This is a genomic window from Prevotella sp. C0026C3 (assembly GCF_056590795.1).
In genome coordinates this window covers 1-57,671 of sequence record NZ_JBWPWW010000009.1, presented here as the reverse complement: position 1 = coordinate 57,671, position 57,671 = coordinate 1, and the positions used below count along the sequence as shown (strand labels likewise).

Here is a 57,671-nt window from a genome sequence, read left to right as displayed (position 1 = left end):
TCGTGTTCATGGTGATGCCCACAGCCACCTTCGCCATGTTCATGGTTGTGATTGCAGCTTCCGCAGTTACATCCTTCACCACTCAGGCGATTGATCATGCCTTCAATTTCTTCGTTTGTAGCTTCGCGTGATTCTACTATGTGCCCCTTGAAGTTGAGTTGCTTGCCGGCAAGAGGATGATTCAAATCCATCTTTACGGTTGAATCTGTAATCTCCAATACATGTCCCATGAATCTGTTTCCATCTTCATTCTGTAGTGGAACAATTGCATCTACGAAGATATTCTCATGGTCGAAGTGTCCATTAATGCTGAAAATGCTCTTATCTAAGTCCAATACACGCTCTTCTTCGAACTCTCCGTAAGCTTCATCGGAAGTGAGGGTGAAATCGAATTCAGCTCCTTTTTCCAAGTCAATTACAGATTTCTCAAACTTATCAAGCGTGACACCGAATCCGCTAATAAATTGGAATGGTTTCCCTACGGTAGCTTCTTCTACCATTTCTAGCTCTTCGCCGTCGATGGTTGTTAGCTTGTATGCAACAGCAATATACTTGTTGTTATTTTCCATTTTCTAATATATAATTAATAATATGGGTATAATGGTACAAAGGTACAAATAAAAAACGAGATAAGCGATGGTGCTTATGCAAACTTGCAGAATCTATATTTTATGATTATATAAATGTTACAATCTGTAATTATAATATTGATTCAAATCAATAAAAGATGCTGTTATCGCAAACAATTTGATAGATTGGTTGTGAAAAAGGGCGGTCTTGTTATCTTTGCAATGTCAAAAGACAAAGGATAATAACAAAAATTAGAAAGGTAAAAAGATTATGAAGAAGATTGTTTTGACTATTGTAGCCATGCTAAGTATGACAATGGCTTTCGCAGAAGGAGAGAATACAAATGCAACTAACACTGTTGCTGCTTACAATATGAATGTAAACTTTAATAAGTTGGCTGATGCTTTGAGCCTCTCAATCGACCAGCTTGACGGTGTAAAAGACATTCATAAGACTTTCGCTGTAGAGATGATGAATGCTGCCAACGCTCCTGTTAGCGACCGTAAAGTCATGAAGGATAAGGCTATCGCAAAGGATTTGAAGTATATGCACTACGTTTTGGATGAGGGACAGTATCGCAAATACCTGATGTTGCTGAACACTACACTTAACAATCGTGGCATCAACAACTAATAAATAAAGGAAAATAAAAAGCTGCAAGCTTTCTAGTTACTAGATTGCTTGCAGTTTTTATTTTTATACGGTAGGGCAAATACTAGGCCTTTAATGCGCCTAATTCTTTGCCAACCTTAATAAATGCGGCTATACATTTGTCCAGTTGTTCGCGGTTATGTCCTGCCGAAATCTGTACACGGATACGTGCTTGATCTTTCGGAACGACCGGATAGTAGAATCCTGTTACGTAGATACCTTCCTCTTGGAGCTTAGCTGCATATACTTGAGAGAGTTTAGCATCGTACAACATCACTGCGCAGATAGCGCTTTGGGTAGGTTTGATGTCGAAGCTGGCAGCTATCATCTTATCGCGGAAGTACTCTACATTTTCCACCAAGCGGTCGTGTAGTTCGTTACTTTCCTTGAGCATCTTGAACACTTCAAGGCTCGCGCCAATGATACCGGGAGCTAATGAGTTGGAGAATAGGTATGGACGACTACGTTGGCGTAGCAAGTCGATGATTTCTTTTCTACCGGTTGTGAATCCGCCCAATGCTCCACCAAAGGCTTTACCCAGTGTGCCTGTGTAAATATCTACACGACCATAAGTGTTGAAGAATTCACTGACACCGTGCCCAGTAGCACCTACCACACCTGCAGAGTGCGATTCGTCTACCATTACCAAGGCGTCGTATTTCTCTGCCAAATCGCAAATCTTATCAATAGGAGCTACGTTTCCGTCCATAGAGAACACACCATCGGTCACGATGATACGGAATCTTTGAGCCTGAGCTTCCTGCAAACATTTCTCCAATTCTTCCATATTGGCGTTAGCATAACGATAGCGTTTAGCCTTACACAGGCGTACACCGTCGATAATAGACGCGTGGTTCAATGCATCGGAGATAATGGCATCTTGGTCGGTAAGCAATGGTTCGAACACACCACCGTTGGCATCGAAGCATGCAGCATACAAGATAGTATCCTCAGTCTTGAAGTAATCAGAGATAGCTGTTTCCAGTTCCTTGTGTATATCCTGTGTTCCACAGATGAAACGAACCGAAGACATGCCGTAACCTCTCTTATCCATCATCTGCTTTGCCCCCTCAATGAGGCGAGGATGGTTAGACAATCCCAAGTAGTTGTTGGCGCAGAAATTTAATACTTCCTGTCCTTTTACGTTGATAGCGGCCTGTTGTGGGCCTTCAATCAGTCGTTCTTCTTTATAAAGTCCGGCCTCTTTAATCTCGGCAAGCGTATTGCAAAGATGTTCTTTTATTTTTCCGTACATATTACTATTAGTGGTATTAAATATGGTTCAAAGGAACAGATAATTTTCCTGATATGGAAGTGTTTTTTGTTATTTTTGTTTAAATGGTCTTCCAAAGGTTATTATTTAGAAAAAATCTCTTCGCATTCTCAAAAAATAGCATTTACTTTGCAGCGTAAAACTTAAATAGATCATAGTTAAAAGTAATCTAGGCAATGAAGAATATTTTGGTTGTAGGTGCCACAGGCCAGATTGGGTCTGAACTTACAATGGAGCTAAGAAAACGTTATGGTAATGAACATGTAGTGGCCGGTTATATTCCCGGTGCCGAACCCAAAGGCGAACTAAAAGAATCCGGTCCTTCGGCTATAGCCGATGTTACGCGTCCCGACTTGATTGCTAAGGTTGTAGCCGATTATCATATTGATACCATCTATAATCTTGCAGCGTTGCTCTCTGTGGTAGCAGAATCCAAGCCTCGATTGGCATGGACTATTGGTATTGATGGCTTATGGAATATCCTCGAAGTGGCTCGCGAGCATCATTGTGCAGTTTTTACACCTAGTTCTATCGGCTCTTTTGGTACGAATACCCCACATGTGATGACTCCTCAAGACACCATTCAGCGTCCACGCACCATCTATGGAGTGTCTAAGGTGACAACAGAGTTGCTCAGCGATTATTATTTTAATAAATATGGTGTTGATACGCGTGCCGTTCGTTTCCCCGGTATCATCTCTTATGTTACTCCTCCGGGTGGTGGTACCACCGACTATGCAGTCGATATCTACTATTCGGCAGTGCGTGGTGAGCGTTTCGTCTGCCCAATAGGCGAGGGCACATTGATGGATATGATGTACATGCCCGATGCTTTGAATGCAGCTATCGGCTTGATGGAGGCCGACCCTACGCGTCTTATCCATCGCAATGCATTTAATATTGCAGCCATGAGCTTTGCTCCTGAGAATATCTATGCGGCTATCCGCAAACATAAACCCGACTTTGAAATGGTGTATGATGTTGACCCGATGAAGCAACGTATTGCCAATAGTTGGCCCGATAGTATGGATGACTCTTGCGCACGCAGCGAGTGGGATTGGAAACCACAATACGATTTGGATTCCATGACGGCGGATATGTTGGAAAAACTAACAGCGAAATTGCTTTAATCATATGAAGTGCGATACCTAAGTATCGCACTTTTTTTATGCCTAATATCTCATTGTTGGTATTAAGCTGGCAATTCATGTCGCTTTAGAAAGCCCTTGGTAACAATTGTGTCTATCTATCATTGGTAGTCGACTGATAATTTTCATAGTTAGACTTTCATATTATCACTATTTATAGGTATTTGATAAAAACACTATTTCTAGGTATTGCAAGATATGTGGATTGGTATTAACTTTGCAACGTTGAGTTTTGAATAATAAAAAATAAAAGATATGAAAAAGACAATCGTAATTTATGGTTCCTCTACAGGAACATGTCAGAGTTTGGCAGAGACCGTTGCTAGCAAGCTAGGTGTAGAATCTTTGGATGTCGCTAATTTGACAGAAGACGTATTGAAAGAGAATGACAACCTCATTTTGGGTACTTCTACATGGGGCAGTGGTGAACTGCAAGATGACTGGTACGATGGTTTGAAGATGCTAAAGGCTGTCGATTTGGCTGGTAAGACGGTTGCTCTCTTCGGTTGTGGTGATAGCGAATCGTATGGTGACACATTCTGTGGAGCAATGAAAGAACTCTACGATGCTGTTCAGGATGCCGGTGCTACCGTTGTTGGTGCAGTGTCTACCGATGGTTATACATTCGATGATAGTGACGCCGTAGTCGATGGCCAGTTCATTGGATTGGCTCTTGACGATGTCAACGAAGACGATAAGACTGAAAGTCGCATTGATGCTTGGCTTGAAAGTATCAAGTCTAGCCTATAATAGAAAAACGAAATTAGACGATTAAATATTTACGACGATAGTAAGAGGAATAGCATGCAGCAGACTGAGTTGATACCAGCCGACATGAAGGTACTGATGAATCATATCTATGAATATCAGAAAGGAGTGCGCCAAATGGTACTCTTCACTTTCAACAAGCGATATGAACAGTTTGCACTTCAGCGCCTTGAACGTCAGAATATCAGCTACATTGTACAACAGGTAGACGGTACTCGACTTAATCTTTTCTTTGGTCGCAAGGAATGTCTGGATGCTATTCGTCTTTTCGTCACTCGTCCGTTGAGCCAACTTACGCCCGAAGAAGACTTTATCTTGGGTGCCATGTTGGGCTACGACATCCGGATGCAGTGCGAACGCTATTGTCAACGCAAGTGTAAATCGTGCAAACAAGCACAATAAGACAACACAGAGATTAAACTATACAAGTCTTGTAAGTGTGGAAGTATGGAGAAGTTAAGAGGAGTTAAAACCTCATAGAGGCTTGGAGTCAACAGACATTTGTCCATTAACTCCTTTTGCTATTCTAGCGCCTGTAAGGCGTTTTACTCCTAATAACTCCGAAGTAGAGTTTCATTATGAGACTTTGATTAAATGAGATAAATCTTGTTCGCTAAATAAAAATTCATAATGTTTTTGTATAATATGTAATAGGGTGGCTGTGAAGCTACCCTTTTATGTTTTTATGCTATGAGTTTTGCTTTTCTCTTTTATGCTCTATAGTGCAAGGATGAATTCCAGTCCATCTCACAACCTAAGAACTTATCAACTCAAAGACTAACTAACTCATCTCCCATTTCATCCTCCCTCCCTTTTTGGGGAGGGTTGGGGTGGGGCTATAAGGGGCGGAGAGAGGTTGCTGCAAAGCTTTCGCAATATTGCTGCCTTGCCTATGCAGCAATGCTGTTTGGTTTTTGCAGTCTTGCTGCACTGCCTTTGCAGTGAGATGAGTGGTTTTTCTTTGCCAATTCAGAGTAATTCTCTATATTTGCAAGAACATTGTATGATTAGCGACGAAATAAAATATGAGATAGTTCAAGCCTTTGGTTTTGAACCCACAGCCGACCAGTGTCATGCGCTCAATGTGTTTGCTCAATTCCTTACCGACCGCTCTCCTGAAGCCGTCATGATACTGCGTGGCAGTGCCGGAACGGGAAAGACGAGTCTGGCCGGAGCTATTGTGCGCACGATGAAGAAGCTGAAGCAACGTGTATTATTGCTGGCTCCGACGGGGCGTGCAGCCAAGGTGTTTGCGCTCAATAGTGAGCATGAGGCTTACACCATTCATCGTCGTATCTATCGGGAGAAGGTTTATGAGGGGCTTGATGGGCAGTTCAACCTCAATCGCAATACGTATCGCGACACGCTTTTCATGGTCGATGAGAGTTCGATGATAGCTAATCAAGGCCTCGGAGATAGTAGCTTTGGTTCAGGAAGATTGCTTGATGACCTTGTGAAGTTCGTCTATGAAGGGCAGAACGACCGTCTGTTACTTATCGGAGACAAGGCTCAGCTGCCCCCGGTGGGCGAAATTGAGTCACCGGCATTGAGCGCTCAGCAATTGGCCGGTTATGGATTGCGTGTATATGAGTGCGATTTGGACGAGGTGTTACGACAGAGTAGTGAGAGTGGAATACTCTATAATGCCACGACTATTCGCCGAATGATAACGCTCGATACGGCTACCACGATGCCAAAAGTGCGGTTCCAAGGCTTTGCCGACATCGTGATGGTACCGGGAAATGAACTGGTAGACGCGTTAGCGAGTAGCTATAGCCATGTAGGAATGGATGAGACCACGGTGATAACGCGTAGTAATAAGCGTGCCAACATCTACAATCAGGGTATTCGTGGGAGCGTGCTTGACCGTGAAGATGTACTGAATACGGGCGATTTGCTGATGATAGTGAAGAACAACTATTACTGGGTAACCGAGGAAAATGCACGTGCTGTTGAGGGCGAGAAGTGCCCGATGTCGTTCATAGCCAATGGCGATAGGGCGGTAGTATTGAAGGTTCGCAATATTCGCGACCTGTATGGATTCAGCTTTGCCGACGTTTTACTGCGCTTCCCCGATTATGATGATTATGAGATGCAGACCACGGTGGTGCTTGATTCGTTGACAACTGAATCGCCGGCACTGACACGTGAGCAAAACGAACGGTTGTATCAAGGTGTGATGGAAGACTACGCCGACCTCTCGACGAAGACTGCTCGGCTCACAGAATTGCGTAAAGACATTTATTTCAATGCCTTGCAAATCAAATATGGGTATAGCTTTACGTGTCATAAAGCTCAGGGCGGACAGTGGTCGCATGTGTATATAGACCAAGGATATATGCCCGACGACATGCTGACGCCTGATTATATACACTGGTTGTACACGGCTTTTACACGTGCAACGGAGAAGTTGTTCCTTGTCAATTGGCCGAAATCGCAGATAGAAGAACAGATTATAAAATAGAGATTAAAGATAAGATGATGATGAAGAAAATGTTGATGGCGGCCTTGATGCTGCTTTCTGCGGTAGGCGTGAAAGCGCAGACTGCAGTCGTAGACGAAGATGTGCAGTACGCAACCGAACTGTTGAAGATAGGAACTGTGGCTCCTACATTTAGTTTAAAACAACCCGATGGCACGATATTTCATTCCACTAGCTTGAAAGGAAAGATTGTCGTACTTGATTTCTGGGCTTCTTGGTGCCCAGATTGCCGTAAGGATTTGCCCCGTGTCGTGAAACTCTGGAATGAGTATAAAGACTGTGTTGCATTTGTAGGAATCTCTTTTGATACCGATAAAACGAATTGGGAGAATGCTATTAAGAAGTATGGACTGGGATATATTAACGTCAGCGAGCTGAAGAAGATGCGCGAATCGGCTATCGCAAAGGCGTATGGTGTGCACTGGATTCCGTCTACTTACATCCTAGATAAGGATGGAAAGGTGGTTCTAGGTACTGTGATGATAGATAAATTGGAAAAGACTTTGCGAGAATTATGCAAGTAACCTCGGAGTGGATGGGGAAGTGGTTCGACCGTTTCAACCATGAATATTTCGGTGGAAAACTCCCTCGTCCGCTATTGGGGACATCGAAATCACGCACTAGGCTGGGTACGATGTCGTGTAAACGAGCCACACGGTGGGGCAAGACGCGTTATTATGATTTCGCTATCAAGCTCAGTAACTATTACGATCAGAGCGAGCGTGAGTTTCAAAACGTGCTGTTGCACGAGATGATACATTATAGTATAGCCTATACCGGATTGAAAGATACGGCACCACATGGTGTTGTTTTTAAGAGCATGATGGATGCTTTGAATCGACGGTATGGGTGGGAAATACGTATTACAAGTCGTCGACGGGAGGTTGCTCCACGCCGAATGGTTGAGAAAGAGCGACTCATCTTGGCTGTGGAACTGGCTTCCGGTGACCGTGTTCTCTCTGTCGTGAATCCTCAATATGCCCAACGGCTGGATGCTGTGGCACGTAGAATACACGACTTTAGCAACTATGGGTGGTACACATCTACCGATGCCTATTTCCAAGATTTCCCACAAGTGCGTAGTCTTCGTGGTCGCAGGGTAGACCAAGATACGTACGAGAACAAACTGGCCGAGATGAGACAAGTGGTTCTATAAATTCAAAAGATGGCAATAATAGAAATAAAATCGCTGACAGAACCGGGTGTTGAGGTGTTCTCAACGCTCACAGAAGCGCAGTTGCGGAGTCGAAAAGACCCGCAAAATGCGGTATTTATAGCTGAAAGTCCGAAGGTTATTAAGGTGGCATTGGATGCTGGATACCAGCCTGTTTCTCTGCTTTGTGAGCGTCGACACATCATGGGTGATGCGGCAGAAATTATCGAACGCTGTGGCGATATACCTGTATATACGGGCGACCGCGAGTTGTTGGCCCAGCTGACGGGCTACACTTTGACGCGCGGAGTGCTTTGTGCCATGCGTCGCCCGCATGCTTGTAGTGTGGAAGAGGTGTGCCGTGGTGCGCGTAGAATCGTGGTAATAGATGGCGTTGTAGACACGACGAACATTGGAGCTATCTTCCGTTCGGCCGCAGCATTGGGCATTGATGGTGTCTTACTCACCACTTCTTCTTGCGATCCGTTGAACCGTCGTGCCGTGAGAGTGTCTATGGGCTCGGTATTTCTCGTGCCTTGGACGTGGTTGGAATCACCCGTTAGCAGTCTCAACGATTTAGGCTTCCGCACTGCTGCAATGGCTTTGACCAATCAGTTTATCCCCCTTGGCGATCCAAGACTCACCGATATACATAAGCTAGCCATCGTGATGGGGACGGAAGGAGATGGACTTTCGCGCGAGACTATCGCCCAAACCGACTATGTAGTACGTATCCCCATGTCGCATCATGTGGACTCTCTCAATGTGGCAGCGGCTGCTGCCGTCGCCTTTTGGGAGCTAAGGATCAAGGAAGAGTAGTTTTCTTTCTTGGTAATACAAATAAAAAGCCACTGCTCTTTTTAGAACAGTGGCTTTCTTAATATGTGTTTTGATGTTGCAATAATCTAATTATAGATTGGCCAACTCAATGACTTTATCGACCGCAGCATGCAATCCATCGAGGCTTTTACCGCCTGCTTGTGCGTAATGAGGCTGTCCACCGCCACCTCCCTGTATCAGTTTGGCAGCCTCACGGATAATCTTTCCGGCATTTAAATCGTGGTCTTTAACCATGTCATCGCTGAACATGACGCTCAACATAGGTTTATCATTGGCTGTAGAACCGATGGCACAAACTAGTTGGGTAGGGATAGCTTCACGAATCTTGAATACTAAATCCTTGGCAGCAGCAGCTTCCAAAGGTACGACAGCTTTTACTACAGAAATGCCATTGACATTCTCTGCACGCTTAATAATTTCTTGTTTGAGTCTCTCAACTGCCTGTGCTTGGAAACGTTCGATGTCTTTCTTCATGCTATCGTGTTCACTGATGAACTTCGTGATAGCTGCTTTCAAATCCTTACTGTTGTTGAAGAGTGCCTTGATGTCGTTCATCGTATCTTCCAAAGCATAGACAGCTTCCTCGCAAGCTTTACCTGTCAAAGCCTCGATACGGCGTACACCGGCAGCTACCGAACTCTCGCTGACAATCTTGAACAGCCCGATTCGTCCTGTACTTGTGGCATGAATACCACCACAGAATTCACAAGAAGGACCGAAACGAACCACGCGTACCTTGTCACCATACTTCTCTCCGAACAGAGCTACGGCTCCCATGGCCTTCGCTTCTTCCATCGGCGTGTCGCGATGTTCGTCAAGTGGATAGTCCTGACGAATCATTTCGTTGACCATACGTTCTACTTGGCGCAGTTCTTCGTCGGTAACTTTCTGGAAATGTGAGAAGTCGAAGCGCAACGTTTCGGCACTTACGTAAGAGCCTTTCTGCTCTACGTGGTCGCCCAATACCTGTTTCAAGGCGTAATCTATCAAGTGAGTAGCCGTGTGGTTGGCTGCGCTGGCGTTGCGTTTATCAATGTCTACACATGCCATGAAGTCGGCTTCGAGATTCTTAGGCAACTCTTTGATGATGTGAATGCTTTGGTTGTTCTCGCGCTTGGTGTCGATAATATCAACCGTTTCGTCCTCTGAAACAAGTATACCGGTATCACCTACCTGTCCACCCATTTCTCCATAGAACGGCGTATGATTCAGTACGACTTCGAAGAATGTATTCTTTTTCTGTTTCACTTGGCGATAACGAAGGATACGACATTCATATTCTGTATAGTCATAACCTACGAATTCCTGTTCTCCTTCTTTCAAAACAACCCAGTCACCATTCTCTACTACAGCTGCATTACGGGCACGAGCTTTCTGTTTCTGCATCTCTTCATCGAACTGCTTCTCGTCGACTGTGTAGCCATTTTCGCGTAGAATGAGTTCTGTAAGGTCGAGAGGGAAGCCGTAAGTATCGAACAAACGGAATGCTTCTGCACCGTCTAGCTCGGTTTTACCATGTGCTTTCAGCTCCTCCATATCGCCATTGAGCAGGTTGATACCTTTCTCTAAAGTGCGTAAGAAACTGTCTTCCTCTTCCTTGATGACACGAGCGATGAGCTCTTGCTGGGCGGGTAACTCCGGATAAGCAACTCCCATTTCCTGAACCAGAACGGGTATCAGCTTGAACATGAAAGCAGATTTCTGCCCTAAGAAAGTATAAGCATAGCGTACGGCACGGCGTAAGATACGTCGGATAACGTATCCGGCTTTGGCATTACTAGGTAATTGGCCGTCGGCAATAGAGAACGCTACGGCTCTCAAGTGGTCGGCAATAACGCGCATAGCTACGTCGATTTCTTCCTTACTACCGTATTTCAAATCAGATAGATGTTCAATCTCTTTGATGATAGGTTGGAAAATATCAGTGTCGTAGTTGGAATGTTTGCCTTGCAACATACGTACTAAGCGTTCGAATCCCATACCGGTATCAATCACGTGCATAGGCAATGACTCCAGTGAACCGTCAGATTTGCGAGCAAACTGCATGAATACGATGTTCCAAATCTCAATGACTTGGGGATTGTCTTGGTTTACTAATTCGCGTCCGGGAACCGTTGCTTTCTCCTCTTCAGGACGAGAATCTACGTGAATCTCAGAACAAGGACCGCATGGACCGGTATCGCCCATCTCCCAAAAGTTATCGTGTTTGTTGCCATCGATGATGTGGTCGGCAGGTAAATGCTTTGCCCAATGACCGGCAGCTTCGTCATCGCGGGGGATATTATCTTCGGGTGAGCCCTCGAATACAGTTACATATAGATCCTTAGGGTCTAGATGTAACACGTCTACCAAGTATTCCCAAGCGTAGTCGATAGCTTCCTCTTTGAAATAATCACCAAAACTCCAGTTGCCCAACATTTCGAACATGGTGTGGTGGTACGTGTCGTGTCCCACCTCTTCCAAGTCGTTGTGCTTGCCACTTACGCGTAGACACTTCTGTGAGTCGGTACGTCTACGTGGGTCGGGCTGCTTGGTTCCGAGGATAATATCTTTCCACTGGTTCATTCCAGCATTCGTAAACATGAGGGTAGGGTCGTCCTTTATCACCATAGGAGCGGACGGTACAATGACGTGTCCTTTTGATTCGAAGAACTTTTTATACGAATCACGGATCTCATTTGCTGTCATCATCTTATATAACTTTAAATTTAATTCATTGGAAAAACATTTGCAAAGATACCGAGTTTTGCGTATTTTTGCAAATAAAATCGGTTAATGTTTTACTAATTGGACACCTAAAAGCATGGCACTGAATCTAAATAAGAATCTTAAGCTGTATTACTCTATCAAAGAAGTAGCACAGATGTTCGACATCAATGAGAGTACATTGCGGTATTGGGAAACCGAGTTTCCGCGCCTACGTCCTAAGACTCAGTCGGCAACTAAGGTGCGTCAATATACCGAAAAAGACATAGAGCAGGTTAAGATTATCTACAATCTTGTGAAGGTGAGGGGCTTTAAGCTTGCTGCCGCTCGTAAGATGTTGAATGAAAACAGGCAGGGTGTAGAGAAGACTGCCGAGGTATTGGAGTCTCTGATGTCTGTACGCGACCAATTAAAAGAACTCAAACGCCATATGGATGGTTTGGTCTGATTGAGCCAAACCATTTGTTTTTCATAGTAATTTAATACACTTAGCTTTTAAAACTCCTTACTCTCCACTTTTTATTTCTCACTTTTTGTGTGCAAACTCATCAAGTTATCTACTTGTTAGTTTGTCTACTACCAGACTGCAGGGGCGAGGCAACATTGCTGTTTGGCTTTTGCAGCGATGCTGAAATGACTTGGCAGTAATACTGAAGCAGTGTTGCAGTAATTTCATATTATTAGTTTATAATGTAGTGATAGGCAGATATAAAGAGAAATAAAAAAGCATTCATGCGACAAGATTACTTTAAGAAAAACTTGATAAAGTCAATAATATCTTGTATTTTTGTGAAAACATTTTTGAAATAATCATTTTTAAAATAATTATTATGGATTTTGTTGATAGAGTAGATGAACAAGCCCGTTTGCGCAGACAATTAGAGAAGCCACATAGTAGTTTTATCGTAATATATGGACGGAGACGTTTGGGGAAATCAACCCTTATCAAACAGGTGTTGACGGACAAGGACGTTTACTATATGGCGGAAAAGAATGAGATGACAGTGCAAATACTATTACTACAGAATGTAATAGCAAGTATCTATCCTGTATTTCTCGGTATGAGCTTTGATTCGTGGGAAAACTTGCTGATGACTTTTAATCAACTCTGCCAAAAAGGCACTACGCTGGTGCTAGATGAGTTTCCATATCTAGTAAGTTCGTGCAAATCACTTCCTTCTACATTGCAAAAAATGATTGATTCAAAGGACCTTAACTTTAATCTTATTATATGTGGCTCATCACAAAGAATGATGCAAAGGCTGATGTTAGATGCATCTGAGCCTTTATATGGTCGTGCTCATGAACGCATGGTACTTCAACCGATAGGATTAGGTTACTGGAAGCAGACTTTTGATTTGACGGCAGTACAGGCCATTAAAGAGTATGGTGTGTGGGGAGGTGTACCAAGATATTGGGAATTACGTGAAGATGAAGATAGTTTTGAAGATGCACTTAGACGCCTGATATTTGATTCAAATGGTGTGTTATACGATGAACCTGCTTCTCTTTTTATGGATGAAGAAGGAAATACTCAGCTTTATGCTTCCATAATGACAGCATTGGGACGTGGCTTTTGCCAGTTTTCAAGGTTATCAGATGCGGTCGGAAGAAAAACTACGGAGCTTAGCACGCCTTTAAAAAACTTAACGGATATGGCATATATTTGCAAAGAAGTGCCATTTGGAGAGTCAGAGCGTAAAACCAAGAAAACGCTTTATCGGATAGCAGATCCGTTTCTAGAGTTTTATTATAGGTTTGTCGCACCTAACAAATCATTGATAGCAATTGGCAGAAATGAACGGGTAAAAGCGATGGTGGATGCTCAATTTAATGACCATATCGGGCATTTATGGGAACGTCTTTGTCTTCTTGCCGTGTCTGGTAATGTGTTATTTGGTCATGAGTGGCAGATGGCACGCCGCTGGTGGGGAAAAGTTATCAATGAAAAAGGAGAGTCTGAGCAGTTGGAATTTGATATTGTTGCAGAGAGTGTAGATAAAAAATATCTGCTCATAGGAGAATGTAAATGGAATAAAGCAGATTATTCCAGTCGCTTATTAGCCGAACTGCAACGTAAAATATTACTTCTTCCTTTTGCTAAAAAGAAGAAGATTGTGTTATGTTTATTTTTGCGTGAGCAACCTTTGGATAGTGGGGAATGCAATATCCTCTATCCTGATGATGTGGTAAAGATGTTGTAAAGTGTTTTTATATACTTTTGTCGACTACTTACTTTTCCTAGCAATGATTATCTCTTTCTTGTCTTTGGGTAGGGGAGTGAGCCACTTGATGGTATTGTTTTTCAGTTTGAGACCGGCCACACTCTTGGCATATAGTATGGGATTGCCACTCTGCTCAAAGGTATTGCCGATGATACGAATGTTCTTGTGAACCGGGAATTTCGGGTCGATTATCTTGTTTGACGGGTTGATGGCGATGGTAGCACGCTCCGGATTGGCATTGAATCCGCAATCGATAAAAGTGTTTCCCTTGATGAGAACATCGGTTACAGGACCTGATTCAAACCATCCTTCGGCGTCGCCCTCTATAAGTATGGCACTCATACCGGTTTTCAAGAATGTATTATTAGCAATAACGGCTTTACGAGGGGTGGTGACTAGCACGCCACGCGTACTGGTACGCGTGAAAAAGTTGTCTCGAATCTCGACTTCGGGCGTCCATGTAAAATTCTCAATACAGTCGTGATTGAGTTCTATATCTGTTGGGATGTCGCGGTTGAGAACGAGCTGTATGGTTCTTGGATTCAATGCTTTTACAGCTTTTACAGTGCATTGACTGTAGCGCAACATTCTTGCTGCCCGGACGAAATAGACCGTATCGCCGGGAAAGAAGGCCTCGAAGCCGTAGGTTTGTGGATGCATGAAGTGTAGTTCTAAGGTGCGGTTATCGAATTTACGGATGATGCGTAGGTTGGTTCCATGCACGTTGATGCAGTCGTCTTGGGCTCCGGCATAGCGACAATTGGTAACGGTTATTTTGCCGGCACAGCCTGAGAAATGCATGAAGTCGGCCGAAGAAGCCAGCAATCGTCCACTATCTTCGCGTGGTTCACAGTACACGCTGTCCATTGTAATGTCTCGTGTGAACTGACTTACGATACCCAACCCGTGCATATAGTGTACATATACGTTCTGCAAAGTAATATTACGGCTATACGCAAGGAACATTCCCACTTGATCGCGGATGATGTCGCGCACGGTGAGGGTGTTACCTATTTGAGGTTGGAAAGTTGATGGTGTGTGGAATTTTAGGATACCGGAACTGATTTCCTCAACGTCTGAATGAGCTAGAATCTTGTTGAAATCATTGGTATATTGGAAGTGTTGAGTCTCAGGACTGTACTCTATGCAATGGTTGCGATTGCTACGCCAACCTTCACCAACGAGTTGTAGGCGATGGTTGATGATGGTGTAACGACTGTCGGGATGCAGTTTGAGTACCACACCGTCATTGTCTTGCTTTATGTAGGTGAGTTCTGAACCGCCCGGACGCTCAAAATCGAAATGCAGATTATGGAGTTTGATTTCGCTACTGTGCCAAGTGGAGAGCATCGTCATCTTGCCATGATACATGAGAGTGGCTCCATTGCCCTCGATGGTCAGGTTTTGGAGGCTGTCGAGTAACAAGCCAATGACCTTGGTTTTCGACGGACATTCTATCTCGGAAGAGGTGTTGCTGATGTAGAAATCGCGTCGTTGTGCTCCTTCAGGCCATAAATCGTAGCGCCCATTCTCAAATGTAAGCACTTTGACATGGTGTGTACGACAGTATTCGATAGCCTGTCGAAGCGCTTTGGTACAATTCTCAAAACTATTGGCGCGAGCACCAAATTGCGCTACGTTGACGGTATCGATAGATTGGGCTTGCAAATGTAGCGAGCAGCAAATGGCAAGAATGGATGCCAACAGTAGTCGGCTGTGTTTCATGGAATAAGGTGTTTGTGTTTATTTGATGTATTGTACTTCTTGCATATCGGCTATTTGCCGGAGGTTGGCAACGATTTCTCGTACCTCATTACGGTTGTGTACACGTACTTCAATGACGCCATCGAAGATGCCATCGTTGCTAGTGACAGTGACTCTGTGGATATTAATATCCATCTTACCGGATATGATTTCAGCGACATCGTGTAGCATTCCCTTGCGATCAATACCGTGTAATTCGATGATTGCATCGAAGAACATCTGGTCGTGCATGTCCCATTGGGTGGCAAGGATGCGGTTGCCGTAGCTCGTTTTCAACTTGCTTGCAATCGGACAGTTGCGACGATGTATCTCTATCTGTCCCTTATTGTCGATATAGCCGAGCGTATCGTCGCCGGGAATGGGATGACAGCAACTGGGGAAGATAAACGTTCTGATGTTGTCTTCATTGATAATGAGCGGCTTCTTGCGGTTGAAGTCTTTGCCTACAATAAATGTCTCCGGCTTCTTTTCGGCAGTTTTATCTTCTTTTTTATTATGTCCTAAGAATGGAACGTATTTACGCCAGCCCAGCGATGTGGATTCTTTCTTGGGCTTACCCATAAGCCCGTCCAAGTCTTTGGCTTCAAGAATGATTTTCTTTTCGGCCAGTGCTTGAAAGAAACTCTCAGGTTTTTGGACGTCATGAACATCGCAGAGTTTAGCTACAATAGATGCCGACATCTGCATATCGTTCTGCTGTAGCCAAATGTTGAGTAGTTCCTCACCTTTCTTTTGTAATGCTCGTTCATCGCGACGGAGGATGGCTTGTACCTTGGCACGGGCTTTAGCGGTAGACACAAAGTTAATCCACGAAGGTTGAACATGCTGTGCTTTGCTTGTCAGTATTTCTACTTGGTCGCCACTTTGCAGCTTATGACTGAGCGGTACAAGCTTGTGGTTGACTTTGGCACCGATGCAATGACTACCTAAGAATGTATGGATTTGGAAAGCAAAGTCGAGAGCCGTACAGCCGGCGGGCATCGTTTTAATCTCTCCTTTGGGCGTGAATACGAAGATTTCTGATGCAAACAGATTGAGTTTGATGGCATCAAGAAAGTCCATCGCATCGGGTTGTGGGTCGTCAAGAATCTCTTTGATGGTGCGAAGCCAGTCGTTAAGTTCGCCTTCGTCTTCTGTGTACTCGCCCCCTTCCTTGTATTTCCAATGGGCGGCGAAACCTTGTTCGGCCACTTCATTCATACGATCGCTACGTATCTGTACCTCAATCCATCGGCCTTGTTTGCTCATCAGCGTCACGTGGAGTGCTTGATAGCCATTTGCTTTGGGATGGTTAAGCCAGTCGCGCAGACGATCCGGATGGCTCTTATATATCTGACTGAGGGCTACATAGATGTTGAAGCATTCGTTGATTTCGTTGTTTCGTGATTTCGGAGTGAAGATAACGCGAACGGCAAGAATGTCGTAGATTTCGTCGAAAGTGACGTGTTTGTTTTGCATCTTATTCCAAATAGAATAAGGACTCTTCACTCTTGCTTTGATTTCGTATTGAACTCCCATCTTATCCAAAGCCTCTTTGATGGGACTAGTGAACTGAGCGAACAGTGTATCGCGCTGTGCTTCGGTGGCAGCAAGTTTCCGTTCTATCTTGGCATATTCCTCCGGATGTTCGTAACGGAAGCTGAGATCTTCGAGCTCTGTCTTGATTTTGTTGAGGCCAAGTCGGTTAGCCAGCGGGGCATAGATGTACATAGTCTCGCCTGCTATCTTGTATTGCTTGTTGGCAGGTTGGCTATCCAGCGTTCGCATATTGTGTAGACGGTCGCATATCTTAATCAAGATGACGCGAATATCGTCGCTCATGGTGAGCAGAAGCTTTTTGAAATTCTCTGCCTGAGCAGATGCTTTGTCACCAAAGATACCACCGCTAATTTTTGTCAAACCGTCTACAATTTGGGCTATCTTAGGCCCAAACATATTCTCAATGTCCTCTACTGTGTAGTCGGTATCTTCTACAACATCGTGGAGTAGAGCCGAACAGATACTTGTAGAACCTAACCCCATCTCTTCGCAAGCAACTTGTGCGACGGCTATAGGATGCATGATGTAAGGCTCACCGGAGAGTCGTCGCACTCCTTTATGAGCCTGACGGGCAAAATTGAATGCCTTGGTAATGATGTCAACCTTCTTCCTATGGCGTGAAGCCAAGTAGGTATCTAGTAGATGTTGGAACGCATCATTAATCAATTGATTGTCCGCTAGTTCGCGGTTTTGCTCTTTCAAAGTATGCTCGTCCATAGGATGGTATCGGTTAAAGGTTCTTATTTCACTTTTATCTTCTTTCCGGCGCGGATGCTATTACCGGAAATTTTGTTCAGCTTCTTCAGTTTTTTAACGGTCGTACCGTTGCGTGCTGCGATTTCAGAGAGCGTGTCTCCTTGGCGAATGGTAATACTCTTGCCACGGCTTCTCTTCTCTCTTTTGTGGCGACGTGATGATGATGAACTGCGATGACTGTAGCTTTTGCTTGGTCGATAAGATGGTATGTCGTCGTTGACAGCCACTTCTTTACGCTTCATAGCCAAATCGTCAGGCCCGTAAGCATAGACAGCTTTCTCGTTATCGATGAACTCTGTAATCTTAGCAGAGGGTAGACGGAGTGCGGTTAAGCCATTGCTGCCATTGATAATGTTGCGACGATATTGCGGATTCAGCTCTTGTATCTGATCAATGCTGATACCTAGAACGTGTGATAGTTGCTCAAAATGAATATCACGGTTTACCATTACGGTGTCTGTCTTGCCCGGTAAATCGGTCGTCATAGGACAGATGTTGTGGTCGCAATAGTAGTTCATGATGTAATTGGCGGCTATGAAAGCCGGTACATATCCTCTAGTTTCTTGTGGAAGATAGGGATATATTTGCCAGTAGTCATTATGCTTGGCACGGTGCATGGCTTTGCTAATTTTGTCGGGACCACAATTATAGGCGGCAATGACAAGATTCCAATCACCATAGATGTCGTATAAGTCTTTCAGATAGTGGGCTGCTGCATACGATGCTTTGACGGGATCGCGACGCTCATCGACCAAAGAATTGACTTCAAGATTATACCGTTTGGCTGTTCTTAACATGAATTGCCATAGTCCGGTAGCACCTACACGCGACACAGCAAGCGGATTTAAGGCTGATTCTATGACCGGTAGATATTTCAATTCCAATGGAAGACCGTAGCTTTCCAGTGCCTGTTCGAAGATAGGCATGTAGAAATTCTGTGCTCCAAGCATAAAGGCTACAGAGCGACGGAGGTGTCCGCTATAGCGATCAATGAACTTCTGAACCACATCATTGTATGGCATTTCGATGATAGTTGGCAACTTGCTGAGGCGTTCCTTGTACACTTTGCGATCGTACATAGGATTGATGTCGGGCATGTTACAGCTTGTATCAATTCTCAAGTAGGCCTTTGAATTATAGAGATGGAGCAGACTGTCCAGCTCTTGGGTCATAGCTTCGGGGAGTTCTATTACTTCATTCTTCCCTTGCGCGTCTGTCACTGTGATTTCGTTGTCATCATTTGATTGGGCTTGCATGCTGCAAATCCCACCGAACATCATAGTGATAACGAGTAGATAAAGTTTTTTCATTCTTTTGTTTCTTATTTAAAAGTTCAGGCTACAGTTCAATCCTACTGCACCGGCTTTAAATGGATTGCGCTCTGTCTGATTGTTTATGATGGTGGGTGTCACTCTTAAACTGAGGTCGTTGGATATATCAAACTCAGAAAGAGAGGCATCAACATAAGCGTCAATGACGGAGAGAGCATACACACCTATCAATACGAAGATGCTCAAATCACGCCATCTGCGAAACCTGTCTTTACGTTTTTTGAACAGATTCTGATAGGTAGATATGTTCGAAGAGTTTATCTTAGCTCCTAAATGCAGAAAATCGTTGTAGCTTTGTGTATTTGGATCGTCATCCATCAAGTCTAGGTATGCTTTGGCATAGTCCTTATACATTTGGTTGTTCCAATTGATAGCGTAAGCACAACCGACCATTCCACCATATATAATAGGTAGTTTCCAAAACTTACGGTTATATATCTGTCCGGCTCCGGGCATCACCAAGGCCAGCCAAAGTGCTCGTTTCGGACTAGGTCGCCATGTCGTCCAGTCTCTTTTTGGCTTTTTAAGAGTCATGCTATCAGTCGATTTCAAAGCGAGACTGTCCTTATGTGTTAATGCTTGGGATATCTTAATGGTTGTGGTATCTTGCGGCATTGAGTACTGGGCACGTCCCGATAAAGGCGATAACATGACCAACGCAGTGAACAATATGTGAGTCAAACCTTTCACGTAGGCTTAATCTTTCAGTTTATCGAAGATGTTCATGATACGCTCTAGTTCTTCTTCATTGGCAAAAGGGATACTGATTTTGCCCTTCCCTTTAGAAGAACAAGTGAGCTGAACTTTCGTGTTGAGGAAAGTGGAAAGTCGCTTTTTCAAGATACCGAACTCTTCCGGAAGTTGTCTTTTAGCTATAATCTTCTTCCGCCCGCTCTCTATATCGTCGCCATTCTTGAGATGTTGAACCATCTCTTCGACCTGTCGGACAGAGTAACCGTTCTTTTGTACCTCCTTAAAAAGTTTGATTTGGAGTGATGGGCTATCGATAGCGAGCAGTGCCCTAGCATGTCCCATGTCGATTTCTTTCTTCTGTAATGCCATCTGAACTTGTGCCGGAAGCTTAAGAAGACGCAGATAATTGGCAATTGCCGTACGGCTTTTGCCCACACGTTCTGATACCTTTTCTTGGGTCATACCGCTTCCTTCCATCAGATGTTCATAGGCCAAAGCAATCTCAATGGAGTTTAAATCTTCGCGTTGTATGTTTTCCACCAATGCCATTTCCATCACGTTCTCATCGCTAATCTTGCGAATATAGGCTGGAATAGCGGTCAGTCCGGCCAATTGTGAAGCACGCCAACGACGTTCGCCGGCAATGATTTGGAAATGATTTTCAGCAGTTTGACGTAGCGTGATAGGTTGGATGATGCCTATTTCACGGATACTTGCTGCCAGTTCCTGCAATGCTTCTTGGTCGAATTCGCGGCGAGGTTGATTTGGATTTGCCTCTATTTGTTCGATAGGAATCTCGTTGATAGTCGACGAACCTTGAGTACTTACTCCTTCTGTGGATATTAGTGCATCCAGTCCTCTGCCTATTTGGTCGAGTCCTCTTCCTAGGTTATTATATTTTTTGCGTACTGCCATAGTGCTTGATGAGTTCTTTAGTTGATAAGTTAATGAGTTTTTGACTATATAAGCGGGATGTTTTGATCAAGAACTTATGGACTCAAAAACTCAGAAACTCACATTACTTATTCTTATTGATAATCTCTTTGGCCAATGCCAAGTGGTTCTTGCTACCGGTAGAATCGGCGTCGTAAAGTATCACAGGGAGGCCATGACTAGGACTTTCGCTTAGTTTTACATTGCGCTGAATGACGGTTTTGAATACCAATTCTTGGAAGTGGCGCTTCACTTCGTCGTATATTTGGTTGGCCAAACGCAGACGACTGTCGTACATGGTCAACAAGAATCCTTCGATTTCCAACTTCGGATTCAACTTGCTTTTGATAATCTTGATGGTATTGAGCAACTTGCTGATACCCTCCAAGGCAAAGTATTCGCATTGAACAGGGATGATAACAGAGTCGGCTGCCGTAAGAGCGTTCACCGTAATGAGCCCTAGAGACGGGCTACAGTCTATCAAGATGTAGTCATATTCGCTTCTAATGGGCTCAAGAAGTTTTTTGAGTACTTTCTCGCGACTTTCCAGATTGAGCATCTCTATCTCTGCACCGACAAGGTCGATGTGGCTGGGGATAATATCCAGACCGTCTATATCTGTTGTGTAGATGGCATCGCGTACGTCGGCATGGTCGATGATACACTCATAGAGAGAGCATTCCACCTCTTTTATATCCACGCCTAATCCACTGGAAGCATTGGCTTGTGGGTCGGCATCTACAACTAGCACGCTCTTTTCCATGGTCGCCAATGAGGCCGCCAAGTTGATAGTTGTAGTGGTTTTTCCCACTCCGCCTTTTTGATTAGCTAATGCGATTATTTTTCCCATTTGTTATTGCTGTTGTCGTTACGGTTTTAGTTGCAAAGTTACAATAATTCATTGAAAAGGCCGTATTTTACTCCTTTTTTTGCTACTTTTGTAGAGAATTCAACATTATTATAAGATAAATGAAGAAACCCTTTATATTAATTTCAAACGATGATGGTTATCATGCCAATGGTATCAAGAGTTTAGTAGCGATGGTTAGTGACTTTGCCGATGTCTTGGTGGTTGCTCCTGAATCAGGACGTTCTGGTTTTTCGGGTGCTTTCTCGGTCACGACTCCGCTACGTTTGAAGCCACGTCACAATATGCCGAATACTGAAGTATGGTCGTGTAATGGTACACCGGTGGATTGTGTGAAGCTAGCTCTCGACCAGCTTTGCCAAGATCGCCGTCCTGACCTCATCTTGAGTGGCATCAATCATGGTGACAATTCGTCGGTCAACACGCATTATTCCGGTACTATGGGAGCTGCCATGGAGGGGTGTATGAAGTATATTCCGTCTATAGCCTTCTCTAGTTGCGACTACGATGTGAATGCCGATTTGACTCCATTGACACCGTATGTACAACGCATTGTACAAAAGGTATTGTCCGAGGGACTTCCCAAAGGCATCTGTCTGAATGTGAACTTCCCCGCAGGTAATACTTTTAATGGTATTAAAGCATGCCGTATGGCTTATGGTCGCTGGATTAATGAGGTGGTCAAAGAGCGGCATCCGCGTGATTTCGATTACTTCTGGATGGTGGGAGAGTACCACTGTGACGAGCCAGAAGCTGCAGATACCGACTATTGGGCATTGGCTCATAACTATGTAGCTATTACTCCTACGCAGATGGATGTCACTGCTCATGAGTTTGTGAAAGAAGTGAATAACTGGGAGTTGTAGGAGAAGTAAGGAGTTAGAACTGGAGTTAATGGGAGATAAGAAGGAAGTTAACAGGAGTTATAAGGGAGATACGGGAGTTAATGGACAAATGTTTTATAGCTTATAAATTATGGACTATTATCTGATAACTTCCGTTAACTTCTGCCTAACTTCCATTTACTCCAATTCTATCTCCCATTAACTTCCTTCTTAACTTCCCAAACTCCTTTAAAAAGAAAATATGAAATACTATCTCATTGTAGGCGAAGCCAGCGGCGATTTGCATGCTTCTCATCTCATGAAATCGCTACAAAACATAGACCCGGAGGCGCAATTCCGCTTCTTCGGGGGCGAGTTGATGTCGGCAGTGGGTGGAATGCGTGTCAAGCATTATCGTGAATTGGCTTATATGGGGTTCATTCCGGTGTTGCTCCATCTACGTACCATCTTCCGGAATATGGCTTTCTGTAAGCAGGATATTGTTCAGTGGAAACCTGATGTGGTTATCTTGGTGGATTATCCGGGCTTCAATCTCAATATAGCCAAGTTTCTTCATGCCCATACCGATATACCTGTTTATTACTATATCTCACCGAAAATATGGGCTTGGAAGGAGTGGCGAATCAAGTCTATACGCCGGGATGTAGACGAACTGTTCTCTATTTTGCCCTTTGAGATTCCGTTCTTTGAGCAAAAGCATCATTATCCCATCCATTATGTGGGCAATCCTACGGCCGATGAGGTACGTCTGTTCTTAACAGATTATCACGAGACAAAAGTCGAATTTTGCGCTCGTCATCATTTGGAAGAGAGTAAACCTATCATCGCTTTGCTTGCCGGCAGTCGTAAACAAGAGATAAAAGACAACTTACCGGCCATGATAGAGGCTTCTCGTCCTTTGGCCGAAGCGTATGGATACCAACTTGTTTTGGCCGGCGCTCCGTCTATAGACGATGATTATTATGTGCAGTATGTGAGTGGTTGCGACGTTCACATGGTCAAGAATGAGACCTTTGCGCTGTTGGCTCATGCCTCTGCGGCCCTTGTTACCAGTGGTACTGCCACGCTCGAAACAGCTCTTTTCCGTGTGCCGCAAGTGGTTTGCTACGAGACACCGGTGCCTCGTCTCATTCGTTTTGCGTTCAATCACATCATCAAGGTACCGTTCATAAGTTTGGTCAACTTGATAGCCGATAGAGAAGTGGTTCCCGAATTGTTGGCCGATAGATTCTTTGTGGCAAATATCAAGAGCCACTTGGAACCCCTTCTTGCTGATAGCAAAGACCGTAGTCTGATGCTAGAAGGTTACGAAGAAGTACACCGTAAGCTTGGCGATACGGTGGCTCCGGACAATGCTGCACGCATCATGGTCGACTTATTAAGCAAGAAAGGGTAGGGCGTATGCGTTGGTTCGTTGGTTTGCTGATAGTTCTCCTAGTATCGTGCAATGCACGTGAAGAAGCTAAATTGCGTGATACCTATTACACACGCAAGGGTGAGAAGGTAGTTATCACGCCCATTAAGCATGCCAGCATTCAGATTAATTTCCGTGGTTTGGAGTACGAGGTAGACCCCGTGAGCAGTTACTCACGCCCCATTATCGACTATACCGATAAGCCTAAAGCTGATTTTATCATCGTCACCAATGAACATTTAGACCACTTCGATCCCTATGCCATTGCCCTTCTGACCAAGAATACGACCAACATTCTGTTGCCTTTGCGCTGTATGAACAAACTTGCTAAGACCACAATTTATTCTCATTGTGTGCTGATGCGTAATGGTTTCAAGGCAGAGTTGGACGACGATGTGACAGTTTTTGCCCTTGCGGCTTACAATATCACGAAAGATAAGCGTCGTCATGCGCCCAAAGGCGTGGCCAATGGTTATATCCTCGACCTTGACGGATTCCGTATTTATATTGCCGGTGATACGGAGTTGACGCCCGAAATGCGTGGTGTGAAGGATATAGACATTGCCTTTTTGCCATGCGATTATACGCAGGCGCTCGATTTAAAGCAGTTCCGTGAGGCAGCTCGGATGATTCGTCCGAAGGTACTTTATCCCTATCATTATGGGGCAACCGATACCACCGCTATCCGGAAAGCTGCGAGCGGACTCGGCATTGATGTTCGTATGAGAGCATTTAGGTAGTATGCCAAAGGTGCCGGAAGGTACTTTGTTTTTATGCATTTAGACTGAAAAACGGAGACACATAAGTGGTTGTGAGCATTTGGCACAACTTCCACTAACTTCTAAACTCCTACCTTCCCATTTTTAACTCGCCTACTTGTCTGCTCATTTACTTATTAATTAACTTTCAAACTCTTTACCCTCAACATCCTGCAAAGGCTCCGCAACATTGCTGCCTCGATGTTTCAGCAATGCTGCGAAGCCGAGACAGCAAAACTGCCAAGCCTTTGCAGTCTGGTAGTTGACAAGTAGGCGAGTAAGTAAATAGGTTTGTGTGTGGTTAGAAGTTGGGGATACGACTTCGTAAAGTGAATAAGATTGAGGACGAAAAGCGACGGGGCGGTCGGTCATGATAAATCATGATGGGGCAGAATGCCTAGTTTTAAGTATTGCAGAGCAGGACCTATAGGAGTAACTTTGCAGCAAGTTACCCCTATAATTCATTTTAACTCAAAATAAAACTAAAGTATGATAGGAAAATTACGCTTATTTTTATGTATGGCATTGATGGGATTCTTATTGCCCATGAATGCCGAAACAGACACTCCACCGAGTAAAACCGAAGCCAATGTATATGGACATGTAGTCGATAGGAAGACCGGTGAACACTTGCCTTATGCCCATGTGGTGGTGAAAGGAACTACCTTAGAGACGGCTACCGATGCCACAGGACATTACTTTTTGAAGAACCTGCCACTCAGACTCTGTCAAATAGAAGTGACGATGGTGGGCTATCGGACGGCTGTGATGGAAGTGACGACAAAGAAGAATGTTTCTTCCGAACTTAATTTCTCGCTCGAAGAAGATGCTATTTCGCTCGACGAGGTGGTGACAACTGCCAACCGTACGCAGACATTACGGCGCGAAGCACCTAACTTGGTAAATGTCATTGACTCGAAAATCTTTAAGACTACCAATGCCATGTGTATGGCTCAAGGACTGAATTTCCAGCCCGGTGTACGCACGGAAGACAACTGTCAGAACTGTGGATTCTCACAAGTGCGTATCAACGGGTTAGATGGTCACTACTCACAGATACTTATCGACTCGCGGCCTACGTTCTCTTCGCTCAACGGTGTGTATGGGCTTGAACAGATACCGGCTTCTATGATTGAACGTGTAGAGGTGGTAAGAGGTGGCGGTTCTGCTCTGTATGGGGCATCGGCTATAGGTGGTACGATCAATATTATTACACGTGAGCCATTGAGAAACTCCGCTGAAGTGGCTCATACATTGACTTCTATTAATGGGAAGAGTGGACGTATAGAAAACAATACCACGGCTAATCTCTCCATTGTATCGGAAGATGGCAAGACTGGGTTGTCTGCTTACACGCAATACCACTATCGTCCGGGCTACGATCATGATGGTGACGGATATACCGAACTACCCAATCTGCGTAATGAGACGCTCGGTTTGAATGCTTTTTATAAACTCAATGCCTATTCCAAGTTGCGTTTGCAACTGCACCATATAGGTGAGTTCCGACGTGGTGGCAATCATTTGGAGCGTGCACCGCATGAGTCGAACATCACCGAACAGTTAGACCACAACGTGAATGGTGGTAATTTGAGCTATGATTTCATCTCGCGTAGTGCTGCCGACCGTGTGAAAGCATATTTCTCTTTCGGCACCACGCAGCGTAAAAGTTACTATGGCGGTATTGCAGAGGGTACCCCCGACGATGTGGAAACGGCTCTGAAAGCCTACGGACGTACGCGTGATTTCACCTATGTGTTGGGTGGTCAATATGTCCATTCGTTCGCTAAGCTGGGCTTTATGCCTGCTCATCTCACCTTAGGAGGGGAGTATCATTACGATGGATTAAAGGATGAGATCAATGGCTATAATCATTTGTTGGAGCAAAAGGTACGTATCTATAGCGGTTATGTGCAAAACGAATGGCGCAATGAGGCTTGGACATTACTTGTAGGCGGTCGACTTGATAAGCATTCCATGATTCGTCATGCCATCTTTAGTCCGCGTGTCAATGTGCGATATAATCCTTCGCAGGCTGTCAGTCTGCGTATAGGGTATGCCGGAGGATTCCGTGCGCCACAGGCATTTGATGAAGATTTGCATGTAGGCTATGCCGGTGGTGAACGTGTGATGACACAGTTGGCGGCTAATCTCAAGGAGGAACGCTCGCATAGTTTCAGTCTTTCGGCCGACCTATACCACAATTTCGGCAATGTGCAGACCAACTTCTTGGTGGAAGGATTCTATACAATGCTGCGTGATGTGTTTGCTTTGCGCAATCTGGAAAAGAAGGATAGTGAAGGAAACAGTTTGCAGGAACGCTACAATGGTAGTGGTGCTAAGGTATTTGGACTAAACTTTGAAGGGAAAGTGGCCATGAGTCGGTGGTTTGATTTTCAAGCAGGTTTGACCTTACAACGTAGCCTTTACGACGAATTGACAGAGTGGGACGAGGCTGCTCCTAAGGTAAAGAAGATGTTGCGCACGCCCTCTACCTACGGGTATTTCACGGCATCGCTCCATCCTGTACGCCGATTGACGCTCTCGTTGTCGGGTAATTACACCGGGACAATGTTGGTTGGTCATGCCGCCCATACTTTGGAGAATGGCAAAAAAGTAGCTGCTGAAGCGGTACAGACACCAACTTTCTTTACTCTGAACACCAAAGTGGCATACGAATGGCCGCTTACTGCTTATATGAAGATGGAAGTGAATGCCGGCATTCAGAATATTACGAACGATTATCAACGCGATTTCGACCGTGGATGGGGACGTGATTCGGGATATATCTATGGTCCGGGACAACCACGTTGCTTCTTCGCAGGTGTGAAATTCTCTTATTAGAAGCGCGGTATATACGGTAGTAGTATCAAAAAAGCGTACTCTCTCGGTGTGAGGGAGCACGCTTTTTTAATAGTTGTACGTTATCGATTATATTGCCTAATAAACTTTCTGACAAGTTTACCCGACTCGTTTAGGTCGGTATCTTTCCATTTTCCGGTAGACGAAGCACTAGGAAGTAGCATTGAACAAGTTTCTTTCTTATCAGAGATAGACCAGTTGACCCAACTTATTTTCTTGCTTTCCATCAGGTCAATCCACTTCTGCCATTCAGCCATATTGAGTGGCCCGTCGCCCGATGCTTCCATTCCTGCACATTCAGAAACGAAGATAGGCAGGCCGGTATTGAGAGCATCGACCATTCGTTGGCGCAAATATTCCTTGTGAGTTGCGGCATAGAAGTGGAGTGTGTACATCACATTGCTGACTCCCTGTAGTGGACTGGCAGCCACAAGGTGAATATCTTGATCCCAATGGGGGCATCCCATCAAGATAATATTGTCCGGGTCGTGCTGTCGAATAGCGCGGATGATGGTTTGGGCGTATTCTTTTAAGTTTTCCCAAGAGTCTTCCACAGGTTCGTTATACAGTTCGTAGATGATGTTGGAATGCTTTCCATACTTCTGCGCCATCTTACTGAAGAAGTCAACGGCGGCTTGTGTGTGCATCGTATGAGCGTGCCAGTCGATGATAACGTAGATGTTGTTCTTGATAGCTCCTTCTATAATGGGCGTCATACACTTCATGGCCAGCTCCGGATTGTCTAGATAGTTGTTGTCAATCTGGATGCCCATAGCTGCTCGTACCACCGAGACATTCCAGTCTTTGACCAACCATTTCAAGCTTTTTTCGTTGTAGAAGCGTGGCCAAAGATTGTGCCAACCGTAACTGACGCCTCTTAATGAGATGGGTTCACCGGCTTGATTGCATAGTTGTGACCCCTTGACTTGCAACTGTCCCCAGCGTTTGACGGGCGGCGCGGCATGGATATGACATGCCAAAAACACGCCTATGAAGGCGAGTAAGATTCTTTTCATGGTTTGAATGAGTTTGTTTTAAAGTAGTGTTAGTGTATATAAGTAGACGACAGCAGCAGGGATTGCCATGAGCGAAGAGTCGAAACGGTCGAGCATTCCACCGTGTCCCGGCAAGATATTGCCACTGTCTTTAATGCCAAGTGTGCGCTTGAAGAGGCTTTCAACAAGGTCGCCCCATGTACCGAAGAACACGACAACGAGTCCTAATCCCATCCATCCGGCAATACCAAGGGTATGAGGTGTATCGCCTTGGTTGGCATAATAGCCGATGATAGCAGCCACTATCAGCACCAAGATACCACCGCCTATGCTACCTTCCCAGCTTTTGGCAGGGCTTATTCGTGGGAAGAGTTTGTGCTTACCCAGCAGCGAACCGGAGCAATAAGCGCCTGTGTCGTTGGTCCATAGGAATATGAATACGGAGAGAGGAAGCAGCATGTCGTAGGCAATAGCGTTTCCGTCAGCTGCTGTAGACTCGAAAGCCAGAATGTTAATCATGGAGAATGGTAACGCTATGTACATCTGTCCGAGCATGGTATAGGCCCAGTCGTTGATGGGGTCTTTCGTCTTGAGGTACATATTGCTGATGAATAAGTAGATAATCGTCAGCAGATAGGGTACGAAGACGATAAAGTTGGTGACGATACCTGTGCGATAACCGGCTACAGCTAAGAAGAAGTAGACGCCGGCAACGGTCGATATAAATCGATTCACTTGTACGTTTTTACGTGCATTGACGAGTCCGGTGTACTCCCAAAGGGTCAATCCGGTAATCAAAGCAAATAGAAATACCATGGCACGAGGGGTGAAAAAGCACACCACCATGATAACGACAAATAGCACGCCCGTTATCGAGCGTACTATTAGATTCTTCATTTTGTCAGACATAGTTGTTATTTTTAGTCTTAACTTTCTTTTTCTTCGACTAGCTTCTGCTGGTGTTCAGCCTCTGCTTGCTTTACTTCTTCGGGCATATCTTCGAGCTTTGGAGCATTCGCTTCGTTCTCGTTGATAATCTCCTGCGAGCGACTTACCCACGGACGTTTGCCGAAAATCTCTTCCACATCTTCCACGTAGATAACCTCACGCTTGACAAGTAGGTCGGCCAACTGGTTATGACCATCTTTATGTTCGGTCAATATCTGCTTGGCACGAGCGTATTGTTCGTTAATCATCTTCAGCACTTCATCGTCGATAATCTTTGCCGTCGTATCTGAGTAAGGGCGTTGGAACTGATATTCTTGGTTATTATAATAGCATATATTGGGCAATCGGTCGCTCATACCGGCATAGGCTATCATGCCATACGAGCTTTTGGTGGCCCGTTCCAAATCGTTCATTGCACCCGTAGAGATATGTCCGGTGAAGAGTTCTTCGGCAGCTCGGCCACCCAACAAGGCACACATCTCATCGAGCATCTGCTCTTTGGTTGTGATTTGGCGCTCTTCCGGCAGATACCAAGCGGCTCCCAAAGCCTGTCCACGTGGCACGATGCTCACCTTAACAAGTGGATTGGCATGCTCGCAGAACCATGAAACGGTGGCATGTCCAGCCTCATGTAGGGCGATGGAACGCTTCTCTGCAGCTGTCATAACTTTGGTTTTCTTCTCCAAACCACCAATGATACGGTCTACAGCGTCTAAGAAATCCTGTTTTCCTACATAAGTATTATTGTGTCGGGCAGCTATCAATGCAGCCTCGTTACATACGTTTGCGATGTCGGCACCTGAAAAACCGGGAGTCTGACGAGACAAGAAATCGATGTCAACAGTCTTATCTGTCTTGATAGGACGAAGATGAACTTGGAATATTTCGCGTCGTTCTTGTAAGTCGGGTAGGTCTACATTGATCTGTCTATCGAAACGACCGGCACGCAGTAGAGCCTTGTCGAGCATGTCGGCACGGTTGGTTGCGGCCAATACAATGACTCCGCTATTGGTTCCGAATCCGTCCATCTCGGTCAGAAGAGCGTTGAGTGTGTTTTCGCGTTCGTCGTTTCCACCCATTGATGGATTCTTGCTACGGGCACGACCTACAGCATCTATTTCGTCGATAAAGATGATGCAAGGAGCTTTTTCTTTAGCTTGATGGAACACATCGCGCACTCTGCTGGCTCCTACACCCACAAACATTTCAACGAAATCCGAGCCACTCATCGAGAAGAAAGGAACACCGGCTTCGCCTGCAACAGCCTTAGCCAACAGCGTCTTTCCTGTTCCCGGAGGTCCAACGAGCAATGCTCCCTTAGGTATTTTACCACCTAATTCGGTGTATTTAGCCGGGTTTTTCAAGAATTCTACAATCTCTTGAACCTCTTGTTTGGCTCCGGCTTGTCCGGCAACATCCTTGAATGTGATGCCTAGGTCATTGCCTTTTTCGTACATTTTAGCCTTGCTCTTGCCCACGCTGAACACATTTCCGCCGGCAGCACCGCCACCGCCCATGCGTCGCATGATTAAGAACCACAAACCAAAGAAGAGAGCTATGGGCACAAGGGTGCTGAAGAGCATGTTGAGAAGCCCATTGCTTTTCTCGTTCTCGTAGCTGAAATCTACGAATTTACCTTGCTTTTGCTCGTAAGTTAAGAACTCTTCCAGTTTATCGGTTGAGCCAAATTCTACGTCGACAGAGGGCTTGGCGCCTGTCTGCTGAGCGCTCATTTGGAAAACGTCGCGTATGTTTTTTGACTTTACATACATCTTTAGAGTCTTCTTGTCGGTGTTGATGACGATGTTACTAGCGTAACCTTTGATGACGTATTCCTTGAATTTGGCATAAGTTGCCTTTTGTGTTGCCCCGCTATTGCTAGCTATCGAGTTCCCACCTCCGCTAAGAAGGAAGAGAGCCACGGCAAAGATAATCAGCCCATAGAGCCAATTCATGTTGAATCGGGGCATCTTTGGGTCGTTATTGTTGTTGCCGTTAGGCGAAGTTCTATTGTTCATAATGAATTGATTTGATGAATGGAAACTCAAATATCAAATATCGTGCCAGTCTTAATCGAGGTTAGGAATGTTGGTCAGTTTGGCATCTTGCCACAGATTCTCAAGATCGTAGAACTGTCGAGCTTCTGGTAAGAACACGTGTACCAGTACATCTACGTAGTCCATGGCAACCCATTGGTCGGTTCCCAACCCCACCACATTGACGGGTTTCTCGCCCAAATCGATGCGTGCCATGTCGCCGATGGATTCGGTTATGGCCTCAATCTGTGCAGGAGAATTACCTTGGCAGATAATGAAATATTTGGTTATAGCACCGTCGATACCCTTTAAATCGACGATAGTGATGTTCTCTCCTTTTTTTTCTTGTATACCCTTGGTGATTGTCTCTACCAGTTTTGTTGTTTCTTCCATTAATTAATATTGTATAAAGCTTTTGTTTTGGCAAAGTTAGTGCTAATGAGGGGCATGTGAACTTGTTCGCAAATGGCCGACTATAGCCTAACTTATGCAAAGTTAGCAGAACTAAACAGAATGACAAAATAAAAGAACTTTTTTTTCAATTTATACTGTTATTGGTAGTGTAATAGGGGGTGTTAAACATATAAAAAAGTAATGTTGTTATTTTTTTTTACCTGTTTTATGCTATCTTTGTGAGCGCAATCTAATTTAAATATTGGCCTATGTATTATAACGCTAAGAAACTTTTGCGCGATGAAACGATTGACACGACGCAGTGTCGAGATGCTTGTTACAATCATCCAGCTACCTTGAAAGACTATCTTTTAGCACTCATAGTGGAAGATTTTTGTAATAAAATAGGGCAGAATTTATTTTTATTGTTCCTCTTTGGTTTGCTAGCCATGGGACAAGGTTATGTTCATATCCTCGTCTTATTCATTTGCTGGTTAGGCATTAAAGTCTATGTGCTCGCGAAACATGTGCAGATATACAAAGGAGCTACGTACAAACTTCCTGATGGTATAAACGGTATCAGCGTGGATGGTGAGAGGATTAATTGTCTATCGGGACGTGCAGACAGAATAGTTATTCGTTACTTGCGTTATCGGTGGGATCATATCAAATGCGTGCGAACCTTTCAAAATATGGTGATAGTAACTCAAAAGCACCATGTTCCATCGCTGGTTCTTAGCATGGATGAAGTGGATGAAGATGTGAAAAACGTGTTGGCGCTATGGAAAAGAGCCTTGGTGGAAGGTCCTAGCCTTCTTTCTTACACTTACCAACAAGATGAAATGGAAGCACTGGATAGGTCGCTAGACAGAATGTTCTTGGCCGACGAAAGTGATATGACAGATGAGGAAAAGGAAGAGAACGCATTCGTTTATCATGAGATAGTGTCTGATGACATTCATTTAGACATTATGGTGTACCGGCCAACCGAGTATCGCCCGTATTATAAGTTGTGTACGTCGGGGCTTGGTGCATATCGTATGCCTTTGTCGGAGGAAGAAAAAGACGACGGACAGCCCGAACGCGCGGAACTCATGATGTATCTTCCAGCCGACTGGAAATTGATGCTTAGTGAGGAAGATGAAGCTGTGTTTCAAGACGAGAACAACTATTGGCCGATACGATTGCTCAAAGATTTTGCACGTATGCCGCTGCAAGATGGTTGTTGGATAGGCTATGGGCATAGCATGTCGAATGAAGATGGTCGGCCTTTGGCGCCGAATACGACTTTCTCGGCAGCCGTATTGTGTATGCCACCAGAAGAATTCTGTGTCACCAATTTGCCTACCGGCAAGAGTGTTGTACATTATCTGGTGGTTCCAATTACAGCCGAAGAGTTGCAATTCAAGTTTGATAACGAATATAAGGCGGATGGATTGTTAGAGAAGATAGGTCTGTGGAATGAACAGTTTGAGACGAAAGAGGGAGTAAATGAGTTCTTACAAACTTATCTGAAACGCATGCGGGAGAAAGGCGTGTGATTTGTAGTGAGGACTTTTGGAAATGTTTGGGTGAATTGTATTCGCCCAAACGAGCGAGTAGAAGTCTTTGTACTGGCTTTGTAAAAGGTCGTATGTACACCGTCTCCTATGGTTTTGTGTGCTGATAATTAGTATCGTTTGTTTGGGAGACGGAAAATTTTCCGTCTCTACTGTCGCTCTCTTCTCATTCTGAACTCATCATTTCTCACTCATAATTTGTCTACTTGTCACCTCGTTAACTTGTCAACTGTCCCACTGCAAAGGCTTGGCAACATCGCTGCCTCGACTATGCAAGAATACTGAAAAGGTGATGCAGCATTGCTGGAAAGCCCCTGCAGTGAGCCGTCGGACACATGAAAAAAGGATAAAAATTATTCCGTTACAAAATAAAATGCTATTTTTGCAAGGATTAAAACGAAAATGCTAATTTGTTATGGTAAAAATCACATTCCCCGATGGCACTGTACGTGAGTACGAACAGGGTGTCACCGGTTATCAAATCGCAGAGAGTATTTCGCCTGCTCTCGCCCGTGACGTTGTATCTTGCGGGGTTAATGGCGAAACAGTAGAATTGAATCGTCCTATCAATGAGGACGCTACCATTGCCCTCTATAAGTTTGAGGACGAAGAAGGCAAGCACACATTTTGGCATACCTCTGCCCATTTGTTGGCGGAAGCATTGCAGGAACTCTATCCCGGTATACAATTTGGTTTTGGTCCTGCCATCGAAAACGGATTCTTCTATGACGTGATGCCGAAGGAAGGCGACGTCATTAGTGAGTCTGATTTCCCCAAGATTGAAGCGAAGATGAAGGAACTGGCTAAGCAAGACGAGGCTGTAGTTCGCAAAGATATATCAAAGGCTGACGCTCTGAAAGAATTCAAGGCCGATGGACAGGAGTATAAATGCGAGCACATAGACCTAGACTTGAAAGACGGTACCATCTCTACTTATACTCAAGGTAAGTTTACCGACCTCTGTCGTGGCCCGCACTTGATGTCTACGGGGGCTATCAAGGCTATCAAGATTACGAGTGTTGCCGGCGCATTTTGGCGTGGTGACGCCAAGCGCGAGCAGATGACACGTATCTATGGTATCACATTCCCGAAGAAGAAGATGCTCGACGAGTATCTGGCAATGATAGAGGAGGCCAAGAAGCGCGACCATCGTAAGATAGGAAAGGAGATGGAACTCTTCATGTTCTCGGAGCGTGTAGGCAAAGGTTTGCCTATTTGGTTGCCGAAGGGAACAGAACTTCGCTTGCGTTTGCAGGATATGTTGCGCAAGATTCAGAAGCGTTTCGGCTATCAAGAGGTTATTACTCCGCATATTGGTTCAAAGAATTTGTATGTGACTTCAGGTCACTATGCACACTATGGCAAGGATAGTTTCCAGCCTATCCATACGCCGGAAGAGGACGAGGAATACATGTTGAAACCTATGAACTGTCCTCACCACTGCGAAGTATTCGCTTGGAAGCCACGTTCATACAAAGACCTACCGCTGCGTATAGCAGAGTTTGGTACCGTATATCGCTATGAGAAGAGCGGCGAGTTGCACGGTCTGACACGTGTGCGTTCGTTCACTCAGGACGATGCCCATATTTTCTGTCGTCCCGACCAAGTGAAGAGCGAGTTCTTACGTGTAATGGATATTATCCAGACGGTATTCAAGATATTCAACTTTGACAACTTTGAAGCCCAGATTTCTCTGCGCGATCCTAACGACCACGAGAAGTATATCGGTTCTACCAAGGTGTGGGAAGAGAGCGAGAACGCTATCAAGGAAGCTTGCGAGGAGAAAGGGTTGAATGCCAAGATAGAATATGGTGAGGCTGCATTCTATGGTCCTAAGCTTGACTTTATGGTGAAAGATGCCATCGGTCGTCGCTGGCAGTTGGGTACAATTCAGGTAGACTACAATTTGCCGGAGCGTTTCAAGTTGGAGTATACCGACGATGACAACACCAAGAAGACTCCTGTGATGATTCACCGTGCGCCATTTGGCAGTTTGGAACGCTTCTCTGCTGTGCTCATCGAGCATACTGCTGGTCATTTCCCATTGTGGTTGACACCCGATCAGGTGGCTATCCTTCCTATCTCTGAAAAGTATAATGATTACGCCAAGAAGGTGGCTAAATACCTTGACGGACAGGGTGTGCGTGCTACGATTGACGACCGTAACGAGAAGATAGGCCGCAAGATTCGTGACAACGAGTTGAAACGCGTGCCTTATATGGTCATCGTGGGCGAGCAAGAAGCTGCCGAAGGTCTTGTTTCTATGCGTAAGCAGGGTGGTGGCGAGCAGGCTACCATGACGATGGAAGCGTTTGCCGACCGTATCAATGCAGAAGTTGCCGAGATGTTGAAGGCTACAGAAATCCATCCACAAGATTGATTGAATAAATAAATATTAAGGTGGAGATGAATATTTTTCTAAGCATGAAAGTGTTCATCTCTATTCTTTATTATATATAGATGGCTTGCTGATGTTAAAATAAGCGTGGAAAAATTTTGCTAGTCAAGTGAAAACTCGTAACTTTGCAGCCGTTTAGCAAAAACTGTCACATAAAATAGTTGAATGAAGAATGACAAAATGAAAAACCAGTATCGCGTAAATGAACAGATACGCGTACGTGAAGTCCGCATCGTAGGTGAAAGCGGATCAGAGGTGATTCCTACACGAAAGGCGTTGGATATGGCTCGTCAACAAGGGGTAGACCTTGTAGAAATCTCACCAAATGCCCAGCCACCGGTTTGTCGTATCATTGACTATTCGAAGTTCCTTTACCAGCAAAAGAAGCATCAAAAGGAGATGAAGCAGAAGCAGGTGAAGGTAGAAGTGAAAGAAATTCGCTTCGGACCGCAGACGGATGAGCACGACTACCAGTTTAAACTGAAACACGCTCAGGAGTTTCTCAATGAAGGTAACAAGGTGCGTGCGTATGTTTTCTTCCGTGCCCGTTCTATTTTGTTCAAAGAACAAGGTGAGGTGTTGTTGCTACGTTTTGCCAATGACTTGGAAGAGTATGGTAAAGTAGAACAGATGCCTAAGTTAGAGGGGAAGAAGATGTTCCTCTATCTTGCTCCGAAGAAAGCTGCTGTTGTAAAGAAAAGTCAGCAGAAGATGGATCGCGAAAAGCGTGAAGCAGAAGCTAAGGCTGCCGCTAAGGAAGAGCAGGCTGTACTGGCAGAGAAGAACGGATTGTTCGCCAATGCTAAGAATGGCGAGGATGTGCTGAGCAAACTCAAGGGAGAGTAAATCTCTCATAGAAAGAGAAAAAGTGCGTAACGCCGGGTATATGCGTTGCCACTCTATATAAATAACAATTAAACAACAAAAAAATGCCAAAAGTTAAGACAAACTCCGGTGCAAAGAAGAGATTCTCTTTCACTGGTACAGGTAAGATTAAGAGACATCATGCTTACCACAGTCACATTCTGACTAAGAAGACAAAGAAGCAAAAGAGAAATCTTGTTCATCAGACATTGGTGGATGGGACAAACTTGAAGCAGGTTCGTGACTTGCTGTGTCTCCGTTAATTATTACTTTTTAGTCGAACTTTTTAAATTAGCAGAAAACTATGCCAAGGTCAGTAAATCACGTTGCTTCTAAAGCAAAGAGAACTAAAATTCTGAAGCTCACAAAAGGTTACTATGGAGCTAGAAAGAATGTTTGGACGGTAGCAAAGAATACATGGGAAAAAGGTCTTACCTATGCTTATCGCGATCGTCGTAATAAAAAGCGCAACTTCCGCTCATTGTGGATTCAGCGTATCAACGCAGCTGCTCGCTTACAGGATATGAGCTACTCTACATTGATGGGTGCTCTACACAAGGCCGGTATCGAGATTAACCGTAAGGTTCTTGCCGATCTCGCTGTCAACAACCCTGAAGCATTCAAGGCTATCGTTGATAAAGTGAAGTAAGGTATATCCTCTACAAACACGATATGAAAAGTGTGTCAGATGTTCTGACACACTTTTTTGTTGCTAGTTAGTTTATAGAATGTAGCTGAATTGAGTGTTTGTTGTGGATATGAGTGAGGATAGGGCGAAAAGAAAAGTGTCATCAACTCTTTAAGAGTGATGACACTGATTATAAGTTTACCTATTACGCATTCTTAAAAAGAATTTGCTAGAAGTGGTGCCACCAGGAATCGAACCGGGGACACAAGGATTTTCAGTCCTTTGCTCTACCAACTGAGCTATGGCACCATAGTCATTTAAAAGGTGTTGCAAAGGTATATATAAAAGCTGTAAATATCGAATGACCGCGATAGTTTCCCTTGGTGGTTAATAAAAATTAACTATATAAGGCTATTTACCGGACTTAGCCATTGGATTCCAACCTTGTGCTAAAAGTTCAAACTCGTTTCCATCTCTACTGATGAGCTGCTTACCAAGTTCTTCTTTTGTGATGTGTCCGATGAGCCGCACGCCTTCAATGTTTTCTATTTTGGCATGGTCGCCAATGGGAACTGTGAAGAGTAGCTCGTAGTCTTCGCCACCATTGAGAGCACAGGTGGTAACATTCAGGTTGAATTCTTCTGCCATGACGGCTGTTTGATAGTCGATAGGGATGTTCTTTTCGTATATGCGGCATCCACAATGGCTCTGCTTACAGATGTGTAGGAGCTCACTACTGAGTCCATCGGAGATGTCCATCATGGCTGTAGGATGGATATTTGCCTCGCGTAATTTTTGTATCATATCTCCACGAGCTTCCGGTTCCAGTTGGCGTTGGAGCAGGTATTCCTTGCCGGCAAAGTCGGGTTGGAAGTTACGAAGTTGTTCCAGTGCATGCTGGTCGTTCTTCTTTTGAGCTTCTTCCACTTGTTGGTAATAGACCGATTTCTCGCGTTCGAGCAACTGTAAACCCATATATGCGGCTCCGAGGTCGCCCGTTACACATACGAGGTCGGTATCCTTGGCTCCATTACGGTACACAATATCCTCTTTTGCTGCTTCACCGATACACGTGATACTGATAGCCAGTCCGGTATAAGACGAGGTCGTATCGCCACCTACAATGTCGATATTCCACTTGTCGCAAGCCATACGTAGTCCACTATAAAAGGCTTCCATATCCTCAACTTTGAAGCGTTTGCTGAGCGCTATGTTGACAATCATCTGCCTTGGTGTACCATTCATGGCGAAAATATCGCTGATATTCACCATTGCCGACTTATATCCGAGGTGTTGAAGGTCGATATATGTGAGGTCGAAATGTACCCCTTCCATCAGCATATCGCTTGTTACGAGCACCTCTTTGTCAGGATAATGAAGTACGGTGCAGTCGTCTCCCACACCATACTTTGTCGATTCGTTCTTGATTTGGATGTCTTTTGTGAGTCGTTCGATGAGTCCGAACTCTCCCAATTCAGATATTTCCATATATTAATATCGTCTTATTCTGTTCTTTTAATCATCTCGCGCATAATCTCGGTCATCAATGGTTGAGCACGATTAGCAGCTTCCTGCACTTCTTCGTGAGAAACTTCTACAGCCTGACCTTCCAATCCTAGATCAGTGATGATGCTGATTCCGAATGTGCGGATGCCACAGTGGTGAGCCACGATAACCTCTGGTACGGTGCTCATACCTACAGCGTCGGCTCCCATACGATGGTACATTCTGTATTCAGCGGGGGTCTCGAAGGTCGGACCTTGTACTCCCATGTACACACCATGCATCACTCTGATGCCCTTTTCTTCTGCGATTTTGTCGGCCAAAGCAATAAGGTTCTTGTCGTATGGTTCGTGCATATCGGGGAAACGAGGACCTGTCGGGAAGTTCTTTCCGCGTAGTGGATGCTCTGGGAAGAAGTTGATATGGTCGTCGATAATCATCAAATCACCGATTTTAAAGTCGGGATTCATACCTCCGGAAGCGTTGCTTACGAAGAGAGTTTTAATTCCCAGCTCGTACATGACGCGCTCTGGAAACGTTACTTCCTTCATGTCATAACCCTCATAGTAATGGAATCGTCCCTCCATCGCCATGATGTCTTTACCTCCAAGTTTACCAAATATCAGCTTACCTGCATGTCCTTCGACTGTAGAGACGGGGAAATTAGGAATTTCACTGTATGGAAATTCATAACTATCAGTTATCTCTGAAGCTAATTGTCCGAGTCCTGTTCCGAGTATGATTGCCGTTTTTGGACTTGTTGTCATCCTTTCCTTTAACCAGAATGCTGTTTCTTGAATTCTTTCGTACATAGTCAATGATTTTTTTATTGAATTGCTCTTCGTCGTCGAGCATGAATTTTATTTGGATGGGAAGTGCATAGATATGACTCCGTACAGGTTCGCTGAATCCATCTAAGATGCTCAGTCGGGCGGCATCTTTCTCTGTTGTGAGGATGATGCGAGGCTCTGGTAGGGCCATGAATGTTCTTTCTATCTCTTCAATATCGCGTGCTGTGAAGCGGTGATGATCCGGAAAACTCATCGGTGTGAGCGTTTTGACGCTGGCCGTAAGGTCTTGTTCCATTTGCTGTGGAGAGGCAATGCCGGTCAAGAGTAGCGTGTTATAATTCTTCAAGTCTTCTTTTTCAATTTCCTTGTCAATGAATACAGCCTTTGGGTCTGCATATTCTATGGTGGAGAAGAAAAGACTCTGATAAGGATATAAGTCCATTGCCTTGGTCAATACACGAAATTCCATCGGGTTCAAATCCTTTGGACATTTGGTGATAATAACGATATCAGCACGATTTTTTCCGGAATGTGGTTCACGAAGTCTTCCTGCCGGCAGCAGTTTATCGTAAATAATAATGCGATGATAGTCGACTAAAAGAATGTTGATGCCGGGTTTTACATAGCGATGCTGGAATGCATCGTCTAGCAAAATGACGTCGGTATCGTTGGTAGCTGCATCTGTTGTGAGCCTATCAATGCCTCTACAGCGCTTCCCATCTACCGCAATATAAATATTAGGATATTTCTTTTTCATTTGGAAAGGTTCGTCGCCAATTTGCTCCATAGCCGTATTTTCATCGGCAAGCAGGTATCCTCGTGATTTGCGCTTGTATCCTCGTGACAGCACTGCGACTTTAACCTTATCTTCAAGTAGTCGAATCAGGTATTCCACGTGTGGAGTTTTACCCGAACCACCCACTGTAATATTTCCTACAGAGATAACAGGTATATCAAAAGCTTTACTTTTGAGCACACCCATTTCAAAGAGACAGTTTCTGAATCTGACCCCTATGCCATAGAGCCAACTTAATGGTAATAGCCATTCATTGATTTTTATCAGATCTCCTTCTGTTCTCATTGCGTTATTGTATTCTTAATATGTAAGGCATGGCAGCTTGCAATCTGTCCCTATGTTGCATATCTTTGATAAGTTTGAAAGTCGTGTAGTATTCGCCAAATGTAGTTTCCAATTGTTTGTCAAGGAAACTGCTGTTATCCGGTATAGCCATAATGTTATCCAACCAGCTTTTGGCTTCAGGATAACTAGCGGTACCGTAATTCTTCAACTTTGCCAGTTCGGCAGCTTTAGCTATGGCCTTATTCAAGCCTCCAAGTTCGTCTACGAGACCTATTTTGATGGCATCTGCACCTAGATAAACATGACCTTGAGCTATGTTTTCCACTTGTTCCATAGACAACTTCCTGCCTTCAGCCACCCGTTTCTTGAACAGTTTGTATCCATTCTCAATGGCTGTTTGCATGATATTGAACTGTTCACCGGTCAAGAAGTGACCACTAGCCCCAAATACGGAGTTACGATTGGTCTTCACCTCGTCGAATTTCAGGCCTAACTTCTTGGTCATTAGTTCTGATTGGTCGGGAAGTAGTCCGAAAATACCGATGCTACCGGTAATCGTTGTGGGATCGGCAACAATCCAATTGGCCGGACAACTCATGTAATATCCACCCGATGCGGCTGCACCACTCATCGAGATTACCACCGGTTTCTTCTTGCGTAACTCGGCTACTTGATGCCATAGTTGTTCCGATGCGTATGCATCTCCACCTCCGGAGTTGATTCTTATAACTACAGCTTTTATATCATCATCGTCAGCTAAATCTTGTAAATCGCGGCAAACATCTTTAGCTACAATCTCATGATTTTCACCAAACATACTTTGTGGCATCTTGTTGTTTACTATATTTCCGTATGCATAGTACACAGCGATATGCTTTTCGGCACTTTCACTTTTCTGTGCTACCAACTCTGATGGTGTGATGAGATTCAGTTCCTCGTCTTTATCTATACCGATAGCTTTCTTTACGACATCCTTGATTTGGTCGTTATAGTACAGTCCATCGACCATTTTGTAACCAACCATCTTTGAAGTCTCCTCCATACCAATCAGTCTGTCAGCGTAAGCGTTAAGAGAATCCTTCGATATTTTACGACTGCCGGATACTGCATTTAATACTGTGTCCCACCATCCATGGATATATCGTTCTGTCTGTTCGCGATTTGGATCGGACATTTTGTCCTCAGTGAACATCTCCACGGCACTCTTGTATTTGCCCATTCTGAATGGAACGACCCTTACACCCACTTTAGCTAGCAAGTCTTTCACATATACCATCTCACCACCTATACCTTTCCAAGTAATCGAACCAATAGGATTCATGTATACCTTGTCGGCAGCTGTGGCCAAATAATAGTTCAATAGTGAATAGTTCTCACCGTAGGCTATTACTTTCTTTCCACTCTTTTTGAATTCCAAAAGCGCATCGCGTAACTCTTGCCTTTGTGCTATATCGGCAGTCAAGTTGCCTGATTCCAAATAGATACAGCTGATATTATCATTATGGGCAGCCTCGTTGATAGCTTCTATATAAGTTTTGAAACTGACACCCGTATTTCCATAGAGTTGGTCACTCAATGTTGTTTCGTCTTGTTCAGACATGTTTCCGTCGAGTTTCAGCAACAGTACTGAGTTTGATTCTAGCTTCTTGGTAGAGCTATTGGCTGTTATCATACCGATAGCACCGATGAAACAGAAGAACACTGTAATAATTCCGAAGATAAAAAGGCCTACAATTGTGGCAAGTACGTTTTTGAAAAAATCCTTCATATATAGCTTTTGGTTTCAGAGATGATATGATGCAAAGATACGTGTTTATTTTTATTTTATTTGCTAAAGAACTATATTTTAATCAAAAAGAATTAACTTTGTACTTCATGAAAAAGGCTGTTATCATGGGAGCTTCGTCGGGAATAGGGCGCGAAGTAGCCCTACTTCTTTGTCAAGCCGGTTGGCATATCGGCATTGCTGCACGACGTTTGGATGCTTTACACGATATTCAAGCGAAGTATCCTGCACAGGTTACTATCTCGCAGATAGATGTTACGACGATGGATGCGCCAATCTTGTTGACTCGCTTGGTCGAAGAGATGGGTGGGATAGGCCTTTATGTTCATGTATCGGGTGTAGGAAAGCAGAATCCTATGCTTGAACAGTCTATAGAGACAGCCACGGTCGATACCAATGTCAGCGGTTTTACACGTTTGATTGATACCATGTTCCATCTCATGGAGCATCAGAGATATGGCCATATAGCTATTGTTTCGTCTATTGCTGGTACTAAAGGACTAGGTCCGGCTCCCTCTTATAGCGCCACCAAAGCCTATCAAGCCACCTATATTCAAGCTTTGGAGCAGTTGGCTCATAGCCGTCGATTACCGATTACATTTACCGACATCCGTCCGGGATTCGTAGATACCCCCTTGCTATCGGGTGGTCGTTATCCCATGTTGATGGATAAGGAGCGAGTGGCACGTGCTATAGTTCGCAGCATATTGGCTCGTCGCCATATTGTAGTGATAGATTGGCGCTATGCTGTTCTCACTTTCTTCTGGCGATTGATACCCAATTTCATTTGGAGACGTATGAAATTGACTAGATAAAACATAGAACTAATTACTTTTATATGAGAAACTTATTACTACTTTTCGTCTGTTTGCTATCCTCGGTGACAGGGTGGGGCAAGACGGTAACTTTCCAATTAAAACTTGCAACAGGTCGTAACACCGTGTTGACGGCTTATCTCCCCGACGCCTCTGTAGCTACCGGGCGTGCCGTTGTAGACTGTCCGGGTGGCGGATATACGATACTTGCCACCGATCATGAGGGACACGACTGGGCTGATTACTTCAATCATCAAGGCATAGCCTACTTCGTTTTGGAATACAATATGCCACATGGCGACCGCAATGTGCCTCTAACCGATGTCCGACAGGCTCTCCGTACGGTGCGTGATAGTGCGTCTACGTGGCGTATCAATCCTGCCGATGTGGGCATTATGGGCTTTTCTGCCGGTGGTCACTTGGCTGCCATGGCTTCTTGTTTGTTGAGTTATGCCGACCGTCCCAACTTTTCTATTCTCTTTTATCCAGTTATTACGATGAAGCGTGGCACTCATGTCTCTTCCAGAGAACAGTTGCTTGGCTCGTTAAAAGACGATGCTGCCATGCAAGAACTGTATTCCATGGAGACTCGTGTACGCGTGCATAGCACGCCACCAGCCATTATTCTGCTAGCCAATGACGATGATGCGGTGAATCCGATCTATAATGGTATAGCCTATTATTCGGCCATGCGACGTGAGGGGAACGACTGTTCGCTCTATGTTTATCCCGGTGGTAGTCATGGATTCGGGTTTTGGTCGAGTTTTGGTTATCACGACCAAATGCTGAACGACCTCACTTCTTGGCTCCATCATCTTAAGTCTCCGCGTCCCGATGCAATTCGTGTGGCTTGTATCGGAAACTCTATTACGGAAGGAATGGCCTTGAGTATGGCCTCTCATACGAGTTATCCATCTGTGTTGCAACAGCTGTTGGGTAGCCAATATCATGTTGGTAATTTCGGTATATTAGCCCGAACGCTGCTTCGCAAAGGTAATCTGCCGTACGTAAATGAACCGTTATGGAGAGATGCAAGGGAATTCCAGCCGAATGTAGTGGTACTGAAGTTGGGTACTAATGATACCAAACCGGAGAATTGGCAGTATGGTCAAGACTTTGCCAGCGATTTGCAAGCTATGGTCGATACCCTTAAAGCCTTGCCCACTCACCCTACAATCTATCTGTGTACGCCCATTCCCATCTTCAAGCCCACGTGGAATATGAGCGATTCTGTGCTGGTCAACTCTATCATTCCAACTATTCGGAAGGTAGCAAAGAAGAATAAATGCAAGGTTATCGACTTGCATACGGGTTTTTCTCCCTACGGTCATTTGGTCATTCAAGATGGTGTTCACCCTAACGAGCGGGGAGCTAAAAAGTTGGCAGAACTCGTTGCGACAGAATTAAAGAAGCATTAGACTCCATACTTATAGGAGTTGTCTTTGATATTTTATTTCCTTTTAAAAAGACTACAGGCATGGTGTATCCAGCGTTCTATGCGATACACCATGCCTGTTTAGCTTTAGAAAAGCTTTTACCTTCTCATAATCAATGTCTTGTATGATGTTGTTTTTGTTTGCTCCTATATATATATTCCATCCAATTCTCGTCCGGAAGACTTTTCCAAAAATCAACATCGTTTACCCATAATCCTAGTTTTATAGTCACTAAAAATGCAGTATTCGTTGCTTCTATTTCTTTTACTGTCTTATCAAAGAATATTACGCCGGTCATATATTCTATTCCATCTGGTTGACTCCATGGGCCAACTGTAGAGGTTGACATATGTTTTATGGGGAATCCACCTTGTTTAAGAGTCTCATAAGCCATGGAAGCTGGTCGCCCAATAAGCATTTTCTTGTCTTTCACTAATCGTTTTAGGAAGTTCTCTTTCTCTAATTCTGTTTCCAATGGAGGAACATACGTAGTCCCCGTGGTTTGCGCATTGCCAAGTATACATAGCAAGCCAAGCAAACATAATGTTATTAGTCTTTTCGTATAATTGTTCTTTATGGCTGTTTATCTCAAAAATCTTAAATTTCAAAAGGGGCTATTTGGGGCTGCTGCATGAGCCAAACAGCAATGCTGTCAAGCCCATGCAGCAATGCTGAAAAGGCTTGGCAGCACGGTCAATGTTTTAAGAGGTAGATGCAACCATCGGTAGATGTGGTGACAAGATGGTGTTTATCGATGGGTACAACGGTGTTAACCAGCGAGTTACCCACTTTGTGTTGCCATTTGATACGGCCGGTCTTGCCATCGAGTGCAATCACCAACCCCTCTTTGGTGGTGCTGAATACCGTGCCATCGTATTCGGGTAGCATGGTTGTGGCGTGCTCGTAGCCGAATCGGGCATTGGTAGCCCACAGTTGTCGGGGGATGTCTGATGTGGCACTATAGCAGACGATGCTGTCGTTCATAGTCTTGGCGTAGATGCGCAGGCCATCGGCTGAGAGGCCAATACTTTCGCGAACCATCGATTGCTTGGTACTCCAAAGCGTTTTACCTGTGGTAAGATCGATAGCAGTCAGTACTCTACGAGGGTCTACGATGAATACGCGACCGTTGGAAGATACCGGCCATACAGCAGCAGGCGAGAAGTGCATGCGCTGTTCGCCATTAGTCCAGCGCCAACGTTCGGTTCCGTTTGTCGTGTTCAGACAATAAAGGGTATTGTCCCACGCACCGAAGATGATGGAACTATCTGTTACGAGTGGCAAAGTCTCAATATACCCTTTGACACCCTCGTACTGCCATTTCTGTTGACCCGAATAGAGGTCGATAGCTCGGAATATGCCGTCGCTGCCACCTACATATACCGTGTGGTGGGTGATGTTGATGGCTCCTAAGACCGGAGCATCGGTATGAACCGTCCATAAGTTTTTACCACTCTTGGCATCAAATCCATAGATATTTTTATCGGCTGAACCACATACTACAATGCCATCTGTGGCAGCAGGTGTACCCACAATGCGTGCTTTCAGCGATTGTTGCCACTGTTGCCGGCCGTCTTTCAGTCGATAGGCCGTGAGATTTCCGGCGTCATCGCCCACGAAGAGGTGGTCGTTGAGTATGGCAGCCGATGAGAGGATGGCCGTACTGGTGGCTAGTCGCCATTGTGCCTTTACCTTGGAGTATTGTTTGTTGACACTATAGTCGGGGTATTGTTTGGCATGGCCTTGGTGGTCGAAGTAGTTGGTATGCAAGGATAAGGCAACCATCGGACGACGTGAACCGTCGGAGTTTTGTACGTAAGAGGTGATGGAATCGGGAGTAATCGTGAAGATGCTATAGCCCGTGGTGCCTTGCTTGTCGCGCAAGTTGCTGCGAGTGAGCATTCCGGGAAGACCGTCGTAATCGAACATTTTGTTGCGATGGTAATGTCCGCCGATGAAAAGGCGAACGTTATAAGGGCGTAGAGCATCGGTCACTTCGTACCAATTGTCTACGTCTCCCGGCAATATGGGATAGTGGGTGACCAACATTACGGGCAGCCGAGGATTGCCTAGTCGCTGGCTCTGTGTCTCTATCTCGTGTTTGGCCCAAGCTATATCTTGGGGTGGAACATGGCCTAATGCCATGCGGATGAGTGGCCCGGAGTTGAACCCGAGGAAGAGAATGCCCCCATGGATGAATGAGAATCGTTCGCTACCGAAGATGTCGGTGAAGGCTGTACAGCCCGATTCGCTCCACTTGGTCTCGTGGTTGCCCATGATGGTGTAATACTTATAGCGTAGCAAATCCAGACAACTTTTAGCCTTTTGTAGTGAGATGCGGTCGCCATTATCGGTCAGGTCGCCGGTGACGAGTACAAAGTCGAGGCTGTCGGTAGCGTTGATGGCAGCTACAGAGCGTAACAGGTCTTCTGTAGGTTGTGGGCTGTTAGGATTCAGATGGAGATCGGTGATTTGGGCAAAGCGGAAATGTTTGATTTGCTGTGCCTGCATAGAAAGGAAGAATCCTATGAGAAGCACTATCAAACAAAAAGTTTTTTTCATGTATGTGTTGTTACTGTTGTGTCGTATAAAAATAAAAACCGTGCCTGACCATCGGTTCAGTCGGGCACGGTTATGATAGTATTGAGTCTTACCAGTTAGGATTCTGTCCGGTGGAAGGGTTCAAAGTAAGCTGGCTGTTGGGGATAGGATAGAGGTAATACTTGTTGTTGAATGTACGCGTAGCAGAGGTTCCAATCATGTAGTGGTTCTCGTCTACCTTCACGGCATTGTCGGTCATGTTGGTGAGGTTGGCACCACGATTGATGTTAGGATACTTGTTGGAGTCGAGTTTGTCAAGCTGATGCCAACGTACCAAGTCCCAATAGCGGTACCAGTTGTCGGTCATCAATTCGCAACGACGGCAGCGACGAATCTCCCAAAGTAGGTCGCTGACACCCATATTATTGGCTGGGTCGGCAGCAACGGTTGTTGTCATGGCGGGGAGTCCGGCACGCTTCTGTAGCAAGTTGATGGTCTTGTCGAGGTCGGCATTGGTAATGGTACCTAATTCGGCCTTTGCTTCGGCATTATTGAGTAGCACTACGGCGTACCAATAGAGCGGAGCATCGGTATAACCGGTGTTGGTGTTGGTGCGGTAGTAGGTCTCTAATGTGAGGTTATCATACTTTCGGATGGTGTAACCTGTCGATGAAGTCATCTCTGCCGAACCCGAAGGTTTGCCCTCGTTGTTCAAGCGTGCCCATCCATGCCCTTTAAAACAGATGATGGAATCGAGCAAAACGCTGAGTCGACCGTCGCGTTCTGCGAGCAGTTTGCTGATAGAGAAGTTGCCATTCTTGTTGATAATGGCCTTGTCGTCTTTATTGCGAGAAGTGGTAGCCAATGGCTTTCCATCGGTAAAGAGGAATGCATCGAAGGCGTCTTTCGTGATACCGCTGATGGTGGTAGAGCTACAAGTGTAGTCGATGGTTCCGTGCATGACCATATCTTTCTCGTAGTTGCGGAAGAAAATGATTTCACTGCAGTTGTTCAAGTCAAGACTATTATAGATTTCACCATACTTGTCGGTCAACTTATAGGTACCCGAAGCGATGATGGCATCGGAAGCATCGGCACTCTCTTGCAGGTATTTCTTGACACGGGCAGCATCGGGAGCCTTGCCATTATCGGTTTGTGTGCGGTATTTACAGAACGTGCCTTCGTAGAGACAGATATCACTCTTCATGGCTAGTGCCATGTTTTTGCTCCATGCAGTCTTATCCTTGGTGGTTCCAAGGTTGGCAATGGCGTAGTTCAGATCGTTGAGTACAGAGTCCATGACGACGTCTCTATCGGTGCGAGAACCATAGATGGTAGGGTCTTCCGGGTTCAGAATTACTTTGTTCTGCCACTGTACGTTACCGTATTCGCGTACCATTTGGTAGTATTGCCATGCTCTGTTGAGACGACCTACAGCTTTATAGTAAGTACGATTGGCAAGGGTAGAGTTTTCCAAACCTTGCAACATGTAGTTGATACGGCGTATCTCTGTGAATCCGCCTGACCAATCACTGGCTGTAGAAGGGATGGTCTTGAAGGTCCAATCGGAGAAATTGGCATTCACTTGGTCGTCGGATAGGGTCTTGAAATAGAACCATCCGGCACCGCCACCAGAACTGTAGCCGGTGTAGTTGTCGTAGAACTTATTGCTATAGCTGGCTACGTCGTTGGCGTTATTCCAAAAGCTTGGGTCGTTGGTGAACGTGTCACGAGGTGACTTTTCCAAAAAGTCGTTGCAGCTAGTCAGCATACAACCGGCCAAAGCCATGATATATAGGATTGATTTTTTCATAATCGTAATATCTTAAAGTGTTTCTATTAGGTTTAGAATGTAACTTGCAGACCTACCGACCATGTGCGAGTGATAGGATAAGTACGTCCCCATGTACCGTATGAGAGTGAACCTTGGCCTTCGTTCATTTCGGGGTCGACAGGCAGATTGCCGCTACCTTTGTAGAGCAGACAGAGGTTGTCTACGCTTCCATAGACGCGAAGTTTCTGGATGTAGAACTTCTTACTGAGAGAAGCAGGCATGGTATAGCCCAATGTGATGTTCTTCAAGCGGAGGTAAGCCATGTTAACTAAGTACTTGGTCTGAGGATAATAGTTGTGTTCACCACCGATGGGTGCAAGTCCGGAAACATTGCCTGAACCTTCGTTACCCGGATAGAGACATGGGAAATCGTTGCTCTCGCTGATATTGGTGTTCTTACCTGTAGGGTCGTAGACGTTGTACTTCGTTTGGTTAGCATAAATGGCAAGGTCGGCAGCACGCATCTCCGGGAATGCAAATGCAGACTTTGTCCACATGTCGCGCTTACCAACTCCTTGGAAGAAGAGGTCGAGGTCGAAGCCTTTATAGTTGCCACCGAGGTGAAAGCTATATTCGTAGCGAGGTAGAGTGTTACCGATAACCTTCAAATCTCCGTGATCATCGGCTGTACCTTTACCACCGTCGATGACGCCATCACCATTCAAATCTTTGAATTTAATATCACCGGGACCATATACGAAGTTATCGGTCTGGATACCAACTTGGCTAGCTACGCCACTCTTATACTTCCAACTACCATCGGCATTTTTGCCGTCGAAGTCGTTTTCGGTAAAGTAACGTTCGGTTTCGAAGCCCCAAATATCGCCCCAATTTTCACCTGCGTAAGCGTAGGTTCTTGCATTGTTGTCGCCTACGATGCCACCGGTGTAGCCAATAACCTTAGAGTTGTTGTTCCACTTCTGCACCTTTACCTTAGAATCGCTGATGCTGAAGTTGGCATATACGCCTAAGTCTTTGTTGAGTTGCTTGCGATAACTGAGCGAGAGTTCCCAACCGCGTGAGCGTAATTCGCCTGCATTGGTGTAAGGAGCAGCAGCACCTACACTGGCCGGAAGGGCTGTACCGGGAGCTAGCATGTTGGTGGTAGAACGCTGGAACCAATCGGCTGTTAAGTTCAAATCGCCATTGAGGAAGCTTAAGTCGATTCCGGCATCGAGTGTATGGATGCGCTCCCACGTCAAGGTAGAGGATACCCAAGAGGGGATAGCAAACTGGGTGACTTTGGTACCAGCGCTGTTCAACCATGTAATTTTAGACTCTGAGTAAGGACTCATCGTAGAGATGAACATCCAATCTCCTACAGCCTCGTTACCTATCTCACCGTAAGAGAAACGCAACTTACCACTTGAAATGTATTTATGAAGGTCTTGCCAGTAGGGCTCTTCGGTAAATCTATAACCGGCAGAAATGGATGGGAAGAAAGCCCACTTGTCTCCGTTGGGGAAACGGGAAGAGCCATCGTAACGTCCGTTCAGTTCGAGTAGATAGATACCCTTGTAGTCGTAGTTGATACGACCGAAGTAACCGGCAGAGGCACGATCGCCTGTCGAAGAGTCTAGGGTGGCTTTCTTTAAATCGCCATAAGCCAAATTGATTTCGGGATAGTTCTCATCATAGAGCTGTGTGCGATTTACATAGAAGTAGTCTGATTTATAGTTTTCGCCATTGATACCGACCATGACGTTCAGATTATGGGCGTCGTTCCAAGAGTGGGTGTAGTTCAAGTAAGCGTTGGCAGCCCAACGTGTCTTCTTGGTATTCCAACGGGTAGCGCTTGAAGCGGTTGGCTGAACGATGTATGTGGGACTTGTTCCCGACCAGTTCATGCCATATACGCTATGGTCGCTCGACTTGAAGTTGAAGTTTTCTACATTATATGTGTAGTCAGCATTCAGTGTCAAGTCTTTCGTAATGTTGGCTTTGATATACGCATTGAGGCTCATTTGGTCGTGGAAAATATACTGTCGAGCAGCCTGTTTCTGCAGAGCTACGACACGATAATCGTTGATAGTGCCATCTTCAGACTGCATATAGCCCGACGGAATGAAGAAAGAGCCCCAACGCCATAGGTACTGATAGATGTTATTGTAGGTATCGGCGCGCCCCATCTTGCGGTGAGTATAGTTCACTCTGACGCCTGCGCTCAGCCAGTCGGTGATATCTGTGTTGATATTAACAGTGGCATTATACTTATCTCTGATACCCGGATTGAACTTCATGATATCTTGTTTACTGCTGTAGCCGTATGATGCGTAGAAGTTGGTACGACCGCTGGAACCACTCAAAGAGATGTTGTGACTCTGTGATGGTGCGGCGTTGTTGTACCATATTTTTTGAATATCGTAGTCGGCATAGTACATCGGTTGCCCGTTGACAAAGGCATAATCGCCTACGTTACTGTCGCTCTGCCATGGCTCCATAGCACTGTATCCCTTACGACCACTGTGTTGTGCTTTCCATTTTTCGGCATAAGGGAGTAGCTTGTCGAAGTACATACCGAACAATTCTACAGATCCTGAGCCTGCTCTTGCCTTGGCTGCGATGGCTGCATTCAACTGGGTAGGAACATCGGGATAATCGGGAAGGTAGGTAGAACTGTCCCAACCGAACTTTCCATCGTACTTCACAGAAACCTTATCGCCTCGTTTTCCCTGCTTGGTTGTAATAAGGATGACACCGAAAGCAGCGCGGCTACCATAGATAGCAGAGGATGCGGCGTCTTTTAAAACAGAGATAGAAGCGATGTCATTGCCATTGATCATGGAGAGGTCGTCGACCGGAACACCGTCTACAACAATCAGAGGTGAGGACTTCTGACCATTAGAAAGCGTACCCAAACCACGAATTGTGATAGATGGAGTGCCGTCCAAATCGCCACTAGAGTTTAGGATGCTCAAGCCGGGAACGGACCCTTGAAGTGCTTTTGTTACGTCTTGTTCGGGGCGACTGCCCAATGTCTTGTCGAGATCGACGTTGGCAACGGCACCCGTCAGGTTTACTTTCTTCTGCTGACCGTAGCCTACTACTACGACTTCATCGAGCAAAGCGTTGTCTTCGGTAAGCTTGATCTTCATCCCGTTGGAAGCTTTTACTGTAACGGTCTTGTAGCCTAGGAACGAGATTGTGAGCTTGGCGTTGGTACCGGCTTTGAATGAGAAGTTACCATTCAAGTCGGTAACGGTTCCTCGTGTCGTTCCCTGTTCGGCAACACTGGCGCCAATGATAGGCTCGCCTTGGCTGTCGACTACTGTACCTTTGACGATTTCTGTCGTCTCACTTTTGCTTACAAACTGAGGAGGATTGGCTGCATACGTAGATGCCAAGTTCCCCATAGTGCCACCATAGAGGAGGAGTGCACTAATAAGTGTGATTTGTTTTTTCATAAGCGATGTATTAAAGTTATAATAAAATTGTTCTTGTTTTCATGTTTATCGTATTCGTGGAGTAGGGAGATATGCCCTTTTGAGATAGTCAAACTTATTAGAGGTCTTGACGTTCCAGATTCCACGACCACTTGTCGAAATATAGATTGCCACCACGCCATTCCACTTCGCCACGTTGAAAGTCTACGGTTTCACTTCGCGGATAAGTCTTGGTAGGGTATAATGACATGCCAAAATCTTGGTTGACTACCATGCGCCATGAGTCGAGACCACCTAAGAAGAACCATTTCTCGCGTTCGTTTTGGGTATAAGAGGGTATGCCGAACGATATATCTACAGGCACCCAGCCGATTCCTTCGAAATAGATTTCACACCAATCGTGTAGATTTTCATTGTCGGGATGTAGCATGAAGCCACTTTGGAAGTGCGAGGGAATACCGCAAATACGGCATAGGGTGGCGAACAATAATGTGACTTGTCCGCAGTCGCCATGCTTGTTGAGAACCACATATTCAGGGATATTCTCAATCGTAGAGTATTCTCTAGCCGATGCCCACGGATAGTTGGTATCTATATAAGCGAGTATTCGACGGGCTTTCAACAGCGGATTGCTTTCTCCACGCGTCAGACTATCGGCCAAATGACGTAACATCGGGGTGAAAATCATGTGCTTGTCACGCTCCGAGGTGTATTGTTTATAAAGCTTACTATGGGTATTGTATGGCTTGATTTGGTCAGGGCTTAGGCCTGCCCAATAGCCATAAGTGGTGTATTCGAAAGTTTCTGAGAAGATTGTAGGTTCATCGGCTTTGGCTCGTTTCTCCATGTAGAGAGTAGAGTGAGCATGATTCTGTGGTGAACGTTGATATAGTATCTCACTTGTACTCAACAGTTTTACGTTGGTTTGTCGGGCTATATCGGTTCTCGGAAATGGCAACCAACATCTGATAAGTTCTCCTGCGGGTACGGCATTTGGCTTTACGGTCAAGGTATAAGTTACCTTGATGCGCTTTGGTTCTGCCAAATGAGAGACTTTGTCAGCATTTTGAATGATAAATGGTACATTGTCTTTGTCCTTCTCTTCATAGCCTTCTTGCGACAAGCCTTCCTTTTCTGTTTTGATACGGATGCAATCTTTATCAATTCTGAAAAGGTTGGGAGCGGCGTTGTGGAAATAACGTTTCTTGCCATCTATGACCATACTCTCCAGTGCATGAGATGCTTCCCATATATCCATCTGCTTGTCTGTCACATCAGGAATAAATCGTTGGATGTAGGCTTTGACCTCGTCTCGACTTTTATTGAAATCGACTAACAGGCGATGATGCAAATCTTCTTCCCATGAGTAAGCGCTTGCTGTCAACGAACAAGCGGCAAGAAAGGATAGTAAGATAAGACGTGGAGCACGCATGATATTTCTTTTTAGGTTATATTTTCACAATGCCAATACCGGGACGGTCGGGTAGTGTAATCTTTCCTTTTACGACTTCCATTCCTTTGAAACGGTCGTTAGAGATGAGAAGGTTTCCGTCTAGGTCGGCAAAGTCGACTGCGGGTGCCAATTGGGCGGCCGCACTGACTGCACAAGAAGTCTCTGTCATACAGCCCACCATTACTTTCATGCCAATGGAACGAGCATAGTTCAGCATTTTCCAAGCCTCGCGCATGCCGGTGCATTTCATGAGTTTGATATTGATACCGGAGTAGGCTCCTCGCACATTCTCAATATCTTTCAGTCGCTGGATGGCTTCGTCGGCAAAAATAGGCAGCGGACTTTGATCTGTAACCCATGCAATGTCGTTTTTCATCTCTTTGGGCATGGGTTGCTCTACCATCACGATGCCTTGCTCTTTGAGCCAAAGAATCATGTCGAGAGCCATTTGGCGGTCTTTCCATCCTTGGTTTACATCGACGGCAATAGGTAGATTGGTGACGCTTCTAATGGTCTGAATGAGTTCTTTATCGTTGTCTCTGCCAAGTTTCACCTTTAATATATTGAACTTATCAGCACATTCTTTGGTTTTTTGTCTGACCACTTCGGGAGTGTCTATACCGATAGTAAAGGTGGTTGAAGGAGCTTTCTGCTTGTTCAGTCCCCATATCTTATACCATGGTGCACCAAGAAGTTTGCCCACTAAGTCGTGCAAGGCGATGTCTACTGCGGCTTTGGCTGCCGTATCACCCGGTGACAAACTGTCTACATAGGTAAGTATATCTTCAAGTTGGAAAGGATCATTGAAGCGGCTCAAATCCACCTTTTGTAGGAATGTCGTCACACTGTGTACGGTCTGTCCTAAGTATTGGGGCATAGAAGCCTCACCATATCCCGTCACTCCCTCATATTCAATTTCCACTTGAACATCGGGAGTCATGGTGCGAGAGTAGGTAGCTACGGTGAATACATGGCGTAGCTTGAGATCGTAAGGGAAGAATCTCATTTTGAGTTTCCCTGATTTTCCTGCGCGATTGATATTGATGGCAGGAATCGTTACATGCTTGATGGCATCTATCTTGCCTGTAGAGATGGCTGCACCTAGTGTAGCCAATGTGGCCTTTTTAATAAAATCTCGTCTGCTACTCATCGTAATCAATATTTATTGATAATAAGTATTGTGATTGGTGGTCATCATTCCTTCTTCCTTATTAATATAAGGTAAGATGCGTTCCGCCCATAATAGTCGGTTCAAGTCGTATTCATCGTATTCTTCATCATCGGGATTGAAACTGCTGATATGAACAAATCCTAATGAATGGATGAATTTCTTATTACCTATATATATACCCACATGAGAGACGCGAGGCTTGTTGGTCTCTGCATTTCTGGAACCGAAGAAAACCAAGTCGCCCGGTTTTAAATTGCCAAAATCAGAGGTAATGTCAATATGTTCTCCTTTGTAAGCCTGTTGGGAGGCATCACGTGGAATAATAATGTCGTGCATAAAGAGAGTGGTACGTACAAAACCGCTACAGTCAACGCCCTTGGTACTCGTTCCACCCCACATATATGGTAACCCCATCAGGCTTTTCCCCGTAGCAATGATACTTTGTGCATCGTACTTCAAATGCTTGCGCCAATGACTCAATAGATCTCCGTCGGTCTTCTTCAAATATCCCTTTCGACCATCGGGATAAGCTATGTGGAAGAAATATTTGGTGCTGTTTAATAGTTTGAATCGATTTCCGGCTACTACATCGCTCATGGTTTGAGAACTTAATTTTGGTTCAGAATAGACCATACTGTAGATACTTGTTACAACTACTTGTTCTGAAGCATTCCATTCTGCATGCTGTTCAGCGCTGACATGTGTAACCGTTCGTGTTAATGTCCAGCCAATATAATCTTCCGGAGTCTGTATCTTGGTCCATTCGTGGCTTTCACCTAGTATTTTGACAGGCATTCCTAAGAGCGCTTGGGAAACTTGCCCGGAATCGTAATCATCAGCTTGTCGCATGTTACAAACAGAAACGGTGACGATTCCCCAACTCTCCATAGTTTGCTTAATAGTAGCATTGGAAATTTTTGAAGAATTTTTTGGCTTGCCTGTAAAAGGACGTGCCAACTTCTCAAAGGCATGAGCCTTTTCCAAAATCAATGTGGAACCGACTGTAGCAAGAACTGCTTTTTTAAGAAAATCTCTTCTTGTGTACATGGTCATAAGCTTATGATTAATTGGCTACTAAAATACGATAAAATAAAAATAAATGCAAGAGAAAACTTTAAATATATGTAAATTTAAATATTAGAAATATATTTTTGCATTTAAAGAAGGCGGTATAATGCTTATTTATATTTGTTTTGGGGATGTAAGATAATCTTTATTATAAGATTCCAGTTATCCGGTTTGGTATAGTATTGGTTGCTATAGCACAGTGTTGAAGAACTATTATTGTTTAGGGAGTCTGGAAATTATTTCCATGATAAGTAATCAGCCCTTCCAAAGAAGATTCCACAATAGCTGCGGGAGTGATGCTGAATTCGTCACATACTTCTAATAATAGGTCGGAATAGGTGTGAGCTACGTTACCAATAAAACTGATGGGGTAGTCTTTATAAGGTAATTGTGCGATGTTGCGTTTGAAGAAGCTACGGAAATTATTGACAATCAAGTCGTGTACATATGGATTTCCGGTATGTGGTGTGAGGAAAAAAGCCGTCTTGGCCAAATAATAATTGGGTCTAGGTTCGTTGTATACGGCATTCATCACTTCATCGGCATTTGTATAATTCTGCTTGTAAAAGGTGTGGGCCAGTTCTTCGGGTGCTAAATTTTTCAGTACATCAGATAGAAAACTCTTACCAATGGCCGAACCACTACCTTCGTCTCCTAAAATGAATCCACAGGTTTTGACGCTTGATACAATTTGCTTGCCGTCGTAAAGGCATGAGTTCGACCCCGTGTCTAGGATGCAGGCAATGCCGGGCTTGTCTTGGCAGAGTCCTCTAGCTGCTGCCACAAGATTGCTTTCTACGGTCACCGGCGTGCGAAACTGAGAGATAAGAGAGGCCTTCACGGTGTTTTTACGAGTTTCAGTATCGCATCCTGCTCCGTAAAAATAGATATGTTGAATCTTTTTGTGAAAAAACTCTTCGGGGAGTCCTAGCCTGATGCTTCTGCTAATCTCTCTTCGGTTCTGAAAATAAGGGTTTAAACCATCAGAGCGTTGTTGCTCTATAATCTTACCATTTTCAATTAGTACCCAACTCGTATGTGAAGAACCACTTTCTGCAATTAGTTTCATCATGGTCGTCGTATTATCTCAAAGTTAAACGATCTATTAAAGTTTACTAGAGCAAAATTATAAAAAAAAATAGAAATAAGGCAATTTTTGAGATTTATTTATAATCGTTATTAATCCTATGATTAATAGGTGTTATCTCGCAAGTTCAACATAGAACTGCAATTTCAGGTGTAGGTTTAGCTTAATAATCTATACCAGAAAACACCGAGGGGTTTGGGGGCGAGCAGCCCCCATGAGTGGAAAATCAACAAGCAATGCTTAAAAAATAAAAAAGGGAGACCTCTGTCTCCCCAAGATTAATTAACTTTGTATTGTGAAATATCATCAATTAACCTCGGAG

The 57,671-nt window shown here is 44.7% G+C and carries 46 protein-coding genes, 1 tRNA gene and 1 pseudogene (1 of these 48 running past the window's edge); 21 read left to right on the top strand and 27 right to left on the bottom strand.

The window, feature by feature from the left end:
• On the bottom strand, nucleotides 1-569 hold the 5' portion of the coding sequence (locus AC1EK4_RS07290) for an FKBP-type peptidyl-prolyl cis-trans isomerase (RefSeq protein ID WP_062434577.1). It extends 64 nt beyond the left edge of the window; the window shows 569 of its 633 coding nt (coding positions 1-569); its start codon is at nucleotides 567-569; the stop codon falls past the left edge of the window.
• Nucleotides 570-840: 271 nt separating this feature from the next.
• Between AC1EK4_RS07290 and AC1EK4_RS07285 the strand changes: the two genes are divergently transcribed.
• The gene (locus AC1EK4_RS07285) at nucleotides 841-1,203 is read left to right on the top strand and encodes a hypothetical protein (protein WP_036900738.1); all 363 of its coding nucleotides are present in this window, start codon (nucleotides 841-843) and stop codon (nucleotides 1,201-1,203) included.
• Nucleotides 1,204-1,285: 82 nt separating this feature from the next.
• Here the strand turns inward: AC1EK4_RS07285 and kbl are convergent, their stop codons facing one another.
• Nucleotides 1,286-2,476: a glycine C-acetyltransferase gene (kbl, locus tag AC1EK4_RS07280; protein ID WP_036900736.1), complete on the bottom strand. Its 1,191-nt coding sequence runs from the start codon at nucleotides 2,474-2,476 to the stop codon at nucleotides 1,286-1,288.
• A 194-nt stretch (nucleotides 2,477-2,670) separates the two neighbouring features.
• On the opposite strand from kbl, the gene AC1EK4_RS07275 reads away from it, so the two are divergent.
• The 7 genes from AC1EK4_RS07275 (at nucleotide 2,671) to AC1EK4_RS07245 (ending at nucleotide 8,864) form a co-directional block, all read left to right on the top strand.
• Entirely contained in the window at nucleotides 2,671-3,624 is a 954-nt protein-coding gene (locus AC1EK4_RS07275) for an NAD-dependent epimerase/dehydratase family protein (protein WP_480357634.1), read from the top strand.
• A gap of 273 nt (nucleotides 3,625-3,897) precedes the next feature.
• Nucleotides 3,898-4,392: a flavodoxin FldA gene (fldA, locus tag AC1EK4_RS07270; RefSeq protein ID WP_062433223.1), complete on the top strand. Its 495-nt coding sequence runs from the start codon at nucleotides 3,898-3,900 to the stop codon at nucleotides 4,390-4,392.
• Between the two features lie 54 nt (nucleotides 4,393-4,446).
• Complete coding sequence (locus AC1EK4_RS07265; RefSeq protein ID WP_062433220.1) at nucleotides 4,447-4,812, top strand: DUF2023 family protein; 366 nt, start codon at nucleotides 4,447-4,449, stop codon at nucleotides 4,810-4,812.
• A gap of 601 nt (nucleotides 4,813-5,413) precedes the next feature.
• Complete coding sequence (locus tag AC1EK4_RS07260; protein WP_480357631.1) at nucleotides 5,414-6,874, top strand: ATP-dependent DNA helicase; 1,461 nt, start codon at nucleotides 5,414-5,416, stop codon at nucleotides 6,872-6,874.
• A 14-nt stretch (nucleotides 6,875-6,888) separates the two neighbouring features.
• Nucleotides 6,889-7,416: a TlpA family protein disulfide reductase gene (locus tag AC1EK4_RS07255; RefSeq protein ID WP_052053035.1), complete on the top strand. Its 528-nt coding sequence runs from the start codon at nucleotides 6,889-6,891 to the stop codon at nucleotides 7,414-7,416.
• The gene (locus tag AC1EK4_RS07250) at nucleotides 7,407-8,048 is read left to right on the top strand and encodes a SprT-like domain-containing protein (protein WP_036900722.1); all 642 of its coding nucleotides are present in this window, start codon (nucleotides 7,407-7,409) and stop codon (nucleotides 8,046-8,048) included. Before AC1EK4_RS07255 ends, AC1EK4_RS07250 begins: the two co-directional genes overlap by 10 nt.
• Before the next feature lie 9 nt (nucleotides 8,049-8,057).
• Nucleotides 8,058-8,864, top strand: a complete 807-nt coding sequence (locus tag AC1EK4_RS07245) for a TrmH family RNA methyltransferase (RefSeq protein ID WP_480357629.1) — start codon at nucleotides 8,058-8,060, stop codon at nucleotides 8,862-8,864.
• 90 nt (nucleotides 8,865-8,954) lie between these two features.
• On the opposite strand, the gene alaS is transcribed toward AC1EK4_RS07245, so the two are convergent.
• Entirely contained in the window at nucleotides 8,955-11,576 is a 2,622-nt protein-coding gene (gene alaS / locus AC1EK4_RS07240; protein ID WP_480357627.1) for an alanine--tRNA ligase, read from the bottom strand.
• Between the two features lie 112 nt (nucleotides 11,577-11,688).
• Here alaS and AC1EK4_RS07235 point away from each other — a divergent pair, with 112 nt between their 5' ends.
• Together AC1EK4_RS07235 and AC1EK4_RS07230 are read left to right on the top strand one after the other, a co-directional pair.
• Nucleotides 11,689-12,039: a MerR family transcriptional regulator gene (locus AC1EK4_RS07235; protein ID WP_036900900.1), complete on the top strand. Its 351-nt coding sequence runs from the start codon at nucleotides 11,689-11,691 to the stop codon at nucleotides 12,037-12,039.
• Nucleotides 12,040-12,421: 382 nt separating this feature from the next.
• The gene (locus tag AC1EK4_RS07230; RefSeq protein ID WP_480357625.1) at nucleotides 12,422-13,795 is read left to right on the top strand and encodes an ATP-binding protein; all 1,374 of its coding nucleotides are present in this window, start codon (nucleotides 12,422-12,424) and stop codon (nucleotides 13,793-13,795) included.
• Nucleotides 13,796-13,882: 87 nt separating this feature from the next.
• Here the strand turns inward: AC1EK4_RS07230 and AC1EK4_RS07225 are convergent.
• The 6 genes and pseudogenes from AC1EK4_RS07225 to AC1EK4_RS07200 all read right to left on the bottom strand — a co-directional run.
• Nucleotides 13,883-15,541: pseudogene (locus tag AC1EK4_RS07225) on the bottom strand (alpha-1,3-galactosidase-related protein); the annotation flags it as partial.
• Between the two features lie 18 nt (nucleotides 15,542-15,559).
• Nucleotides 15,560-17,836: a RelA/SpoT family protein gene (locus AC1EK4_RS07220; protein WP_480357623.1), complete on the bottom strand. Its 2,277-nt coding sequence runs from the start codon at nucleotides 17,834-17,836 to the stop codon at nucleotides 15,560-15,562.
• A 23-nt stretch (nucleotides 17,837-17,859) separates the two neighbouring features.
• Complete coding sequence (locus tag AC1EK4_RS07215; protein ID WP_036898885.1) at nucleotides 17,860-19,185, bottom strand: lytic transglycosylase domain-containing protein; 1,326 nt, start codon at nucleotides 19,183-19,185, stop codon at nucleotides 17,860-17,862.
• A 15-nt stretch (nucleotides 19,186-19,200) separates the two neighbouring features.
• Nucleotides 19,201-19,857 (bottom strand): DUF5683 domain-containing protein, encoded by a 657-nt coding sequence (locus AC1EK4_RS07210; protein ID WP_480357676.1) that lies wholly within the window; start codon nucleotides 19,855-19,857, stop codon nucleotides 19,201-19,203.
• 45 nt (nucleotides 19,858-19,902) lie between these two features.
• The gene (locus AC1EK4_RS07205) at nucleotides 19,903-20,814 is read right to left on the bottom strand and encodes a ParB/RepB/Spo0J family partition protein (protein WP_036898891.1); all 912 of its coding nucleotides are present in this window, start codon (nucleotides 20,812-20,814) and stop codon (nucleotides 19,903-19,905) included.
• Between the two features lie 103 nt (nucleotides 20,815-20,917).
• On the bottom strand, nucleotides 20,918-21,682 hold the full coding sequence (locus AC1EK4_RS07200) for a ParA family protein (RefSeq protein ID WP_036898894.1): 765 nt from the start codon (nucleotides 21,680-21,682) through the stop codon (nucleotides 20,918-20,920).
• A 119-nt stretch (nucleotides 21,683-21,801) separates the two neighbouring features.
• Here AC1EK4_RS07200 and surE point away from each other — a divergent pair, with 119 nt between their 5' ends.
• The 3 genes from surE (at nucleotide 21,802) to AC1EK4_RS07185 (ending at nucleotide 24,699) form a co-directional block, all read left to right on the top strand.
• Nucleotides 21,802-22,566 (top strand): 5'/3'-nucleotidase SurE, encoded by a 765-nt coding sequence (gene surE, locus AC1EK4_RS07195; protein ID WP_036898897.1) that lies wholly within the window; start codon nucleotides 21,802-21,804, stop codon nucleotides 22,564-22,566.
• A 220-nt stretch (nucleotides 22,567-22,786) separates the two neighbouring features.
• Nucleotides 22,787-23,941 carry a lipid-A-disaccharide synthase gene (gene lpxB / locus AC1EK4_RS07190; protein ID WP_480357620.1) on the top strand — a complete coding sequence of 385 codons (1,155 nt, stop codon included), beginning with the start codon at nucleotides 22,787-22,789 and terminating at the stop codon, nucleotides 23,939-23,941.
• Nucleotides 23,942-23,946: 5 nt separating this feature from the next.
• Nucleotides 23,947-24,699, top strand: a complete 753-nt coding sequence (locus tag AC1EK4_RS07185; RefSeq protein WP_036898904.1) for an MBL fold metallo-hydrolase — start codon at nucleotides 23,947-23,949, stop codon at nucleotides 24,697-24,699.
• A gap of 159 nt (nucleotides 24,700-24,858) precedes the next feature.
• Here AC1EK4_RS07185 and AC1EK4_RS07180 read toward each other — a convergent pair whose 3' ends face one another.
• Nucleotides 24,859-25,089 carry a hypothetical protein gene (locus tag AC1EK4_RS07180; RefSeq protein WP_197421740.1) on the bottom strand — a complete coding sequence of 77 codons (231 nt, stop codon included), beginning with the start codon at nucleotides 25,087-25,089 and terminating at the stop codon, nucleotides 24,859-24,861.
• 117 nt (nucleotides 25,090-25,206) lie between these two features.
• On the opposite strand from AC1EK4_RS07180, the gene AC1EK4_RS07175 reads away from it, so the two are divergent.
• Nucleotides 25,207-27,561: a TonB-dependent receptor gene (locus tag AC1EK4_RS07175; RefSeq protein WP_480357617.1), complete on the top strand. Its 2,355-nt coding sequence runs from the start codon at nucleotides 25,207-25,209 to the stop codon at nucleotides 27,559-27,561.
• Nucleotides 27,562-27,641: 80 nt separating this feature from the next.
• Here AC1EK4_RS07175 and AC1EK4_RS07170 read toward each other — a convergent pair whose 3' ends face one another.
• Genes AC1EK4_RS07170 through rsfS form a run of 4 tightly spaced genes read right to left on the bottom strand, consistent with a single transcriptional unit; the run spans nucleotide 27,642 to nucleotide 31,951 of the window.
• Nucleotides 27,642-28,595 carry a glycoside hydrolase family 5 protein gene (locus tag AC1EK4_RS07170; protein WP_036898910.1) on the bottom strand — a complete coding sequence of 318 codons (954 nt, stop codon included), beginning with the start codon at nucleotides 28,593-28,595 and terminating at the stop codon, nucleotides 27,642-27,644.
• An 18-nt stretch (nucleotides 28,596-28,613) separates the two neighbouring features.
• Nucleotides 28,614-29,483: a phosphatidate cytidylyltransferase gene (locus tag AC1EK4_RS07165; RefSeq protein WP_036898914.1), complete on the bottom strand. Its 870-nt coding sequence runs from the start codon at nucleotides 29,481-29,483 to the stop codon at nucleotides 28,614-28,616.
• 17 nt (nucleotides 29,484-29,500) lie between these two features.
• Nucleotides 29,501-31,540, bottom strand: coding sequence for an ATP-dependent zinc metalloprotease FtsH (gene ftsH, locus AC1EK4_RS07160; protein WP_036898917.1), 2,040 nt, complete (start codon nucleotides 31,538-31,540; stop codon nucleotides 29,501-29,503).
• A 51-nt stretch (nucleotides 31,541-31,591) separates the two neighbouring features.
• Complete coding sequence (gene rsfS / locus AC1EK4_RS07155; RefSeq protein WP_036898920.1) at nucleotides 31,592-31,951, bottom strand: ribosome silencing factor; 360 nt, start codon at nucleotides 31,949-31,951, stop codon at nucleotides 31,592-31,594.
• A 269-nt stretch (nucleotides 31,952-32,220) separates the two neighbouring features.
• On the opposite strand from rsfS, the gene AC1EK4_RS07150 reads away from it, so the two are divergent.
• The 5 genes from AC1EK4_RS07150 to rplT all read left to right on the top strand — a co-directional run bounded on the left by AC1EK4_RS07150 (nucleotide 32,221) and on the right by rplT (nucleotide 37,421).
• Nucleotides 32,221-33,492 carry a suppressor of fused domain protein gene (locus tag AC1EK4_RS07150; protein WP_062434437.1) on the top strand — a complete coding sequence of 424 codons (1,272 nt, stop codon included), beginning with the start codon at nucleotides 32,221-32,223 and terminating at the stop codon, nucleotides 33,490-33,492.
• 433 nt (nucleotides 33,493-33,925) lie between these two features.
• On the top strand, nucleotides 33,926-35,890 hold the full coding sequence (gene thrS, locus AC1EK4_RS07145) for a threonine--tRNA ligase (protein WP_062434434.1): 1,965 nt from the start codon (nucleotides 33,926-33,928) through the stop codon (nucleotides 35,888-35,890).
• 183 nt (nucleotides 35,891-36,073) lie between these two features.
• Nucleotides 36,074-36,754, top strand: coding sequence for a translation initiation factor IF-3 (gene infC, locus AC1EK4_RS07140; RefSeq protein ID WP_480357615.1), 681 nt, complete (start codon nucleotides 36,074-36,076; stop codon nucleotides 36,752-36,754).
• A gap of 83 nt (nucleotides 36,755-36,837) precedes the next feature.
• Entirely contained in the window at nucleotides 36,838-37,035 is a 198-nt protein-coding gene (rpmI, locus tag AC1EK4_RS07135; protein ID WP_036898929.1) for a 50S ribosomal protein L35, read from the top strand.
• Between the two features lie 41 nt (nucleotides 37,036-37,076).
• Entirely contained in the window at nucleotides 37,077-37,421 is a 345-nt protein-coding gene (gene rplT / locus AC1EK4_RS07130) for a 50S ribosomal protein L20 (RefSeq protein WP_036898932.1), read from the top strand.
• 215 nt (nucleotides 37,422-37,636) lie between these two features.
• On the opposite strand, the gene AC1EK4_RS07125 is transcribed toward rplT, so the two are convergent.
• From AC1EK4_RS07125 to sppA, 5 genes are all read right to left on the bottom strand, one after another.
• A tRNA-Phe gene (locus tag AC1EK4_RS07125) sits at nucleotides 37,637-37,709 on the bottom strand.
• 102 nt (nucleotides 37,710-37,811) lie between these two features.
• Nucleotides 37,812-38,888, bottom strand: a complete 1,077-nt coding sequence (gene thiL / locus AC1EK4_RS07120; RefSeq protein WP_036898935.1) for a thiamine-phosphate kinase — start codon at nucleotides 38,886-38,888, stop codon at nucleotides 37,812-37,814.
• A gap of 14 nt (nucleotides 38,889-38,902) precedes the next feature.
• Nucleotides 38,903-39,715 (bottom strand): purine-nucleoside phosphorylase, encoded by an 813-nt coding sequence (locus AC1EK4_RS07115; protein WP_084589739.1) that lies wholly within the window; start codon nucleotides 39,713-39,715, stop codon nucleotides 38,903-38,905.
• Nucleotides 39,600-40,775 (bottom strand): tetraacyldisaccharide 4'-kinase, encoded by a 1,176-nt coding sequence (lpxK, locus tag AC1EK4_RS07110; protein WP_480357612.1) that lies wholly within the window; start codon nucleotides 40,773-40,775, stop codon nucleotides 39,600-39,602. The genes AC1EK4_RS07115 and lpxK overlap by 116 nt, the downstream gene beginning before the upstream one ends.
• A 4-nt stretch (nucleotides 40,776-40,779) precedes the next feature.
• The gene (gene sppA, locus AC1EK4_RS07105) at nucleotides 40,780-42,543 is read right to left on the bottom strand and encodes a signal peptide peptidase SppA (RefSeq protein WP_036898944.1); all 1,764 of its coding nucleotides are present in this window, start codon (nucleotides 42,541-42,543) and stop codon (nucleotides 40,780-40,782) included.
• A 107-nt stretch (nucleotides 42,544-42,650) separates the two neighbouring features.
• Here sppA and AC1EK4_RS07100 point away from each other — a divergent pair, with 107 nt between their 5' ends.
• Nucleotides 42,651-43,376, top strand: coding sequence for an SDR family NAD(P)-dependent oxidoreductase (locus AC1EK4_RS07100; RefSeq protein WP_036898947.1), 726 nt, complete (start codon nucleotides 42,651-42,653; stop codon nucleotides 43,374-43,376).
• 23 nt (nucleotides 43,377-43,399) lie between these two features.
• Nucleotides 43,400-44,794 (top strand): acetylxylan esterase AxeA1, encoded by a 1,395-nt coding sequence (gene axeA1 / locus AC1EK4_RS07095; RefSeq protein WP_036898950.1) that lies wholly within the window; start codon nucleotides 43,400-43,402, stop codon nucleotides 44,792-44,794.
• Nucleotides 44,795-44,924: 130 nt separating this feature from the next.
• On the opposite strand, the gene AC1EK4_RS07090 is transcribed toward axeA1, so the two are convergent.
• From AC1EK4_RS07090 to AC1EK4_RS07055, 8 genes are all read right to left on the bottom strand, one after another.
• Nucleotides 44,925-45,287 carry a hypothetical protein gene (locus AC1EK4_RS07090; protein WP_480357610.1) on the bottom strand — a complete coding sequence of 121 codons (363 nt, stop codon included), beginning with the start codon at nucleotides 45,285-45,287 and terminating at the stop codon, nucleotides 44,925-44,927.
• A gap of 218 nt (nucleotides 45,288-45,505) precedes the next feature.
• Nucleotides 45,506-47,374: an outer membrane protein assembly factor BamB family protein gene (locus AC1EK4_RS07085; protein ID WP_480357608.1), complete on the bottom strand. Its 1,869-nt coding sequence runs from the start codon at nucleotides 47,372-47,374 to the stop codon at nucleotides 45,506-45,508.
• Nucleotides 47,375-47,462: 88 nt separating this feature from the next.
• Complete coding sequence (locus AC1EK4_RS07080; RefSeq protein ID WP_480357607.1) at nucleotides 47,463-49,166, bottom strand: RagB/SusD family nutrient uptake outer membrane protein; 1,704 nt, start codon at nucleotides 49,164-49,166, stop codon at nucleotides 47,463-47,465.
• 32 nt (nucleotides 49,167-49,198) lie between these two features.
• A complete protein-coding gene (locus tag AC1EK4_RS07075; protein ID WP_480357605.1) occupies nucleotides 49,199-52,591 on the bottom strand; it encodes a SusC/RagA family TonB-linked outer membrane protein in 3,393 nt (1,130 codons plus the stop codon).
• A 97-nt stretch (nucleotides 52,592-52,688) separates the two neighbouring features.
• Entirely contained in the window at nucleotides 52,689-54,002 is a 1,314-nt protein-coding gene (locus AC1EK4_RS07070) for a transglutaminase-like domain-containing protein (RefSeq protein ID WP_480357604.1), read from the bottom strand.
• Between the two features lie 16 nt (nucleotides 54,003-54,018).
• Nucleotides 54,019-55,173, bottom strand: coding sequence for a dipeptide epimerase (locus tag AC1EK4_RS07065; protein ID WP_036898969.1), 1,155 nt, complete (start codon nucleotides 55,171-55,173; stop codon nucleotides 54,019-54,021).
• Nucleotides 55,174-55,185: 12 nt separating this feature from the next.
• On the bottom strand, nucleotides 55,186-56,241 hold the full coding sequence (locus AC1EK4_RS07060) for a C40 family peptidase (protein ID WP_231725632.1): 1,056 nt from the start codon (nucleotides 56,239-56,241) through the stop codon (nucleotides 55,186-55,188).
• 241 nt (nucleotides 56,242-56,482) lie between these two features.
• Nucleotides 56,483-57,331 (bottom strand): hypothetical protein, encoded by an 849-nt coding sequence (locus AC1EK4_RS07055; protein WP_062434460.1) that lies wholly within the window; start codon nucleotides 57,329-57,331, stop codon nucleotides 56,483-56,485.
• Nucleotides 57,332-57,671: the final 340 nt, after the last annotated feature.

Excerpts from the sequence above, each read along its gene's own strand:
- AC1EK4_RS07285 (WP_036900738.1), top strand. The coding sequence starts at position 841 with ATGAAGAAGATTGTTTTGACTATTGTAGCCATGCTAAGTATGACAATG.
- kbl (WP_036900736.1), bottom strand. The coding sequence starts at position 2,476 with ATGTACGGAAAAATAAAAGAACATCTTTGCAATACGCTTGCCGAGATT.
- AC1EK4_RS07275 (WP_480357634.1), top strand. The coding sequence starts at position 2,671 with ATGAAGAATATTTTGGTTGTAGGTGCCACAGGCCAGATTGGGTCTGAA.
- fldA (WP_062433223.1), top strand. The coding sequence starts at position 3,898 with ATGAAAAAGACAATCGTAATTTATGGTTCCTCTACAGGAACATGTCAG.
- AC1EK4_RS07265 (WP_062433220.1), top strand. The coding sequence starts at position 4,447 with ATGCAGCAGACTGAGTTGATACCAGCCGACATGAAGGTACTGATGAAT.
- AC1EK4_RS07260 (WP_480357631.1), top strand. The coding sequence starts at position 5,414 with ATGATTAGCGACGAAATAAAATATGAGATAGTTCAAGCCTTTGGTTTT.
- AC1EK4_RS07255 (WP_052053035.1), top strand. The coding sequence starts at position 6,889 with ATGATGATGAAGAAAATGTTGATGGCGGCCTTGATGCTGCTTTCTGCG.
- AC1EK4_RS07250 (WP_036900722.1), top strand. The coding sequence starts at position 7,407 with ATGCAAGTAACCTCGGAGTGGATGGGGAAGTGGTTCGACCGTTTCAAC.
- AC1EK4_RS07245 (WP_480357629.1), top strand. The coding sequence starts at position 8,058 with ATGGCAATAATAGAAATAAAATCGCTGACAGAACCGGGTGTTGAGGTG.
- alaS (WP_480357627.1), bottom strand. The coding sequence starts at position 11,576 with ATGATGACAGCAAATGAGATCCGTGATTCGTATAAAAAGTTCTTCGAA.
- AC1EK4_RS07235 (WP_036900900.1), top strand. The coding sequence starts at position 11,689 with ATGGCACTGAATCTAAATAAGAATCTTAAGCTGTATTACTCTATCAAA.
- AC1EK4_RS07230 (WP_480357625.1), top strand. The coding sequence starts at position 12,422 with ATGGATTTTGTTGATAGAGTAGATGAACAAGCCCGTTTGCGCAGACAA.
- AC1EK4_RS07220 (WP_480357623.1), bottom strand. The coding sequence starts at position 17,836 with ATGGACGAGCATACTTTGAAAGAGCAAAACCGCGAACTAGCGGACAAT.
- AC1EK4_RS07215 (WP_036898885.1), bottom strand. The coding sequence starts at position 19,185 with ATGAAAAAACTTTATCTACTCGTTATCACTATGATGTTCGGTGGGATT.
- AC1EK4_RS07210 (WP_480357676.1), bottom strand. The coding sequence starts at position 19,857 with ATGTTATCGCCTTTATCGGGACGTGCCCAGTACTCAATGCCGCAAGAT.
- AC1EK4_RS07205 (WP_036898891.1), bottom strand. The coding sequence starts at position 20,814 with ATGGCAGTACGCAAAAAATATAATAACCTAGGAAGAGGACTCGACCAA.
- AC1EK4_RS07200 (WP_036898894.1), bottom strand. The coding sequence starts at position 21,682 with ATGGGAAAAATAATCGCATTAGCTAATCAAAAAGGCGGAGTGGGAAAA.
- surE (WP_036898897.1), top strand. The coding sequence starts at position 21,802 with ATGAAGAAACCCTTTATATTAATTTCAAACGATGATGGTTATCATGCC.
- lpxB (WP_480357620.1), top strand. The coding sequence starts at position 22,787 with ATGAAATACTATCTCATTGTAGGCGAAGCCAGCGGCGATTTGCATGCT.
- AC1EK4_RS07185 (WP_036898904.1), top strand. The coding sequence starts at position 23,947 with ATGCGTTGGTTCGTTGGTTTGCTGATAGTTCTCCTAGTATCGTGCAAT.
- AC1EK4_RS07180 (WP_197421740.1), bottom strand. The coding sequence starts at position 25,089 with ATGACCGACCGCCCCGTCGCTTTTCGTCCTCAATCTTATTCACTTTAC.
- AC1EK4_RS07175 (WP_480357617.1), top strand. The coding sequence starts at position 25,207 with ATGATAGGAAAATTACGCTTATTTTTATGTATGGCATTGATGGGATTC.
- AC1EK4_RS07170 (WP_036898910.1), bottom strand. The coding sequence starts at position 28,595 with ATGAAAAGAATCTTACTCGCCTTCATAGGCGTGTTTTTGGCATGTCAT.
- AC1EK4_RS07165 (WP_036898914.1), bottom strand. The coding sequence starts at position 29,483 with ATGTCTGACAAAATGAAGAATCTAATAGTACGCTCGATAACGGGCGTG.
- ftsH (WP_036898917.1), bottom strand. The coding sequence starts at position 31,540 with ATGAACAATAGAACTTCGCCTAACGGCAACAACAATAACGACCCAAAG.
- rsfS (WP_036898920.1), bottom strand. The coding sequence starts at position 31,951 with ATGGAAGAAACAACAAAACTGGTAGAGACAATCACCAAGGGTATACAA.
- AC1EK4_RS07150 (WP_062434437.1), top strand. The coding sequence starts at position 32,221 with ATGTATTATAACGCTAAGAAACTTTTGCGCGATGAAACGATTGACACG.
- thrS (WP_062434434.1), top strand. The coding sequence starts at position 33,926 with ATGGTAAAAATCACATTCCCCGATGGCACTGTACGTGAGTACGAACAG.
- infC (WP_480357615.1), top strand. The coding sequence starts at position 36,074 with ATGAAGAATGACAAAATGAAAAACCAGTATCGCGTAAATGAACAGATA.
- rpmI (WP_036898929.1), top strand. The coding sequence starts at position 36,838 with ATGCCAAAAGTTAAGACAAACTCCGGTGCAAAGAAGAGATTCTCTTTC.
- rplT (WP_036898932.1), top strand. The coding sequence starts at position 37,077 with ATGCCAAGGTCAGTAAATCACGTTGCTTCTAAAGCAAAGAGAACTAAA.
- thiL (WP_036898935.1), bottom strand. The coding sequence starts at position 38,888 with ATGGAAATATCTGAATTGGGAGAGTTCGGACTCATCGAACGACTCACA.
- AC1EK4_RS07115 (WP_084589739.1), bottom strand. The coding sequence starts at position 39,715 with ATGTACGAAAGAATTCAAGAAACAGCATTCTGGTTAAAGGAAAGGATG.
- lpxK (WP_480357612.1), bottom strand. The coding sequence starts at position 40,775 with ATGAGAACAGAAGGAGATCTGATAAAAATCAATGAATGGCTATTACCA.
- sppA (WP_036898944.1), bottom strand. The coding sequence starts at position 42,543 with ATGAAGGATTTTTTCAAAAACGTACTTGCCACAATTGTAGGCCTTTTT.
- AC1EK4_RS07100 (WP_036898947.1), top strand. The coding sequence starts at position 42,651 with ATGAAAAAGGCTGTTATCATGGGAGCTTCGTCGGGAATAGGGCGCGAA.
- axeA1 (WP_036898950.1), top strand. The coding sequence starts at position 43,400 with ATGAGAAACTTATTACTACTTTTCGTCTGTTTGCTATCCTCGGTGACA.
- AC1EK4_RS07085 (WP_480357608.1), bottom strand. The coding sequence starts at position 47,374 with ATGAAAAAAACTTTTTGTTTGATAGTGCTTCTCATAGGATTCTTCCTT.
- AC1EK4_RS07080 (WP_480357607.1), bottom strand. The coding sequence starts at position 49,166 with ATGAAAAAATCAATCCTATATATCATGGCTTTGGCCGGTTGTATGCTG.
- AC1EK4_RS07075 (WP_480357605.1), bottom strand. The coding sequence starts at position 52,591 with ATGAAAAAACAAATCACACTTATTAGTGCACTCCTCCTCTATGGTGGC.
- AC1EK4_RS07070 (WP_480357604.1), bottom strand. The coding sequence starts at position 54,002 with ATGCGTGCTCCACGTCTTATCTTACTATCCTTTCTTGCCGCTTGTTCG.
- AC1EK4_RS07065 (WP_036898969.1), bottom strand. The coding sequence starts at position 55,173 with ATGAGTAGCAGACGAGATTTTATTAAAAAGGCCACATTGGCTACACTA.
- AC1EK4_RS07060 (WP_231725632.1), bottom strand. The coding sequence starts at position 56,241 with ATGTACACAAGAAGAGATTTTCTTAAAAAAGCAGTTCTTGCTACAGTC.
- AC1EK4_RS07055 (WP_062434460.1), bottom strand. The coding sequence starts at position 57,331 with ATGAAACTAATTGCAGAAAGTGGTTCTTCACATACGAGTTGGGTACTA.